The sequence below is a fragment of the Lelliottia sp. AC1 genome, assembly GCF_023278595.1.
GTDB lineage: Bacteria > Pseudomonadota > Gammaproteobacteria > Enterobacterales > Enterobacteriaceae > Enterobacter > Enterobacter nimipressuralis.
The window spans coordinates 169,934-227,604 of the sequence record NZ_CP025699.1 but is presented as its reverse complement, the minus strand read 5'-3'; the positions used below and the strand labels follow the sequence as shown (position 1 = coordinate 227,604).

The window sequence follows — 57,671 nt, the reverse complement described above, 5'->3', positions numbered from 1 at the left end:
TTTGCCTTCCGCGTCAAACGCCTGGGAAATGGCCGGCCCGCGTTTTTCGACTTCACGGTCTGGCTGGGAGGCTGCGAGATTTGCAACTTTCAGCGCCAGACGGCGTGGAGCCGCAAACCATTCGATTTTACCGTGCGCCAGGCCAGCGTTATCCAGCTCAGCCGTGACATTTGCAGCGAAGGATTCCGCCAGGCTGCGCAGGGCTTTTGGTGGCAGCTCTTCAGTGCCGATTTCCACCAGGAAAGTATTCTCAGACATGGCCGCCTCTTATTTATTTCGATTGCACATCGGGAAGCCAAGGGCTTCACGGGACGCGTAGTAAGCTTCTGCAACGGCTTTGGTCAGCGTGCGAATGCGCAAAATATAGCGCTGACGTTCAGTCACGGAGATGGCTTTACGGGCGTCGAGCAGGTTAAAGCTATGGGCGGCCTTCAGAATACGCTCGTAGGCTGGCAGCGGCAGCGGAGTTTCCAGCGCCAGCAGCTGCTGCGCTTCTTTCTCGTACTGCTCGAAGCAGGTGAACAGGAAGTCCACATCCGCGTATTCGAAGTTATAGGTGGATTGCTCCACTTCGTTCTGATGGAACACGTCGCCGTAGGTGGTTTTACCCAGCGGGCCGTCGCTCCAGACCAGGTCGTAAACGCTGTCTACGCCCTGAATGTACATGGCCAGACGTTCCAGACCGTAGGTGATCTCACCGGTGATTGGCTTACACTCAAGACCGCCAACCTGCTGGAAGTAAGTGAACTGCGTCACTTCCATGCCGTTCAGCCACACTTCCCAGCCCAGACCCCAGGCACCCAGTGTTGGGTTTTCCCAGTTATCTTCCACGAAGCGAATGTCATGAATGGTTGGATCCACGCCCAGTTCTTTCAGGGAACCGAGGTACAGCTCCTGGATATTATCCGGAGAAGGCTTAATCACCACCTGGAACTGGTAATAGTGCTGTAAGCGGTTCGGGTTTTCGCCATAGCGGCCATCGGTCGGACGACGGGATGGTTGCACATACGCGGTTGCCATAGGTTCAGGCCCCAGCGCACGCAGGCTAGTCATCGGGTGTGAAGTGCCGGCGCCAACTTCCATGTCCAAAGGTTGAACAATGGTGCAGCCCTGACGAGCCCAGTAATCCTGTAACGTCAGGATCAGGCCCTGGAAGGTCTTGGTATCAAACTTTTGCATAGTATTTCGTGCTGGATACGTGTGGTTTTAAATGGAAGGGATCAGTATACCCGCTGACTGCAAGATATACAGTACGAAACGGGTTTGTTTAGGGAAAATTGGGGAAATAAGGCGCTTAGCGCATTGAGAGATGCAAAAACTGCCCGTCTGCGTCAAAAGAGCAGACAAAGCCCTCTTTACGTGCCGTAGACCCGCGCATCTCATAGCTGCCCTGAAATTGCTCAAAGCCTGTCACATCAATTTTCTGAGTGCCGGTATTATAGCGATGGGCGGCCTGATCCTTACACAGCTGCTCCATATTTAACGAACGTTCCGGGCTGACTTTGCTTTTCTGTGCCCGCTGTACCGGAGCGTCTTCCTGTGAGCTGCACCCTGCAAGTAAAACCAGCAGAATCAGTGACGCAGCGCGCGTGATCATCATTTTTATTACCGCCCTATTTTCTGGCTGTTATTTTTAGTATTAAAACTTTATAGATTATGGCCCGGCATTCTGCGAATCTCGCGACTTTCGTTCAAGCGCGCCCAGGCAAACTCAGAATTATCCAGAGAGAGGCTAGCACACAATGACAGTCAGACCGTATTTACCACCAAAACAGAGGAACTGATGCAGTCAAAAATTAGCTGGATTGATAATTTGCGAGGGATAGCCTGTTTGATGGTCGTGATGATTCATACCACGACCTGGTACATCACCAATGCCCACAGCATCAGCCCAATGAACTGGGATATCGCCAATATCCTCAACTCGGCATCGCGCGTCAGCGTCCCGCTGTTTTTCATGATTTCCGGTTATCTGTTTTTCGGTGAGCGCAGCGCACAACCGCGCCATTTCCTGCGCATTGGCCTGTGTCTGCTGTTTTACAGCGCCGTGGCGTTGCTTTATATCAGCCTGTTTACGTCGATAAACGCCGAACTGTCGCTGAAGAATGTGCTGCAAAAACCCGTTTTCTACCATCTGTGGTTTTTCTTCGCCATCATAGTAATTTATCTGGTCTCCCCGCTGATTCAGGTCAAAAACGTCGGCGGGAAGATGTTGCTGGCGTTGATGGTGGTGATTGGCCTGCTCGCCAACCCTAATACCGTCTCGCAGAAAATAGGCGGCTTCGAATGGCTGCCGATCAATCTCTATATTAACGGCGACACGTTTTACTACGTGATTTACGGAATGCTCGGGCGGGCAATCGGTATGCTGGATACGCGCAAGCCTTGGCTGACGTGGCTTTGCGCCGCGCTGTTCATCGGGGCGGTGTTCGTGATCTCACGCGGAACCCTCTATGAGCTGCGCTGGCGCGGGAATTTTGCCGATACCTGGTATGTGTACTGCGGCCCGATGGTCTTTATCTGCGCCGTTTCGCTGCTGACGCTGGTCAAAAACACTCTAAACACGCGCCCGCTTCCGGTACTGGGGCTGATTTCACGCCACTCCCTCGGGATTTATGGCTTTCACGCACTGGTGATCCACGCCCTGCGCACGCGGGGACTTGAGCTGAAAAGCTGGCCGTTGCTGGATATCGTCTGGATTTTCACCGCGACGTTGCTCATCAGCCTACTGCTATCGATGCTACTGCAGCGCGTGGACACGCGCCGGTTTGTCAGTTGATTGCACGCTGCTTTGCCCGGTGAAACTGGCGTGGAGACGAAAACCCTGCGGCGATGGACGCCTGCTCCACGCCGCGCCCCTGCAATAGCCACTGCTGTGCAATCGCCAGCCGCAGCTGCTCCAGATAATCGCGCACGCTGATCCCCAGATGTTCCTGAAAAAGACGTGTTAAATGCCGGGGGCTGACATGCGCCAGAGCCGCAATATCGGCCAGTTGCCAGCCTTTTTGCGGTTCGGCGGTCAGCGCATCCTGCGCGCGATGGATGGCCGGGTGCAGATGATTACGATAACGCAGCCACGGCGAGAGCTGCGGATCGTCGCCCGAACGTCGGAACCACACCACCATTTCACGGGCGACGGCCAGCGCCTTTTCCGGCCCACACAGGCGGCTCATCAGGTGCAGAGTGAGATCAATCCCTGAGGTGATCCCGGCACTGGTCCAGATGTTACCGTCCTGCACAAAAATACGATTCTCTTTGATTAGCGCACCGGGGGCCGCGTCGCGAAGACGCCCGATAACATCGTGATGCGTTGTGCACTGCTTGCCGTTGAGTAAACCCGACGTCGCCGCCAGCAGTGCTCCGGAGCAAACGCACATAACGGTGATGGCCTGACGGTGAATCTCGGGCTGCAGGCGCATCAGCCAGTGCTGAACGCTCTGTGCCTGAGGCGTCGAAAACTGATGGCGCGAATCACTCACGCCCGGTAACACCAGCAAACTGCCTTCGGGCAGCGTCTCGGGAATAGGCGCAATTCCGCCCATCGTCAGGCCAATCGAGGTGGGGACCTCCGGCTGCGGGCCGATGTAGTGCAGGCGAAACGCATCGCCTGCCAGCACAAAGGTTTCTGCCGGGCCGGACATATCCAGCGCCAGCACTCCCGGCAACATCACAAACCAGACGTCGATACTCATCAGAGCGACTCCAGCGTCTCCGCCACAGTTTTAATTTCTGCAAAACGCCCGGCCAGTACCGTTTCGGTACGATGACGCAGCTCGTGGGTATCGAGCGTAATGCCCTTCCAGATCATCGGGAAGGTCAGCGTCGCTTCACTGACGAAGGTCACCGCATAGCCCAAATCCGAGGCCACTCGCGCGGTGGTTTCGCAGCACTGTTCCGTACGCAGACCACAGATGATCAGACGATTAATATGCCGTTCGCGCAACCAGTGGTCAAGGCCCGTATCGGTAAAGGCGTTATGCACATGCTTCTGGAAAACGACCGCAGGCTGATGACGTAAAAAGGACATCGGGGTGACATAACCGCTTTGCAGTGAGAACGGCCCGGTATCGTCGACATGGAAGATATCCACAACGGGGATATCGCGCGATTCACAGCCTTCAATCAGCCCCAGCATGGCCTGTTGAAATGCCTCAAAACCCTCTTCCTGCCAGTATTCACGATGATGGAACGACTGCTGAGTATCGATATTGATTAATGCGGTGCGCGACATGGTGATTCTCCTCGCCAGTGGGTATAACCCTATACTGACGAGGAGACGGCTCCACGAGAAGACCAAAAAAGGACATCCTCATGTTCCATTGGGACAACGTTGCCTTACGACATTAACGGCAAGAGCTGCTGATAGATTTTGCGGAACACTTCGCGCCGTTCGGCGTAGCGGCTATGACGCGCCGCATCCGGCTTATGTTCCTGCTCAAGCGTGAGCTGCGGAAGTAGCTGCGAAAGCGGTTGGTCCGGGTTCAGCCCAATCTGCGCCAGACGGGCTGCGCCCAGTGCAGGCCCTACGTCGCCACCGGTGCGATAATCAAGCTGCAAGCCGCTGATATCCGCCAGCATCTGCCGCCAGTAGCTGCTTCTCGCGCCTCCGCCGATGAGGGTAATGCTGGTCGGTTTAAGGCCGCAGTCGTGAACCACATCCATCCCGTCTGCCAGCGCATAGCCAACGCCCTCCAGCACCGCACGCGCCAGCTCAGCTGGGCCATGCTGATGTGTCAGACCAAAGAACACACCCTTCGCCTCTGGGTTGTTGTGCGGTGTGCGCTCACCGGAAAGATAGGGTAAAAACCACACGGCACCGGCATCCTCATTGGCCTGCTGGGCCGCCGCGATCAGCGCCGGAACGTCCTTAAGCCCCGTTAAATTTGCCGCCCAGTCAAGGCATGACGCGGCACTGAGCATCACCGACATCAGATGCCATTTCCCCGGCAACGCATGGCAGAAACTGTGTACGGCGCTTTCCGGATTGCTGCGATACCCGTCGCTGACGGCAAAATAGACGCCCGAGGTGCCTAACGACAGCATTGCCTGTCCGGCATCCACCATTCCCACGCCCACCGCCCCCACCGCATTATCGCCACCGCCCGCCACTACCGGCACGGCAGGCATATTCCAGCTTTCCGCAATCGACGGATTCAGCACGCCTGTAATTTCACTGCCTTCGAAGAGCGCAGGCATGTGATCGCGTGTCAGCTGGCAGGCATCCAGCATCGCCTCGCTCCAGTCGCGTTTGGCGACATCAAGCCACATCGTCCCCGCGGCGTCCGACATGTCGCTGGCGAAATCACCCGTCATGCGAAAACGCAGATAATCTTTTGGCAGCAAGACCTTCGCCACCTGCTTAAAAACGTCCGGCTCATGACGCTGGACCCACAGCAGCTTCGGTGCCGTAAAGCCCGGCATCATCAGGTTACCGGTGATTTGGCGAGACGTCGGCACCCGTTCCTCGAGGATGGCGCACTCTTCGGCGCAGCGGCCGTCATTCCACAAAATCGCCGGGCGCAGCACTCGGTGCGCGCTATCCAGCAGCGTGGCGCCGTGCATCTGCCCGGCAATCCCCAGCGCTTTTACCTCACGCAGACTGTGCAGTTCGCCCAGCGCTTTGATCACGCGATCCGTCGCCTGCCACCACTGTTCGGGGTCTTGTTCTGACCATAGGGGATGTGGGCGCGAAACGTGCAGCTTCTCAGTGTGTGAGGCCAGCACGTCGCCCTGCTCGTTTAACAGGATGGCTTTCACACCCGATGTGCCAAGATCAATCCCGATATACATTGCGGTGACTCCTTTAACAGAAACGCCCGGTGGCGCGAAGCGTACCGGGCCTACAATACCAATATTTTCCGTAGGCCGGGCAGGCTCAGCGCCGCCCGGCAACACTGGCTATTTATCGAACAAATAGTGATTGACCAGGTTTTCCAGCAATTCCTGGTGGCCGCTCTGATGGCTCGGCGCCAGGCTATGCTGTTCAGCGTACTTCGCGATCTCGGCAAGGGATAACTGCCCTTTCAAAATTTGCTGGCCGAGTTCACTGTTCCAGCCGGAATAGCGCTTCGCAACGCGTTTATCCAGTTCACCGTCTTCAATCATGCGGGCCGCCACTTTCAGCGCCAGCGCCATGGTGTCCATCGCGCCAATATGGCCGTAGAACAGATCGTACTTATCGGTACTCTGACGGCGTACTTTGGCGTCAAAGTTCAGGCCGCCGGTGGTAAAGCCGCCTGCTTTGATGATTTCGTACATCACCAGCGCATTCTCTTCCACGCTAATTGGGAACTGGTCGGTGTCCCAGCCGAGCTGCGGATCGCCACGGTTAGCATCGACAGAGCCAAAGATGCCCAGCGCGATAGCAGAGGCAATTTCATGATGGAACGAGTGCCCCGCCAGCGTGGCGTGGTTGGCTTCGATATTCACTTTGATCTCTTTTTCCAGACCAAATTGTTTGAGGAAGCCGTAGACCGTCGCCACGTCGTAATCGTACTGGTGCTTGGTTGGCTCCTGCGGCTTCGGCTCAATCAGCAAGGTGCCACGGAACCCGATTTTGTGTTTGTGATCGACCACCATCTGCATGAAACGGCCAATCTGCTCGCGCTCCTGACGAAGGTCAGTGTTAAGCAGGGTTTCATAGCCTTCGCGACCGCCCCACAGCACGTAGTTTTCACCGCCCAGCTGATGGGTGGCGTTCATAGCCGTCACCACCTGAGTGGCAGCCCAGCTGAACACTTCAGGATCAGGGTTAGTCGCCGCACCGGCACCATAGCGCGGGTTCGTAAAGCAGTTCGCCGTCCCCCAAAGCAGCTTGACGCCACTTTTCTGCTGTTTCTCGCCCAGATATTCCACCATCTGCGCAAAGTTGTTCAGATATTCTTTCAGCGAGGCCCCTTCAGGAGAGACGTCCACATCGTGGAAGCAGTAGTACGGGACGTTCAGCTTGTGGAAAAACTCGAATGCCACATCGGCTTTGCGCTTCGCCAGTTCCAGCGCTTCGCCAGGCTGCTGCCATGGGCGGTCAAACGAGCCGACACCAAACATATCCGCGCCATTCCAGCAGAAGGTGTGCCAGTAGCAGGCAGCGAAACGCAGGTGATCTTCCATGCGCTTACCGAGTACCAGCTCATCCGGGTTGTAATGACGAAATGCTAAAGGATTCGTGGATTTTGGGCCTTCGTAGCGAACGCGATCGAGTTGGTCGAAATAAGCTTGCATATTGAACTCCATAATCAAGAGGTGCGGCGAGTAATCGATAATGGAGTAATAGTGAATACTCATTGCAGCTTGCTCAATTACGTTATTTCACACTGCTATTGAGAGAATGCACAAACGTGCGCTGGCTCGCAAAAATAATACGCAAGCAAACGATTTTTCGGCGCTTATTCCAGAATCATGTGTAATTAATAAGTTGCGCATTTTAAAATCAGATCGCGGTCATAAATTCGCAAATAAACCAAATATCGTAATGAGAAGATAAAAATCTGTAATTGCCAGTTTGCCTTTCCCCGTTAAGAATTTGCTGCGTATCTGGCAGTGAATGATTCTTTTGTCTCAGCCTTACCACCCTACAGAAAAAGGTAAAATAATTATGACGATAAGAAACCTGTGCCTTACTCTCTGTGCTTCGCTACTGCTAACCAGCTTTGCGGGGCATGCAAAAGAAGTCAAAATCGGAATGGCCATTGACGACCTGCGCCTTGAGCGCTGGCAAAAAGACCGCGATATTTTTGTGAATAAAGCGGAATCTCTCGGTGCAAAAGTGTTTGTTCAATCTGCGAATGGCAATGAAGAAACGCAAATGTCGCAAATCGAAAATATGATTAACCGCGGCGTAGATGTGCTGGTGATAATTCCTTACAACGGCCAGGTGTTAAGTAATGTGGTAAAAGAGGCCAAACAAGAAGGAATTAAAGTCTTAGCCTATGACCGAATGATTAATAACGCTGACATTGATTTTTATATTTCCTTCGACAACGAAAAAGTCGGTGAAATTCAGGCGCAAAGTCTGGTCGACAAAGTGCCGCAGGGGAATTATTTCCTGATGGGCGGCTCCCCTGTTGATAACAACGCCAAATTATTCCGTGAAGGGCAAATGAAAGTCCTTAAGCCGTATATCGACGACGGTAAAATTAAAGTGGTGGGCGATCAATGGGCCGACGGCTGGCTGCCGGAAAATGCGCTGAAAATTATGGAAAACGCGTTAACCGCGAACAATAACAAAATTGACGCTGTGGTCGCTTCCAACGATGCCACTGCGGGCGGTGCGATTCAGGCGCTGAGTGCGCAAGGTCTGGCCGGTAAAGTCGCGATTTCCGGTCAGGATGCGGATCTCGCGGGCGTAAAACGTATTATTGCCGGCACCCAGACGATGACGGTCTACAAACCCATCACCGAACTGGCCACTACCGCTGCAGAAATCGCCGTTGAGCTGGGCAACGATCAGCAGCCTAAGGCCGATTCCAAACTGAATAACGGCCTCAAAGATGTTCCTGCCCGTCTGCTGACGCCAATCGAAGTCAACAAAGAGAACATTGATTCCACCGTCGTGAAAGACGGTTTCCACAAGAAAAGCGAACTGTAATCCCGCATCGCCCCTGCTTTGCGGGGGCATGTCGACTTGTACGATTTGACTCGGGTCATGTGGAGCAGTTATGCCGTATTTACTTGAAATGAAAAGCATTACCAAAGCCTTTGGCGCGGTGAAAGCCGTCGACAACGTGAGCCTGCGCCTGAACCCTGGCGAGATTGTCTCGCTGTGCGGTGAAAACGGATCTGGCAAATCCACGCTGATGAAAGTGCTGTGCGGCATATACCCGCACGGCAGCTATGACGGTGAAATCGTCTTTGCCGGTGAAACGCTGCAAGCCACGCACATTCGCGACACGGAGCGTAAAGGGATCGCCATCATTCACCAGGAGCTGGCGCTGGTGAAGCATCTCACGGTGCTGGAGAATATTTTCCTCGGTGCCGAGATCTCACGCTTCGGCGTGTTGGACTACGACACCATGACCCTGCGCTGTGAAAAGCTGCTGGCTCAGGTCAGCCTTCAAATTTCGCCCAATACCCGCGTCGGCGATCTGGGGTTAGGGCAGCAGCAGCTGGTCGAAATTGCCAAAGCCCTGAACAAACAGGTGCGCTTGCTGATCCTCGATGAACCTACCGCATCTCTGACTGAGCAAGAAACTGCGGTCCTGCTGGATATCATCCGCGACCTGCAGCATCACGGCATCGCCTGCATTTATATTTCTCACAAACTCAATGAAGTGAAAGCCATCTCGGACACCATCTGCGTTATCCGCGATGGACAACACATCGGCACACGAGAAGCTGCCGGGATGAGTGAAGACGACATCATTACCATGATGGTGGGCCGCGAACTCACCGCGCTCTACCCAAACGAACCGCACACCACCGGGGACGAAATATTAAGAGTCGAAAACCTGACCGCCTGGCATCCGGTTAACCGCCATATCAAACGCGTCAACAATGTCTCCTTCTCGCTGCGGCGCGGGGAGATCCTCGGCATTGCCGGGTTAGTCGGTGCAGGGCGAACCGAAGCGGTCCAGTGCCTGTTTGGCGTCTGGCCGGGCCACTGGGAAGGCAGCGTTTATCTCGACGGCCAGCTCGTACATATCAACAGCTGTCAGCAGGCCATCGCCCAGGGCATCGCGATGGTCCCGGAAGATCGTAAAAAAGACGGCATTGTGCCGGTCATGGCAGTGGGGAAAAACATCACCCTCGCGGCCCTCAACCAGTTTTCGGGTGCGCTAAGCAGCCTGGACGATGCGGCGGAACAGCAGTGCATTCTCCAGTCTTTAGCGCGCCTGAAAGTCAAAACCTCATCACCTGAGCTGGCCATTGGGCGGCTGAGCGGGGGTAACCAGCAGAAAGCGATTCTGGCGCGCTGCCTGCTTTTGAATCCACGCATCCTGATTCTGGATGAGCCGACGCGTGGAATCGACATCGGCGCAAAATATGAAATCTACAAACTCATTAACCTGCTGGTGCAACAGGGCATCGCGGTCATTGTTATCTCGTCCGAACTGCCCGAAGTGCTCGGCCTGAGCGATCGCGTTCTGGTCATGCACGAGGGCAAACTGAAAGCCAATTTGATCAACCAAAACCTGACCCAGGAACAGGTGATGGAAGCCGCCCTGAGGAGCGAACGTCATGTCGAAAAGCAACCCGTCTGATATCAAAGTCCCTTTGTCTGCACCAGGTTTGTTCTCGGGATTTAAAGCGTTGAACCTACAGGTTTTCGTCATGATCGCGGCCATTATCGCCATCATGCTGTTCTTCACCTGGATGACCGACGGTTCGTATTTAAGCGCGCGCAACATCTCCAACCTGCTGCGCCAGACGGCGATTACCGGCATTCTGGCAGTCGGAATGGTGTTCGTCATTATCTCTGCCGAAATCGATCTGTCGGTCGGTTCGATGATGGGGTTACTGGGCGGTGTCGCCGCAATCTTTGACGTCTGGCTCGGCTGGCCGCTGCCGTTGACGGTGGCCGTCACGCTGGTGCTCGGCCTGCTGCTCGGCACCTGGAATGGCTGGTGGGTGGCGTATCGTAAGGTGCCTTCATTTATCGTCACCCTGGCGGGGATGCTCGCATTTCGTGGCATCCTGATCGGCATCACCAATGGCACCACGGTTTCACCCACCAGCGCGTCGATGTCGCAAATTGGACAGAGTTATCTCTCCGATGGCGTTGGTTTTACCTTCGGCGCTATCGGCCTGATGGCATTCATCGCCTGGCAGTGGCGCGCCAGAATGCGCCGTCAGGCGCTGGGGCTCGCCTCAACACCTTCAACGTCGGTCGTTGGGAGGCAGGCGCTGACCGCCGTCATTGTGCTGGGCGCGATCTGGCTCCTGAATGATTATCGTGGCGTGCCGACACCCGTGCTGATTCTGACGCTACTGTTGCTGGCCGGTATGTTTATGGCGACTCGCACCGCTTTTGGCCGACGCATTTACGCCATCGGCGGCAATATAGAGGCCGCACGCCTTTCAGGGATCAATGTGGAGCGCACCAAACTCGCCGTGTTTGCGATTAATGGTTTGATGGTGGCCATCGCCGGGCTGATTTTAAGCTCGCGCCTCGGCGCCGGTTCTCCCTCTGCCGGTAACATTGCCGAGCTGGATGCTATCGCCGCGTGCGTCATTGGTGGAACCAGCCTCGCAGGAGGCATCGGGAGCGTTGCGGGCGCGGTGATGGGGGCATTTATTATGGCGTCGCTGGATAACGGAATGAGTATGATGGACGTTCCGACCTTCTGGCAGTATATCGTTAAAGGCGCCATTTTGTTGCTGGCGGTCTGGATGGACTCCGCGACCAAGCGACGGGCATGAGTCACTGATTTGGGAAAGATAAACCATGTTTGAGAAGCGTCACCGCATTACGTTGTTATTCAACGCCAACAAAGCCTATGACCGTCAGGTAGTTGAAGGCGTGGGTGAATATTTGCAGGCGTCGCAATCGGAGTGGGATATTTTTATTGAAGAAGATTTCCGCACCCGCATTGAAAACATCAAGGACTGGCTGGGCGATGGCGTGATCGCCGATTACGACGATCCCGTGATCGAGCAGTTGCTAACCGACGTCGACGTCCCGATTGTGGGCGTCGGCGGCTCATATCACTCGCCCGAAAAGTACCCTCCGGTCCACTACATCGCAACGGACAATCACGCGCTGGTCGAGAGCGCCTTTTTGCATTTAAAAGAAAAAGGGGTACACCGCTTCGCCTTTTACGGCCTGCCCTCCTCCAGTGGCAAAGGCTGGGCGATGGAGCGCGAATATGCGTTTTGCCAGATCGTCGCGCAGGAGAAATATCGGGGCGTGGTCTATCAGGGGCTGGAGACCGCACCAGAGAACTGGCAGCACGCGCAAAATCGACTGGCCGACTGGCTGCAAACCCTGCCGCCGCAAACGGGCATTATTGCCGTCACGGATGCCCGCGCGCGCCACGTGCTGCAGGTCTGCGATCATCTGCACATTCCGGTTCCTGAGAAACTGTGCGTCATTGGCATCGATAACGAAGAGCTGACGCGCTATCTGTCGCGCGTGGCCCTGTCGTCGGTGGCACAAGGGACGCGTCAGATGGGCTATCAGGCCGCGAAATTACTTCATCGTCTTCTGGATAACGCATCCCTGCCTCTTCAGCGCCTGCTGGTGCCGCCGGTTCGCGTAGTCGAGCGCCGCTCCACGGACTACCGCTCGTTAAACGATCCGGCGGTCATTCAGGCCATGCACTACATCCGTAACCATGCCTGTAAAGGCATCAAAGTGGATCAGGTGCTGGACGCGGTCGGTATTTCTCGCTCAAATCTGGAGAAGCGCTTTAAAGAAGAGGTCGGGGAGACGATCCACGCGGTGATTCACGCCGAAAAACTGGAGAAAGCCCGCAGCCTGCTGATTTCAACTTCGCTGTCGATCAACGAAATTTCGCAGATGTGCGGCTATCCGTCACTGCAGTATTTCTATTCGGTATTTAAGAAAGAGTACGACACCACGCCGAAAGAGTATCGGGAGCGGTATAGCGAAGTGTTGGTATAACGCTGTGGTAGCGCTGATTCAGCAAAGAAAAACGCCTTCCGATGGAAGGCGTTTTTTTGAGATGGCTTACATGTGAGCGGCAATTAAGCGCTGGTTATCCTGGTACATCGCAAACAGGTAGTTGTTGTAGCTCTGCCCCTGCGTTGAATACCCTTTCAGCTTGTGAATCATGGTACTCGCCGTCACTTCCTGGTCCGCTTTACGCAGCTGAGCGCGTGACTTACGGAACGAAGAGTAGGCCGGATGCGTGTTCAGGTTTACCACGTAGGCATTCACGGAATCTTTAACCGATTCGAACTGAGAATAGCCTTTCACTTTGCCTGGCGCGTTGTTACAGCGGCCTTTGGCGCACTTCATGCCGAAGAGATTGTTATTGTTACGCGCCAGTTTTGACGTGCCCCAACCACTCTCTGCGGCTGCCATGGTCGCGACCATGCTGCCTGGAATAATATCCACACGCTCAAGCAGTGAGTTCCACGGCACGCGGCGGGTATTACCATTCCAGCTCACCTTATAGCGCTTCGCGATGTCTTTCAGACGTGCGCGTTCGCTGGGTGACCAACGGCTTTCGTACTGTTTTGAAACCAGCCAGTTACGGTCTGCAGTAATTGCAGAATTTTGGCTTGTAATATAAGGCATTACCGTCCGGAGAAACGCTTTTTTCCTTGGTGTCCCGGAAGGGTATTTTCGCAAATCAGGAAGTGAACTGCTCTTTACACTATTGCGAGAATACTCTTGTTTACTGCTAACCTTAATCTTACTGCTACTGCTGGTCGTCTTTATGACGTGGGCTTTTTTACTCGTTGTATCCGTGTGCGTCTTCGCAAGCACCTCACCTGAAAATGTCACGGTGAGCAACATGAGTATCGTAGCCCCAAATCGTCGTATGGGAGTCGATATCATTAGGTCTCCTGGTCGGATATATGCATTCCAACACCTTATTTTTTTCACAAAATTGAGAGCGGAATCTCAAATCATATCAAAAATAGTCTTCAAGAGCATCCAAAGAAATAGTCTAATTCCGAAACTATGTCACCTGAAACTTGCTCACTTAACCATCATTTCTACAAATTTGTGTGCGATATCGCAGATAAACGCCTAATTTTGCGCGAGATCACTCACCCTTTCGACTCATCCCACCATAAAGCTCAGGGGGAGGAGTCAGCACGATAAACCTGATGGCACACTGGTTAAAATTGCCGCGACAGGAAAATGGAATGAAACGCTCCGCTTTAGCTCTTTTGCTACTGCCCGCGATAGCGAATGCAGACTGGTCATCTCCCGGCTTTTCTACCTTTAACGCCGAAGGCGCTGGGGTGTTCACAAGCCATGCAAAGCTCGCGAAGGGTACTCGTCCTCTGACCCTCAATTTTGACAATGCGTGCTGGCAGCCCACAAATCCCATTAAACTCAATGAGATGATGTCGCTTAAGCCCTGCGAGGGAACGCCACCTCAGTGGCGCCTGTTCCGCGAGGGCGATTATCAGATGCGCATTGATACGCGCTCTGGCACGCCAACGCTAATGTTGACGGTACAAAGTGCCGCAGAGAAACCCGTCGCAGAGGTCACACGCCAGTGCCCGAAATGGGACGGTAAACCGCTCACCATCGAGGTGAAAGACACTTTCCCGGAAGGCTCCGTGGTACGGGATTTCTACAGTCAGCAGACGGCCACCGTGCAGCAAGGGAAAATCACCCTGCAACCCGCCGCGAACAGCAACGGTCTGCTCCTGCTTGAACGGGCCGAAACCGATAAAGCCGCGCCATTCAGCTGGCAGAACGCCACCGTCTACTTTGTGCTGACGGACCGCTTCGTGAATGGCGATCCGTCTAATGACAACAGCTATGGCCGCCACAAAGACGGTATGCAGGAAATTGGCACCTTCCACGGCGGCGATCTTAAAGGACTCAGCAGCAAGCTCGATTATCTCCAGCAGCTTGGCGTCAACGCCCTGTGGATTAGCTCGCCGCTGGAGCAGATTCACGGCTGGGTTGGCGGCGGCACCAAAGGCGATTTCCCGCACTATGCCTATCACGGCTACTACACGCAGGACTGGACAAAACTCGACGCCAACATGGGCAGCGAAAACGATCTCCGCCACCTGGTCGACGAGGCGCACAAGCGCGGTATCCGCATTCTGTTTGACGTCGTGATGAACCACGTCGGCTACGCCACGCTTGCGGATATGCAGGAGTATCAGTTTGGCGCGTTGTACCTGCAGGGCGATGAATTGAAAAAAACGCTGGGCGAACGCTGGACCGACTGGAAACCCGCGCCCGGGCAAAGCTGGCACAGCTTTAACGACTACATCAATTTCAGCGACAAAGCCGGGTGGGAAAAGTGGTGGGGCAAACACTGGATCCGCACCGATATCGGCGATTATGACAATCCTGGCTTTGACGATCTGACCATGTCGCTGGCCTTTTTACCCGATCTCAAAACCGAATCGACCACCCCTTCCGGTTTACCGAATTTCTACCGCCACAAGCCGGACACCCATGCCGAAGCAATCGCCGGTTACACCCCGCGCAATTATCTTACCCACTGGCTCAGCCAGTGGGTGCGCGACTACGGCATTGACGGTTTCCGGGTGGATACAGCTAAACACGTTGAACTGCCCGCCTGGCAAGAGCTGAAGGATAAATCCACCCAGGCGCTGAAAGCGTGGAAGCACGCTAATCCGGACAAAAAGCTGGATGATGCCCCGTTCTGGATGACGGGTGAATCCTGGGGGCATGGCGTGATGCAAAGCGACTATTACCGCCATGGTTTCGATGCGATGATCAATTTTGACTATCAGGAGCAGGCCGCCAAAGCCGTCGATTGTCTGGCGGATATCGATGTTACCTGGCAGCAGATGGCGGAAAAGTTACAGAGCTTCAACGTCCTGAGCTATCTCTCGTCTCACGACACGCGCCTGTTCCGCGAAGGAGGCCAGCGCGCGGCAGAACTGCTGCTGCTCTCTCCGGGGTCGGTGCAGATCTATTACGGTGACGAATCAGCACGGCCATTTGGCCCAACCGGTTCCGATCCGCTGCAAGGCACACGCTCAGACATGAACTGGCAGGACGTCACCGGCAGCCAGGCTTCGGGCGTCAAACACTGGCAAATTCTCGGGCAGTTCCGGGCGCGCCATCCGGCTATTGGCGAAGGCACGCAAACCACCCTCTCCCTCGCGCAAGGCTACGGTTTTGTGCGCCAGCACCAGGACGATAAAGTGATGGTGGTCTGGGCCGGAAATCACTAACGCCTGCGGCGTCCCCTTCAAGCGGAGGGGACGTTCTTTAATCAGAATAATTCACCACACAAATACAAATCAGCAAAACAAAACAACGATCCGCCCCTCTTCCCTCGATTTGCACCCGCACGATGCTAGCGTTATGGTTACCCACTTTCATTATAAGAATGCCAGATCACCTGTTATGACGTTTTCACTTTTCGGCGATAAATTCACCCGCCATTCAGGCATTACCCGCCTGATGGAGGATCTCAACGACGGGCTGCGCACACCGGGCGCCATCATGCTCGGCGGGGGGAATCCGGCCCAAATCCCGGCCATGAACGACTACTTCCACAACCTGCTGGCGGAGATGCTACAAAACGGCAAAGCCACTGATGCGCTGTGCAATTACGATGGCCCGCAAGGCAAAACTGAGCTGCTGACGCTGCTGGCAGATATGCTGCGCGACGAACTGGGTTGGGATATCGAACCACAGAATATTGCACTGACAAACGGCAGCCAGAGCGCATTTTTCTACTTGTTTAACCTTTTTGCAGGACGTCGCGCCGATGGCAGCACCAAAAAAGTGCTGTTCCCGCTGACGCCGGAGTACATCGGCTATGCCGACTCCGGGCTGGAAGAGGATCTATTCGTCTCCGCTCGTCCTAATATTGAGCTACTGCCCGAAGGCCAGTTCAAGTATCACGTCGATTTTGAACACCTGCACATCGGCGAAGAGACGGGCATGATTTGCGTCTCACGCCCGACCAACCCGACGGGCAACGTCATCACTGACGAAGAGCTGATGAAGTTAGACGTGCTGGCCAATCAGCACGGTATTCCACTGGTGATCGATAACGCCTACGGTGTGCCGTTCCCCGGCATTATCTTTAGCGAAGCCCGTCCGCTGTGGAATCCGAACATCGTCCTGTGCATGAGCCTCTCGAAACTCGGCCTGCCGGGCAGCCGCTGCGGCATCATCATCGCCAATGAAAAAATCATCAGCGCCATCACCAATATGAACGGCATCATCAGCCTGGCGCCGGGTGGAATGGGCCCGGCCATGATGTGCGAAATGATTAAGCGCAACGATCTGCTGCGCCTGTCGAATGACGTGATAAAGCCGTTCTACTACCAGCGCGTTCAGGAAACCATCGCGACAATTCGCCGCTATTTGCCCGAAGATCGCTGCCTGATCCACAAACCGGAAGGGGCGATTTTCCTCTGGCTGTGGTTTAAGGATCTGCCGATCACCACCGAGCTGCTGTATCAGCGCCTGAAAAAGCGCGGCGTGTTGATGGTGCCGGGGGATTACTTCTTCCCGGGGCTTGATAAGCCGTGGCCGCATACGCATCAGTGTATGCGAATGAACTACGTGCCAGACCCAGAGAAAATCGAAGCCGGGGTGAAAATCCTGGCCGAAGAGATCGAACTGGCCTGGAGTGAAGGCGGCCACTAACGGCGTACCCGCAGAACAACAAAAAAAGGCCAGATTCTCCATCTGGCCTTTTTTTTAGCACTTATCCGCGCACGGTGAACCCAAGCTCTTGTGAAATCGCTTCAGCGGTTTCGCGCAGCGGTTTAAGCAGATTCTTTTCCCCCACCTGCTTCATGCGTGAGGTCGAAAGGGAAATCGAGATGGCATACGGCACCCGCCCGTGAATATCAAACACCGGGACCGCAATGCAGGATACCCCCAGTTCGTTCTCTTCTTTATCCATCGCCATGCTGCGGGAGCGGATCTCCTCCAGCTCGTCGTACATCGCACTCAGCTCGGTAATGGTATTGCGGGTCAGGGGCTGAATCTGCTCCTGATGGCTCTGCCAGTAGCTCGCCACGTAATCCTGATGGCCGAACGCCATGTAGATTTTCCCCATTGCAGAACAGTAGAGCGGCATGTGCTGGCCGATATAAGCGCGCGTGCGCAGCATCCCCGTCGTCGGTTCCAGCTTGTAGATCAGAATCGCATGGTCATCTTCCCGGCTGGAGAAGTTCACCGTTTCGCCCGTCACGATATTCAGATTTTCCAGATGGGGCGCCGCCACGTGAATGATATTGAGCGACGACAGCGCTTTTTGCCCCACGGCGATAAATTTCGTGGTCAGACGATAGCTGCCCGCCGCAGGCGCGGGGGTAACGTAGCCGCACGACTGCAAACCCTGCAGTAACCGATGCACGGTGCTTTTATTCAGGCCGGCAAGTTCAGATAAATGCGCAAGCGGACACCCGTTCGGATAGTTACTGAGAATTTCAATCAGCATCAGGCCGCGAAACAAGCTCTGGCTGCCTGCTGGCCTCTCTTTTTCTTGCGTCATCTCGCTCTCTTTCATGCTCATTACATCGTTCTCCGTTAATCGCGTCCTGATGGTAGCGCAAAGTGTGGTTCAGTTCACGATCTCAGCATTAAAAACACAATTCGTTGATTTTACTACATTTTGAAAAACATGAATGTCGTTGATCTGACAAAAATTGATCGCTATATTTGAAATCAGATTTCGCAATGTGAAATTTAGAGATAAAAAAGCACTCACACGCGCCCCTCATACGAACAGGAGAACAGGGATGAAAGTGACCTTTGACGAGTTGAAAGCAGCATTCAATCAGGTGCTGCTCAACCGTGGCGTCAAGGCAGAAACCGCCGATGCCTGCGCAGAGATGTTTGCGCGCACCACCGAATCAGGCGTCTATTCACATGGCGTTAACCGTTTTCCGCGTTTCATTCAGCAGCTGGACGCCGGGGACATCATTCCTGACGCGCAGCCGAAGCGCATCACCACGCTGGGAGCCATTGAGCAGTGGGACGCCCAGCGCGCCATCGGCAATCTGACGGCCAAAAAAATGATGGATCGCGCAACCGAGCTGGCCTCGGATCACGGAATTGGTCTGGTGGCGCTGCGCAATGCCAACCACTGGATGCGCGGCGGCAGCTACGGCTGGCAGGCCGCTGAAAAGGGCTATATCGGAATTTGCTGGACCAACTCTATCGCCGTCATGCCGCCGTGGGGCGCGAAGGAGTGTCGCATCGGCACCAACCCGCTGATCGTCGCCATTCCATCAAATCCCATCACCATGGTGGATATGTCGATGTCGATGTTCTCCTACGGCATGCTCGAAGTGAACCGTCTGGCAGGGCGCGAACTGCCGGTAGACGGCGGGTTTGACGACGAAGGTAATCTGACCAAAGAGCCGGGCGTGATCGAGAAAAACCGCCGCATTTTACCGATGGGCTACTGGAAAGGTTCCGGTCTGTCTATCGTGCTGGACATGATCGCCACCCTGCTGTCCAACGGGTCCTCCGTGGCGGAAGTGACGCAGGACAATAGCGATGAATACGGTGTGTCGCAGATCTTTATCGCCATCGAAGTGGACAAGCTGATCGACGGCAAAACCCGTGATGCCAAACTGCAGCGCATTATGGATTTCATTACCACCGCTGAACGCTCTGACGACGACGTCGCCGTGCGCCTGCCGGGGCATGAATTCACCCGTCTGCTGGAAGAGAACCGTCGCAATGGCATCACCATTGATGACAGCGTATGGGCGAAGATCCAGTCGCTGTAAGGAGTGACGTATGATATTCGGACATATTTCACAGCCCAATCCTTGCCGCCTGCCGCAGGCGATAGAACGGGCGCTCGCGTTTTTACGCACCACGGATTTCACCACGCTAGAACCCGGCGTGGTGGAGATCGACGGGCGCACTATCTTCGCGCAGGTTCTCGATCTCACCACCCGGCCGCATCACGAAAACCGCCCGGAAGTCCATCGCCGCTATCTGGATATTCAATTTCTGGCGTGGGGTGAAGAGAAAATAGGTTTTGCGATCGACACCGGTAATAACGAAATAAGCGAATCATTACTGGAACAGCGCGATATTATTTTTTATCGCCAGATGGAAAATGAATCACTGATTGAAATGATTCCGGGCAGTTACGCCATATTTTTCCCGCAGGATGTTCATCGCCCGCAATGTCATAAACACAAGGAGTCGGCCATTCGTAAAATTGTCGTCAAAGTGGCTGTCAGCGAATTAATGTAATTTTTCTGAATTAGACAGGAAAGCCAAATGACTCACACCGGTTTTATTATTGGTGCGTACCCCTGCGCACCCTCGTTTCACCAGAAAGGGGAACAGGAAGAGCGCGATTTCTGGCGTCAGTTAGCTGATACGCCCGATATTCGCGGTCTTGAACAACCGTGCCTGGACAACCTCCACCCGCTGGGGGATGAGTGGCTGTTTCGCCACACCCCAGGGGACTGGCAAATTGTGGTCACGGCGGTGATGGAAACCATGCGTCGGCGCGGCGCCAACGGCGGGTTTGGCCTGGCCTCCGCCGATGAAGATCAGCGTCGTGAAAGCGTGACATTTTATCGTCATCTGCTTGAGAAAATTGTCGCCGTTAACGCCCGCTTCCCCGGGAAAGTGATCGCCCTGGAAATGCAGGCCGCACCGCAGTCTGGCAACGCTTGCGTTGCGCAAGCCACCGAGGCGTTCTCTCGTTCGATGAAAGAGATCGCCGCCTGGGACTGGCCATGCGATCTGGTGCTGGAACACTGCGATGCCATGACAGGCCGCGCGCCACGAAAAGGGTTTCTCCCCCTTGAAAACGTTCTGGAGGTGCTGGACGACACGGATATCAGCGTCTGCATTAACTGGGCGCGCTCAGCCATCGAAGGGCGCGACACTGCACTGCCTGTCGCGCATGTTCAGGCCGCGCATAAGGCAGGAAAGCTCGGCGCACTGATGTTTTCTGGCACCACGGCGACGGGCGATTACGGCGACTGGCAGGATCTTCACGCACCATTTTCGTCGTTCTGCCCTGACAGTTTAATGACGCCTGAAAAAGTCACTGAGCTATTTACTGCGGCGAGCGCCGCAACATTGAAATTCTCCGGTATCAAATTACTGGAAATAAATGCTAATGCTGACGTCAGCCATCGCATTGCCATTTTGCGCGACGGCATTAGCGTTATGAAAAAAGCAGCACAATAAAAATAAAAACCTGTATTCCCGAGCCGATTACCTTAATGAGACATTAATTATGACTATTTCTTCTCGTGCTCTACATGCGGATATTCCGCGCCAACGCTGGTTAAGAATAATTCCCCCTATTCTTATCGCCTGTATTATCTCTTATATGGACCGTGTCAATATTGCCTTCGCCATGCCAGGCGGTATGGATGAGGAATTAGGGATCACCGCCACCATGGCGGGGCTGGCAGGCGGAATATTCTTTATCGGGTATCTGTTCCTGCAAGTTCCCGGCGGCAAAATCGCGGTGCACGGCAGCGGTAAAAAATTCATCGGCTGGTCGCTGGTGGCCTGGGCGGTGATCTCCGTGTTGACGGGCATCGTCACCAATCAGTATCAGCTGCTGGCACTGCGCTTTTTACTCGGTGTCGCCGAAGGCGGAATGCTGCCGGTGGTGCTGACCATGATCAGCAACTGGTTCCCGGACGCCGAGCGCGGTCGCGCCAACGCGATCGTGATTATGTTCGTACCCATTGCCGGGATCATTACCGCCCCGCTCTCCGGCTGGATCATTACGGCTCTCGACTGGCGCTGGCTGTTCATCATTGAAGGTCTGCTGTCCCTGGTGGTGCTGGTTCTCTGGACGCTGACCATCTATGACCGCCCGCAGGAGGCGAAGTGGATTTCCGCCGCCGAGAAAAACTATCTGGTTGAAACGCTGGCCGCCGAGCAGCGCGCTATCGCAGGCAAAGAGGTGAAAAATGCCTCGCTCGGTGCGGTGCTGTCGGACAAAACCATGTGGCAGCTGATCGCCCTTAACTTCTTCTACCAGACCGGAATTTACGGCTACACCCTCTGGTTGCCAACCATTCTGAAGGAGCTAACCCATTCGACAATGGGCCAGGTGGGAATGCTCGCGATTCTGCCGTATGTCGGCGCGATTGCCGGGATGTTCCTGTTCTCTTCCCTCTCTGACCGCACCGGCAAGCGCAAGCTGTTCGTCTCCCTGCCGCTGATCGGTTTTGCTCTGTGCATGTTCCTCTCCGTGGCGCTGAAAGAAAACATCTGGCTGGCCTACGCCGCGCTGGTGGGTTGCGGTTTCTTCCTGCAGTCGGCAGCGGGCGTCTTCTGGACCATTCCGGCACGTCTGTTCAGCGCAGAAATGGCCGGTGGTGCGCGCGGTGTGATCAACGCGCTTGGCAATCTTGGCGGCTTCTGCGGCCCTTACGCGGTAGGCGTGCTGATCACCCTTTACAGCAAAGATGCGGGAGTTTACTGCCTGGCGATCTCCCTGGCACTGGCCTCGCTGTTAGCGCTGCTGCTGCCGGCGAAATGCGATGCCGGCGCACAGCCCAATCCAACGGTGAATCCACACAAACGTGTGGCCTGAAAACGCCGGGTGGGCTGCGCTCACCCGGCAACGACAGAGAATCGCAAAGATGAGTGAAAAAGAGCCCTTCTGGCTGGGTATCGATTGTGGCGGTACTTATCTGAAAGCCGGTCTGTACAACAGCCAGGGTAAAGAACAGTGCATCGAACGGTGCGCGGTCGCCACCCTTAGCCCACGTCCGGGCTATGCGGAGCGCGATATGTCCCTGCTCTGGCAGCGCTGCCACGAAACCGTCGCCGCACTGCTCAAACGCACGGGTGTTCGTGGCGATCAAATCAAAGGCGTAGGCATCTCCGCGCAGGGTAAGGGGCTGTTTCTGCTGGATAAACAGGATCGCCCCCTGGGCAACGCCATTCTCTCCTCCGACCGGCGGGCGCTTGCGATCGTGCAACGCTGGCAGCAGGACGAGATCCCCGAAAAGCTCTACCCGCACACGCGGCAAACCCTGTGGACCGGGCACCCCGCCTCGTTGCTACGCTGGGTTAAAGAGCACGAGCCGCAGCGCTACCAGCAAATCGGCTGCGTAATGATGGCGCATGATTATCTGCGCTGGTGCCTGACGGGCAAAAAGGGCTGCGAAGAGAGCAACATTTCCGAATCCAATCTCTACAACATGAACACGGGCGCCTACGACCCGCAGCTCACCCGCTGGATTGGGATCGCTGAAATCGACGGCGCCTTGCCACCTATCGTCGGTTCAGCAGAAATTTGCGGTGAAATCACCTCTCAGGCAGCCTCCCTGACCGGTCTTGCGGCGGGTACGCCCGTCGTGGGGGGCTTGTTTGATGTGGTTTCCACCGCGATCTGCGCCGGGCTGCACGACGAGCACACGCTCAATGCGGTGATGGGCACCTGGGCCGTCACCAGCGGTATTGCGAATGGTATTCGCGATAACGAACCTTTCCCTTACGTCTATGGCCGCTACGTTCATCCGCAGCAGTACATCGTTCACGAAGCCAGCCCGACCTCCTCCGGCAATCTTGAATGGCTCACGGCACAGTGGGGCGAACTCTCTTTTGACGAGATCAACCAGGCCATCGCCAGCCTGCCGAAAGCGGCAAGCGACGTGTTTTTCCTGCCGTTTCTCTACGGCAGCAACGCCGGGCTTGAGATGACCAGCGGCTTCTACGGCATGCAGGCGATCCATACCCGCGCCCACCTGCTGCAGGCGGTGTATGAAGGGGTGGTGTTCTGTCACATGACCCACCTCAACCGCATGCTGGAGCGCTTTACCAATGTGTCTGCCCTGCGCGTCACCGGCGGCCCGACCCATTCCGATGTCTGGATGCAGATGCTGGCAGACGTCAGCGGCCTGGCGATTGAGCTGCCTCAGGTCGAGGAGACCGGCTGCTCCGGCGCGGCGCTGGCCGCCCTCGTCGGCACCGGGGTTTATCCCGACTTCTTTGCCGCGCAGCAAAATCTCAAACACGCCATCCGCGTCGTTGAGCCGGATATGCAGGCTCACGCGGCCTATCAGCACAAATATCACCGCTATCAGCAATTGATTTCAGCATTGCAGGGTTATCACGCCCGAATTAAGGAGCACGACCTATGAGCCGACCATTACTGCAGCTGGCGCTCGACCACACCAGCCTTCAGGCCGCCCAGCGCGATGTCTCGCTGCTGCACGACCATGTCGATATCGTCGAAGCGGGCACCATTTTGTGCCTGACGGAAGGCCTTTTAGCCGTTCGCGCGTTGCACCAGCAGTGCCCGGACAAAATCATCGTCGCCGACTGGAAAGTGGCTGACGCCGGTGAAACGCTGGCGCAGCAGGCCTTTGATGCGGGCGCAAACTGGATGACCATCATCTGCGCCGCACCGCTGGCAACCGTTGAAAAAGGCCACGCGGTGGCTGCCGCACGCGGGTGCGAAATCCAGATGGAGCTGTTTGGCAACTGGACGCTGGACGACGCCCGCGCGTGGCACCGCGTTGGAGTTAAACAGGCGATTTATCACCGTGGGCGCGACGCCCAGGCCAGCGGCCAGCAGTGGGGAGAAGAGGATCTCACAAGGATGAAAGCCCTGTCGGATATCGGCCTGCAGCTTTCCATCACCGGCGGCATCACCCCGGCGGATTTACCGCTGTTCCGGGAGATTAACGTCAAAGCCTTTATCGCCGGACGGGCGCTGGCAGGGGCCGCTAACCCACCACAAGTAGCACAGGCGTTCCACACACAAATCCGCGAAATCTGGGGAGAATAACCATGCGTCAGCATCCTTTAGGAATTTATGAGAAAGCGCTGTCGAAGGATCTCTCCTGGCCGGAGCGTCTGGTGTTAGCCAAAAGCTGCGGCTTTGATTTCGTCGAAATGTCGGTGGATGAAACCGACGAGCGCCTCTCACGGCTGGAGTGGAGCACCACGCAGCGCGCCTCGCTGGTCGAAGCCATGCTGGAAACCGGCGTCGCCATTCCGTCCATGTGCCTGTCGGCGCACCGCCGTTTTCCGTTTGGCAGCCGCGATGAAACCGTGCGCCAACGCGCTCGCGAGATCATGACCAAAGCGATCAAACTGGCCCGCGATCTGGGTATCCGCACCATCCAGCTGGCGGGTTACGACGTCTATTACGAAGAGCACGACGCGGGCACGCAGCAGCGTTTTGCCGAAGGGCTGGCGTGGGCGGTGGAACAAGCCGCCGCCGCGCAGGTGATGCTGGCAGTGGAGATCATGGATACCGCGTTCATGAACTCCATCAGCAAGTGGAAAAAGTGGGATGAGATGCTCGCCTCGCCGTGGTTTAGCGTCTATCCGGATGTGGGCAACCTGAGTGCCTGGGGCAACGATGTCACCGCCGAGCTGACCCTCGGCATCGACCGAATCGCCGCCATCCACCTGAAAGACACCCAGCCCGTTACCGAACAAAGCCCGGGACAGTTTCGCGATGTGCCGTTTGGCGAGGGCTGCGTCGATTTTGTCGGCGTGTTCAACACCCTGAATCAGCTCAACTATCGCGGGGCATTTTTAATCGAAATGTGGACCGAAAAAGCGAAAGAGCCGGTCCTGGAAATTATCGAAGCGCGGCGCTGGATCGAAGCCCGCATGCAGGAAGGAGGCATGACATGCTAGAGCAACTCAAAGCGGAGGTCCTGGCCGCTAACCTGGCGCTGCCCGCCCACCAGCTGGTGACATTTACCTGGGGCAACGTCAGTGCAGTCGATCGCGAAAGCGGTCTGATGGTCATCAAACCCTCTGGCGTCGAATATGACGTCATGACCGCAGACGACATGGTGGTGGTGGAGATCGCCACCGGCAAAGTGGTGGAAGGCAGCAAAAAGCCATCGTCCGACACGCCGACGCATCTGGCGCTTTATCGCCGTTACCCGGAGATTGGCGGCATCGTCCACACCCACTCGCGTCACGCGACTATCTGGTCCCAGGCCGGGCTGGATCTCCCCGCATGGGGCACCACCCATGCGGACTATTTCTATGGCGATATTCCCTGCACGCGGCTGATGACGCCCGCAGAAATTGCGGGCGAATATGAGTATCAGACCGGGGAGGTGATCATCAAAACCTTTGAAGAGCGCGATCTAAGTCCGATGCAGATCCCCGCGGTACTGGTCCACTCCCATGGTCCGTTTGCCTGGGGTAAAGATGCCGCCGATGCGGTCCATAACGCCGTGGTGCTGGAGGAGTGCGCTTATATGGGACTTTTCTCGCGCCAGCTGACGCCGCAGTTGCCGGTCATGCAACAAGAGCTGCTGGATAAACACTATCTACGCAAGCACGGGGCGAATGCCTATTACGGCCAGTGATCAGCCGGAATTAATATGCTCCTTACAATACCGCCGTTTCCAGACGGCGGGTGTTAGTCCGGTGTGTTTGCGAAAGATCTGGCGAAAATACCCGACATCATTAAAGCCGCAGCGATTGGCCACCTCCGTAAGTGAGGACGCGTCATCAAGCAGCAGTTTCTCCGCTGAGCGGACGCGCTGGCGATGGATCGCCTCGGTCAACGTTAAATGAAAGGTGCGACGAAACACGCGCCCCAGATAATCCGCATTACAGTGCAGCTCTTTTGCCAGCTGCGAGGTCGAAAGGGGCAGATGAAATTGCGTGCGGATAATTTGTTTGGCTCTCCACGCGATCGACGTGCCTGCTTCGTCCTGAATTTCCTCGTTTCCCACCGAAAACGAAATTTGCTGCAAAATCAGCAGCAGCATTAATTCCAGCGCCACGCTTCGCTGTAATTTCTCCTGCTCCGTCAGGAACTGACGGAAAAGAGACACCACATAAGAAGCCTCACGAACACGGCAATGTTGTTCGATGGCGAGCTGCGTAAAAGCGTCTGGCCTGTGCGGCTCAGCCGCAACGTCAAAATGCAGCCAGTAAAACCGCAAATCGGCCGGGAAATCTTCGGTTCCCACGTGGCGACGGTTGGGCCATAAAACCAAACTCTCACCCGCTTTTACCTCGAAAACCGTATTTTCCTCCTGAATCGTTAACGTCCCTTTTTCGACAAAGATGATTTCCCACGAGGTTAATTTACGGGCGGGATGACGCCCAACGCCCCGGGAAATAAATAACCCGCCGTTTTGAACGTGAATCGGAAGCGCTATGGATAATTCGAGCATCGGTATTCAATTTCCCGCTTTAAATCATATTAATATTCATCTTTCACGTTGATTATTAATGAATAATTGTATTTACGCCCGATCGAAATCACATTTTCATCATCAGGTCGGAATCGTCATCTTTTTATACTTTTCCCTTCCCTTGTTGGCGCTGACTTTCAGTGCAGAATGAATTGGGTACCTTGCAGAACATAATAAAATCCCCTTCACGAGGAGTTATCGAATGACTTCCACTCCGATTACGCAAACCGATGTCGTACAACAGGTCGCCGACGAGCGCCTGTCAGTGCGCGAGAAGATTGGCTACGGCCTGGGTGATGCTGGCGGGACGGTAATTACCTGCCTGATCATGAACTTCCTTACCTTTTTCTATACCGATGTCTTTGGCCTGACGCCGGCGCTGGTCGGTACGTTGTTTATTGCCCTGCGCGTATTTGATGCCGTTTCTGACCCCATCATGGGGGTGATTGCCGACCGTACCCAGAGCCGCTGGGGACGCTTTCGCCCGTGGCAGCTGTGGATCGCCTTCCCGATCGGGATTATCGGCGTCCTGACGTTCACCGTGCCGGAAGCCAGCATGGGGATGAAAATCGCATGGGCGTTCGGCACCTATCTGTTGCTTTCCGTTGGCTATACCGCCATCAACGTGCCCTACTGTGCGTTGATCAACACCATGACCACCCGCCATAGCGAGGTGATCTCCTGCCAGTCCTGGCGCTTTGTGCTGTGCGGCGTGGCAGGCTTTTTGGTCTCAGTCGGCCTGCCGTGGCTGGTCGCGGCGCTGGGCCAGGGCAACGTTGCGCAGGGCTATCAGCTGGGTGTCGGCGTGCTGTGCGCCATCGCGGTGGTGATGTTCCTGTGCTGTTTCTTCTGGGTACGCGAGCGCGTCCCGCTGGCCCTGATGGGGCGCTTTACCCTGCGCGAACATCTGGCCGGGCTGCGTAACAACGATCAACTGCTATTGATGCTGGTGATGTCTTTCCTGCTGATTAACGTCTTTAACATTCGCGGCGGCGGGTACATGTACTTCATCACCTACGTGCTGGAGGGCAGCACTGCCTATACGTCGCTGTTCTTCACCATGGTGACCTTTGCCGCCATTCTCGGCGCAGTGATCGTCAGCCCGCTCACCCGTCGTATTGATACGGTGAAACTGTACTACACCACCAACCTGGTGCTGGCCGCACTGGCATTCGCCATGTGGTTCCTGCCAACTGGCCCGGCGTATCAAACCCTGTGGCTGGCAGTGATTTTGGGCAACGGCGTGATCCTCGGCTTTACGCTGCCGTTGCACTTCTCGCTGATGGCCTTCGCCGACGACTACGGCGAATGGAAAACCGGCGTGCGTTCGTCAGGGATGAACTTCGCCTTTAACCTCTTTTTCATCAAGCTGGCGTGGGCCTCAAGTGCCGGGATCATCAGCCTGGTGTTTATCTTCGTCGCCTATCAGCCCGGTGCGGGCAACCAGACCCCGGCTTCACTTTCTGGCATCACCACCATGGAAACGTTGCTGCCCGCCCTTTTCCACCTGCTGCTGGCCGTTTCAATACGCTGGTGCAGACTCACTAATCCGATGATGTCGCGCATCTCTACCGACCTGCGCCAGCGTCACGTTCAGTCCTGAGGAGAACAACATGTCCATCATGGAACCCGACCTGCATAAGCTCAAAATTAACGATCCGTTCCTCGGCCAGTATCAACAGCTGGTAAGGGATGTGGTCATTCCCTATCAGTGGGATGCGCTGAACGACCGCATCGCCGAAGCGGAGCCGAGCCACGCCATCACCAACTTCCGGATCGCTGCCGGGCGGGAAGAAGGAGAATTTTACGGCATGGTTTTCCAGGACAGCGATGTCGCCAAATGGCTCGAAGCCGTGGCGTGGTCCCTGTGCCAGAAACCCGACCCTGAACTTGAGAAAACCGCCGACGAGGTCATTGAGCTGGTGGCCGCCGCCCAATGCGACGATGGCTATCTGAATACCTATTTCACCGTGAAAGCACCTGACGAACGCTGGACTAATCTCGCAGAGTGCCACGAACTGTACTGCGCCGGGCATATGATCGAGGCGGGCGTGGCGTACTTCCAGGGCACTGGAAAACGCGCGCTGTTAGACGTGGTCTGCAAACTGGCGGATCATATCGACCGCGTGTTTGGCCCCGGAGAAAACCAGCTGCACGGCTATCCCGGCCATCCGGAAATCGAGCTGGCGTTAATGCGCCTGTATGACGTCACCCAGGAGCCACGCTATCTGGCGCTGGTGAAATATTTCGTCGAAGAGCGCGGCGCGCAGCCGCATTTTTACGATATCGAATACGAAAAGCGCGGCAGAACATCGCACTGGCACAACTACGGCCCGGCGTGGATGGTCAAAGATAAAGCCTATAGTCAGGCGCATCAGCCTCTCGCGGAGCAGCAAACCGCCATCGGGCACGCCGTGCGTTTTGTCTATCTGATGACGGGCGTGGCGCACTTTGCGCGGCTGAGCGGTGACGAAAGCAAACGCCAGGACTGCCTGCGTCTTTGGAATAATATGGTGCAACGGCAGCTCTATATTACGGGCGGAATTGGCTCGCAGAGCAGCGGCGAGGCCTTCAGCAGCGACTACGATTTGCCCAATGATACGGTCTATGCCGAAAGTTGCGCCTCGATTGGTCTGATGATGTTTGCCCGCCGGATGCTGGAGATGGAAGCGGATAGCCAGTATGCCGACGTCATGGAGCGCGCGTTATATAACACCGTGCTGGGCGGCATGGCGCTGGACGGTAAACACTTTTTCTACGTGAACCCGCTGGAGGTCCATCCAAAAACGCTGGCTTTCAACCATATCTATGATCACGTCAAACCGATTCGTCAGCGCTGGTTTGGCTGCGCCTGCTGCCCGCCGAATATCGCCCGCGTGCTGACTTCGCTTGGGCACTACATCTATACCGCACACCCCGCGGCGCTGTTTATCAACCTCTACGTCGGCAACAGCGCGGCCATTCCGGTCGGAGACCACGAGCTGCAACTGCGTATTAGCGGCAACTATCCGTGGCAGGAGCAGGTGAAGATCGACATCACCTCGCCGGTTGCGGTTGAGCACACTCTCGCCCTGCGTCTGCCCGACTGGTGCGCCAGCCCGCAGATAGCGCTGAACGGTGAAGCAATAACAGGCGACGTGCGTCGGGGATATTGTTATCTCACCCGTCGCTGGCAGGAGGGGGATTCTGTGACCCTCACGCTGCCGATGCCGGTGCGCCGGTTATACGGCAATCCACAAGTGCGCCAGCAGGCAGGCAAAGTAGCGTTGCAGCGCGGCCCGCTGGTCTATTGTCTGGAAGAGGCGGATAACGGCGCGGGGTTACATAACCTGTCGCTGCCCGCCGACAGCACCTTCCGCGTGTTCGAAGGGAAAGGATTGTTCTCGCATAAGATGCTAATTCAGGCTGACGGCATCTCACAACGCGCCGTTGAGACCGAGCCGCAACCGCTCTGGCAATACGACCGCACGCCCACTGCGCCACACACTCAGACATTAACGTTTATTCCGTGGTTTAGCTGGGCCAACCGCGGCGAGGGCGAGATGCGGATATGGGTGGATGAGGTGTAAATCTCATCGCTCATATATTTTATATTTTGAACCCGGTTACACCGGGTTCTTTTATTTTATCTTTCTGTACAACTGTGATCGCGCCCTCGGATTCGTTTTTTTAGCCTCAACCCACCGCGTACCTTATTGAATAACACTATGTTTAATGATATCCCATAATTACACACAGCTAAAAAAAAGGATATCAAATGGATTTCACAGAAAGGCTCAATGCTTTATCAAATAAAATTAAGCAGCAAACGGGCGTTATTATTACAGAGGAAGCAACAAAAACTGCGTTTGTCATGCCCTTTATCCATAATGTTTTAGGTTACGATGTTTTCGATCCTTCAGAGGTCACTCCCGAGTTTATCTGTGATGTTGGAACAAAAAAAGGCGAAAAAATTGATTACGCCATAATGAAAAACAATGAAGTTCAGATACTTATTGAGTGCAAGAAAATTGGTGAACCGTTAAACATTAACCACGCCTCTCAACTTTTTAGATACTTCCACGTTACAAATGCACGTATCTCTATATTAACAAACGGTCAGATTTATCGGTTTTATACTGATCTCGACGCACCCAATAAAATGGACGAGAAACCATTTTTAGAAGTCGACCTTCTGGATATTGATGAAAATATTATCCCAGAACTGAATAAGCTAACCAAATCCTCTTTTGACCTCGAATCAATCATCAATGCTGCTGGCGAACTCAAATATGTTAGCCAAATTAAAAAGATACTTCACAACCAGCTAAATAACCCTGAAGATGATTTTGTGAAATTCTTCGCATCCAGGGTTTACGATGGAATACTCACACAAAAAGTCAGGGAGTCTTTCCTCAATCTTACGAAGAAGGCAGCCAGCCAATACATTAACGATCAGGTTAACGAAAGACTTAAATCTGCCATCACAGGAGTTACTTCCCCTATCCCAGGTACGCAAAATGAGCAGCAAAGTACCGAGGAAGAAGTTCAAAAGGATGACAAAGATATAGAGACAACCCTTGAAGAACTTGAGGGCTACCATATTGTGAAAGCTATCACTCGGGCGGTACTTGATGCACCACGTATTACCCAGCGGGATACAAAAAGTTACTTCGGGGTGCTGGTTGACGATAACAACAGAAAACCTTTGTGCCGTCTGCATTTCAACCGTTCTCAAAAATACATTGGTCTCTTCGACATCGAGAAAAATGAAACACGCCATCCCATTGCATCTGTTGATGACATCTATTCCTTCGCGGATATCTTAAAAGCGACAGCAAATCTCTACATATGACGATGATCATCCAGGCAGCACACGCCGTGCTGCCTCGGCAAGAAAGACGCTTCGGTTGCTGAACTTTGGATGCTCGCAAATAAACGCGTCAATTTTCACTAATAAACGGCAGGGAGCGTGATATTGATGCGCTCTGCTCTGCCATAAAATTGCTGCATATTGATCTCCACCAGCAAAAACACCCCGGTACATCCGGGAAAAAATCGTTCGCGCGGCCATCGCGGTCGGTATGAATATAAGCCGGGTAGAACATTACCCTCCTGCAAATTGACTGTTTGATATCCCTCGACTGTGACACACCCAGCCAGGCACTTGAGATCACGATAACCTATTGGCTAAGCGACTTCAGTGGAAAAAAATCAAAGCGGGAAAGGAGATCGCAAAGAGAACAGGCAAACGAGAGAGTTACAGCAGATTGTGGAGGCAGGCTCGTAATACCCGACGACGCTAAACCTGCCCGGTCTGGCTACCGCAGGCCGGGCAAGCACAGCACCACCGGGAAAGTAGGTGAAGCAGCCTCATCCTTGAGGCTACTTTTTAAACTTAGAAGCGCCAGCTCATGCCGGTCATCAGCACGAAACTGTCTTCGCGGTCGATCATTGGGCTGTTTTTAACGTCATCCGGCAACACGGTGTAAACCGCGCTGGCATTCAGGAACAGGTTATTGGTCAATTTGTATTTCGCGACTAGGCCCACGTACGGGTTCCAGCTATCGCCCGCGGTGTATTCGTTCATACCGCTGTGGCGAGACTCTTTGCCGGAAACACCGTAGTAGTAGTCGTTGAAGCTTTCGTCATAGTAAAACACACCCACGGACGGAATCAGGGTCAGACGCTCCATGCGGATCGGGTGGAAGTAGGAAATTTCACCCACCACGCCGCCACTTTCGTCCATGGCATCCGCCGCGACGCCAAACTTCAGGCTACCCCAGCGCTCGTGGCGATAGTAGGCGCCCCCCAGAAATGCAGATGCTTTGCGCTCATCGAGCTGCTTCATCGCGTGGTCGTCATTGTCATCGGGATCAAAATGCAGCGGCATCCAGGACGCCGTCAGGCTGAGTTCATTCTTACTGTCTTTCCACAACGCCCAACCGGCGGTGGTCTGGCGCACGTAGAAATTATCGCCTTCATAACTAATGAGTGGAATCGCAGTCGTATTTTCGTTATACCCTTTGTAAGGCGATTCATTGAAAACAGCGCCCGCACCCAATGAAAATTCACCCGCCATTGCTGATGAAGCGAAAAATAAGGTTGTGGTGATGAGCAAATTCTTTTTAGTAATCATTCCCTGTATCCATTAAATGCCTAACAAACGAGGCGAATAATAATGGTTACAAATTTGCCGATGCAATAAATGTGTTTATATAATATTATATATGAAATCATATAGATGAGCGTACGTGATGAATAATTTACAGATTAAGCCACGTGAATTAAAAATTATTTCCGTTATTGCCGCCACCGGCAGTATCGGAGACGCCGCCGCGTTGTTAGGCATGGCGCAGGCCAATGTCAGTAAATATCTCGCAGATTTTGAAACCCGCGTGGGTTTGAAAGTTTTTGAACGTACCACCCGTCAACTGGCGCTCACGCAGTTCGGCGAGGTGCTGCTCCCTTATATCAACGCGTCACTTGATAAAAATAATCAACTCATTAATTTTATTGCCGATTATAAACATGAAAAAAGCGGACGCGTCACGATTTACGCGCCTACAGGAATCAACACCTATCTCGCTCGCCATGTGATCCATCTTCTCGAAGAGATCGGCGATATTCGTATTTGTTTAAAAACCTATAACCCTAATCGTAATGAATTATCTGAAGGCGTCACGTTTCCTGACGACTGCGACATCTTAATTACCTATGCACAACCCAAAGATGAAAGCCTGGTGGCTTATCAGCTAACCAAATATTCCGTTACCGCCTTCGCCACGCCAGAATATATCAAAAAGCGTCCCATTAACGGACCCGATGATTTAATTAAACACTCCTGTATTTTATTAGATTCCATATTAGTGGATGATGCTAACATCTGGCGTTTTCGCGTTCATGGCAGCGACGAAGTGCGCGATTATAAAGTCACCGGTAATTATATTTGTGATAATACACAAACGGCGCTGGAGCTTGCGCGCAACCACCTTGGTATCGTGTTTGCGCCAAAAGAGAGCCTGAAAAGCGAGATCGAACAGGGCATCTTAATGCCCTGTTTTTCTCATCAGGAGGAGTGGTGGCTGGATCTGACGGCTATTTTCCGCAAGCGCGAATATCAGCCGTGGCGGGTTCAGTACATTCTGGATGGTGTGCTGAACAGTCTGCGAGAGCGAATTAAGCAGGCCGTCCCAGGGGCGACCCGCTCTGATTAATTAGAACAGTCCCAGCGGTTTGTCGGAATAACTCACCAGCAGGCATTTCGTCTGTTGATAGTGATCCAGCATCATCTTATGGGTTTCACGTCCGATGCCCGATTGTTTATATCCCCCAAATGCCGCGTGGGCCGGATAGGCGTGATAACAGTTCGTCCAGACACGCCCGGCCTGAATACCGCGTCCCATTTTGTACGCCAGATTACCGTTGCGACTCCAGACCCCGGCACCCAGCCCGTATTGCGTATCGTTGGCCAGCTCGAGCGCATCCTCCATGGTTTTAAAGGTCGTCACCGCCAGCACCGGGCCAAAAATCTCTTCCTGGAAAACGCGCATGTTGTTTTGACCAAACAGAATGGTCGGCTCCAGGTAATAGCCGTCCTTCAGATCGCCTTCCAGCACTTTGCGTCGGCCACCCGTCAGGACATCCGCGCCCTCTTTTTTGCCGATATCGATATAGTTCAGAATGGTTTCCAACTGCCCATGAGAAACCTGCGCGCCCATCTGCGTCACGCTGTCCAGTGGGTTTCCACTGCGGATGGATTCCACACGCCGAATGGCGCGTTCCATAAAGCGTTCATAAATCGATTCCTGAACCAGCGCGCGGCTCGGGCAGGTGCAGACTTCGCCCTGGTTAAAGGCAAACAGCGCAAAGCCTTCCATCGCTTTATCAAAGAAGGCGTCCTCTTCATCCATCACATCGGCGAAGAAGATGTTCGGCGATTTACCGCCCAGCTCCAGCGTCACTGGAATAATATTCTGCGTGGCGTACTGCATGATCTGCTGGCCGACTTCCGTGGAGCCGGTAAACGCCACTTTCGCGATACGTTTTGAGGTCGCCAGATATTCACCGATTTCGCCGCCCGCGCCGTTCACCACGTTTATCACCCCTGGCGGCACCAGATCGCCGATGATTTCCATCAGCAGCAAGACCGACAGCGGCGTTAAGCGCGCCGGTTTGAGCACCACGCAGTTACCCGCCGCCAGCGCGGGCGCCATTTTCCAGCTCGCCATCAGCAGCGGGAAGTTCCACGGAATGATTTGCCCGACCACGCCCAGCGGCTCCTGGAAGTGATAGGCCACGGTGTCGCTGTCCACTTCGCTGATCCCGCCCTCCTGGGCGCGAATACAGGAGGCAAAATAGCGGAAATGGTCAATTGCCAGCGGGACATCCGCGGCGGTGGTTTCGCGGATCGGTTTACCGTTATCCCAGGTTTCTGCCGCGGCCAGCAGCTCGAGGTTTTGCTCCATTCGGTCGGCGATTTTGAACAGGATCGCGGCGCGGTCCTGAACGGAGGTGTGTGCCCATTTCTCTTTCGCTTTGTGGGCCGCATCGAGCGCCAGATCGATATCTTTTTTGCCGGAACTGGCAATTTCGCACAGGGGCTGCCCGGTCACCGGGGTCAGGTTGGAGTAGTATTCGCCGTCGACCGGCGCGACCCAGCCTCCGCCAATGAAGTTGTCATACCGGGGTTTTAGCTTGAGAGGATAACCATACTCGCCAGGCTGCATACGCGTTGAGGGAGGATTGTTCGTCATGACCGTCTCCTTGCTGTTGGTGTCTAACAAGGGTAGTCACAGCTGGCGATTTTCTCGCCAGCCGCTTACAGCTTTACGACAGGTATCACGGATTATTTGCGCGGTTATTTTTCGATCTGCGGGAACAGCAGCGAATCGCGTAACAGGTGGTCATTACCCCGACGGCGCGTGAAGCCAATACGATTGAAATACTCCAGAATTTGTATCGCCAGTTTGCGGCCCACGTTCAGGCGATCGCGGAAGTCGGCAGCGCAGGTCGATCCCTTTTCCTGGTGCAGATCGCGGATCAAACTGGCAAAGGTGACGATGCGATCGTTACGGTAATAGCGATCTTTGACGATCGCGGTAATCAGCCCCTGCTGCGCGGCGTGGCGCAATACCTGACGCATCACCACTTCATCCGTCGCAGTTTCGCGGGCCAAATCGCGCACCCACCAGGGTTCATCGCCAAACAGCGGGGCGGCTTTTTGCCAGATGGCGTCCTGTTCCGGGGTAAATCCGGCTTTGTGATCCGGCAGATGCAACCAGCCGTGATGGCTGTGGATCATGCCGCTCTCGCGCATCTTTTCTATCAGCAGCAGCACCAGCGCGTCGTCTTCCATCGGCAGCGCCATACGGCGCAGGCGTTCGCGGCCTGGGCCTGGCTCGTCCTGATGCTGTTCGTGGTAGGTCGCAAGCGTAGAGAGCACCTTGCGCTGCCAGTGGGCGGCAACCGGTGCGTTAAGCAGGCTGTAACCGGCCTGAATAAAGCCCGGCTGCTGCGTGAGCTGGCGCAAACCGTCACCGCTCAGTTGACGCCCCCAGGCGAAATCGGCGAGATTCACCGCACCGCGCTCGAGATGCACCGCCAGCGCAGCCTGGTCGTCTTCTGCCTGTGCCAGCGCCACCAGCCACTGCAGATATTCAGGCTTACGTTTACCGCGACGCGGCGGATTGAGCGTCACCACGCGGGCGCCCGCCAGGGTGACACGCGCAGAGATATCGCGCAGCACCAGCCGGTCGTTATCCGCCAGCCACAAAGGGGTATCCAGCACCAGCTCAGCCAAATCGTTTTCCAGTAAAGAGACACGGCCGGTCACGTGGCTGGCGGCGTGGTGGATATGCAGCGGCTGCCACTGGGTGAGTGGCGCGTGGGTGTGCAGAGAGACAATCACCCGCGTGGAAGGCTCCGGCGGCGCGTCGGCCAGCAGCCAGTCACCGCGATTGAGCTGCTCTTTTTCCGCATCACCGGCGATATTCAGGGCGATACGCTGTCCGGCATGGGCCTGTTCCGTGGGCTGGTTCTGTGCGTGCAGCCCGCGCACGCGCATCGGTTTATTCACACCCGTCAGCCACAGGCTATCGCCCACCTTCACTTCACCGCTGAGCGCCGTCCCGGTCACCACCAGTCCGGCCCCTTTTACGGTGAACGCGCGGTCAATTGCCAGACGGAAGCTGTGATCGCTGGCTCGTTCGTGGGAGGAAAGATGCCGTAAATGGTCGCGTAATTCGTCGATTCCGCGCCCTTCTGTCGCTACTGTGACAAAAACCGGCGCATCTGCGAAACCGTACTCCAACAGAGTGGAGCGAATCTCTTCGCGCACTTCGTCAATGCGGCTCTCTTCGACGCGATCTGCTTTGGTGAGCGCCACCGTCAGCTGCGGCTGGCCCGTCAGCTGTAAAATCGCCAGATGCTCACGCGTTTGCGCCATCACGCCATCGTCGCAGGCCACCACCAGCAGAACGTGATCGATACCGCCGACCCCGGCCAGCATATTGGCGAGAAACTTTTCATGGCCTGGCACATCGATAAAGCCAAGTACCCGACCGTCTGGCAGCGGCCAGTAGGCGTAGCCAAGATCGATGGTCATGCCGCGCTTTTTCTCTTCCGGCAGACGATCGGCATTCACGCCGGTAATGGCATGTAACAGCGTCGTTTTTCCGTGGTCAACGTGACCGGCAGTGGCAATAATCATTTCAACAACATCTCCAGAAACCGTTCTTCATCTTCAAGGCAGCGCAGATCCAGCCACAGGCGACCATCGTAAATGCGCCCGATAATCGGCGTAGGCAGCGCACGCCAGTGCGCAGACAAGACGTCGAGCTGGCTTCCGCGCCCGTCGCGCGGCGTCAGTGTCAGCGCGGCGCTGGGCAGGCGGTCAACGGGCAGCGATCCGCTGCCAATCTGCGACTGGCAGGATTCCACGCGCACGTCGAAATCGGGGAAGTGTGCGGCGACTTGCGGCAGTAGCAGTTCCGCCTGAGCGCGAATCGAGGCCGCATCGCGCGACAGCAGACGCAGCGTTGGCAGACGTTCGGCCAGTTTCTCCGGATGGAGATAGAGCCGCAGCGTGGCGTCCAGCGCAGCGAGGGTCATTTTATCAGCGCGCAGGGCACGTTTCAGCGGGTGCTGCTGGAGCTTCGCAATCAGTTCACGTTTACCAACCACAATTCCGGCCTGTGGGCCACCGAGCAGTTTGTCGCCGGAGAAGCTCACCAGGCTCACGCCTGCGGCGATCATCTCCTGCGGCATCGGCTCTTTCGGCAGACCGTAGAGACTCAAATTCACCAGCGAACCGCTGCCCAGATCGGCAATGACCGGCACGTTCAGTTCGCGGCCAATCTCCGCCAGCTCCGCCTCTTCCACCGTTTTAGTAAAGCCTTCAATGTGATAGTTGCTGGTGTGGACTTTCATCAGCAGCGCGGTGTTTTCGTTAACCGCCGCGCGATAATCTTTCGCATGCGTGCGGTTGGTGGTCCCGATTTCATGCAGCTCGCAGCCCGCCTGACGCATCACGTCAGGAATGCGGAACGCGCCGCCAATCTCCACCAGCTCGCCGCGCGACACCACTACCTCTTTGCCGCTGGCGGTGGCCGCCAGCATCAGCAGAACCGCCGCCGCGTTATTGTTCACAATGCAGGCGTCTTCCGCGCCCGTTATCTGGCACAAAAGATCAGCCAGCGCGCGGTCGCGGTGTCCACGCCCGGCACCGTCCAGATCGTACTCCAGCGTCACCGGGGATCGCATCGCCTGCGTGACCGCCGTTATCGCCTCTTCCGCCTGTGGCGCGCGGCCTAAATTGGTGTGCAGCACCGTTCCCGTCAGGTTGATCACCGGGCGCAATGCGCTTTGCGTATGCGCTGTCAGCCGTTTTTCCACCTCGTTCGCCCAGTCCTCGCACCACTGCGGCAGCGTATTTTGCGTCTGAATGTGCAGGCGGGCTTCATCCTGCATCACATTCAGGAGCGCCACCATGTGGGTGTGCCCGGACCGTTCAAGAAGAGGGGTGAATCGCGGATCGCGCAGCAGGCGATCGGTCGCAGGGATCTCGCTGTAGAGGGAACGATGAGTAGTCATTAACATGCCTGGCGGTTGGAGTTCTTCCCCCCTCCCGACGGGAGAGGGAGTCAACGTGCAGAGGGATTGTACAGCGTACAGAGGTGAAGTGTTATAACCCGCGTCAAGCCTTTGGTGGTTCGGTGCGGGCAAAGCTTTCGCGGCTAAAGAGCGTTTCGGCCAGTTTGACCAGCAGCGGGCGATCCACGCACCAGCCGGGAGAAACGCGGCGGAAATTGAGATAGCCAATCGCGCAGGCGATGGCGATGGTCGCCAGATTCAGCGCGTCGGTTTTGAGTTTTCCGTCCTGAAGCAGCTGTTCGCACATATCAAGACTGCGGCTGATTTTTTCCCGCTGACGCACCAGCTCCGCTTCGGATTGCTGCGCGGCAGGTCGCGCCTGTTCACGCACCGACACCAGCGCCGCGTCCATGATGCCGTCGGCCAGCGCTTCGATCTGTTTAATCGCCAGCGCCGCTTTCGGCTCACGGGGCACCATCGCCGGGGCAATCCCGAGCAGCTCGATGTACTCGGCAATAATTGGAGAATCAAACCAGGTTTCGCCATCATCGGTTACCAGCGCCGGTACTTTCCCGAGCGGATTGTACTGTGCCACGCCGGTTTCCGCGTGATAGGGCTGTTCGTTCACAAACTCGAACGTGATGCCTTTTTCCAGCAGGAGAATCGAAATCTTACGTACGAAGGGGCTGGTGTAGCTGCCGATGAGTTTCATTGCCTGATCCTTTACGCCAACAAAAGTGTAAGTATGGATCAGGCAACAAAAAAAGCAGAACGTTAATGGTCGAGATACAGGTAATGCATCCAGCTGGTCATGCGCAGCAGCACTTTCCTCATGACGGAGACGTGCGCGAAGTGGTCGGAATAGACCGCCACCTGGGCATAAATCCCGTCTGGGAGGGCATCGACGTCCGCGCTAGGGTCCAGATCGATAGTGGCAAGCACGCCGTCTGTGCCAGGTACCACCGTCAGGGATTGCAGGGAGCCTTGCGCCTGGTAGGAACCGCCCGGTACGACCGGCAGAATGCTGCTCAGTTTGCCGTGGAATACTTGCCCCGGTAGCGCGTTAAACACCACTTCTGCGTCATCGCCCGGTTTCAGGCGCAGCAGAGAGTTCTGGCGGAACTGAGCGACAATCTGGCGTTTTTGGTCAGGAATAAAGACCATCACCGGGCGCAGTGGAAGTGCTGCGGCATAGGTGCCGGGGCGAATAAGCACCTGAGTGACATAACCATCGCTCGGCGCACGCACCACTGTTTGTTCGAGGTTGTACTTCGCCTCGGTCAGCTGTGCCCGCAGGCTGGCAATCTGCGACTGCTCGCCGTTGACCATGCTGTCTAACTGGCTTTTGATTTGTGCCTGATCGGCCACCGAGGCTTTCACCATCGCATCCTGCGCAAGATAGTTTTGCTGTGCGTTGTCGATATCGCTTTCAGAAAACGGGTTTACCTTCGCCCGGCTGCCTTTCAGATAGCGCTGGTAATCCTTATACAGGCGGTCGCGCTCTGCGGAGACGCGGGTGGTATTGGCCTGCGCTTCCGACAGCTGGCCTTTCAGCACGTCAATATTGTAGGTGGCGGTGACCAGATCAGCCTGCAGTCTGTCGACTCGGGCCTGATAGCGAACCGGATCGATTTTAAATAACACGTCGCCTTTTTTAATTAGCTGGTTATTTTTATCCGTCACTTCACTCACCACCCCGGTCACTTGCGGCGTGATCGGAATAGAAATCACCGCTTTTTGCGCCGTAAATGTATAAGGGTGGTTATAGTTCATTAATAAGATCAAACCGGCGACGATAAATACCCCACCTAATGCGGCGGTAGCGAGCGTCCACTGGTTAACCGGAATACGGAATATTTTAAAGATCGCCCAGGCAAACGCGACATAGGTCAGAATAATTAGCAGATCCATGATTAGCTCTCCGGCGTATTTTTTTCTGCGGGCGTTGGCTCCGCGGCTAGCCGGTGTTCCAGCTCGGCAACGCGTCTGGTGAGGGCATCAATATCGGGTTGCTGCGGGGGCTGCGCAATGTGATTTTGCATCCCCCATCCGCGCTCGGGCTGGTACAGCGTGGCCCAAATCCACAGGAATGGCCAGATGATATGCAGCGTAAACAGGCTGACCCAGCCCGCTGTATGGATCGCATCGGCATGGGGATGATTACGCTTTTTCGCCATCAAATAGGGGATATCATGAATCGCAATGATCCCATAAAAAATGACCAGAAAAACGAAAATCAATACGCCCAGCGCGAAATAGTTAAGGAACATATTTGCCTCACTAAAATAGCTTCAACTCTTTAAAAATATTAAATGGTAAGCAACCAAATTAATTTCTTACTGTGCAATTTCTTTGCACATATAAATTAGAGCCGTGGAGTATTATTATTAAAATATCTCCGCGCAAGTTTAATAGCGTGACAAAATATATCCTGACTAATAATCTACTTAATCTTACATTAGCAGATTAATCCTCATTACGCTTTTTCTCCATAACACTAAGGGATGAAAGCATGTTGAGGAAAATCAGTGACTGGATTAGAGCCTGGCTGAATTGACAAAACAGAAGTGGGCGGCGATCACACCTGGAGAAATCTGCCTTCAAATTTATTGTGAAGATGATCACAAACATCCAACAAACCCGCCAACACAAAATGTGATTATGATCACATAAAAGCGTCAATCCTGGCGGATTTTTCCCCTGTGTATTTTTTTTACACACCATATTTGTGACGAAGATCACTTCAATTTTAGCCCCACCCCCTACATTTACGTGATTGAGATCACAAAAAATTTCACTATCTGGACAGTTGAACGATTCAGTGCCAGATTTCACAGCATCAGAACAGGGCTCGGCTACCTCTGCCGCCGCACATTAACGATAAACCTCGGGCCGCAAGCCTAAGCGTAAACAGAAGAAGGGGTGTTTTATGTCATCCGATATCAAGATCAAAGTGCAAAGCTTTGGTCGTTTCCTGAGCAACATGGTGATGCCAAATATCGGCGCGTTTATCGCGTGGGGTATCATCACTGCGTTATTTATTCCGACAGGGTGGTTGCCGAACGAAACGCTGGCGAAACTCGTTGGCCCAATGATTACCTATCTGCTGCCACTGCTCATCGGTTATACCGGTGGTCGTCTGGTTGGCGGCGATCGCGGCGGTGTGGTCGGTGCTATCACCACCATGGGCGTTATCGTCGGTGCGGATATGCCGATGTTCCTCGGTGCGATGATTGCAGGTCCTTTAGGCGGCTGGGCAATTAAGAAATTTGACGTCTGGGTTGATGGCAAGATCAAATCCGGCTTCGAAATGCTGGTGAACAACTTCTCCGCTGGCATCATCGGTATGATCCTGGCGATTCTGGCATTCCTGGGTATCGGTCCTGCGGTTGAAGTGCTGTCGAAAGTGCTGGCTGCGGGCGTTAACTTCATGGTCGTTCACGACATGCTGCCGCTGGCCTCTATCTTTGTAGAACCAGCGAAAATCCTGTTCCTGAACAACGCGATCAACCACGGTATCTTCTCACCGCTGGGTATTCAGCAGTCCCATGAACTGGGCAAATCCATCTTCTTCCTGATTGAAGCTAACCCAGGTCCGGGTATGGGTGTTCTGCTCGCGTACATGTTCTTCGGTCGCGGCAGCGCTAAACAGTCTGCTGGCGGCGCGGCTATCATCCACTTCCTGGGCGGTATCCACGAAATTTACTTCCCATACGTGCTGATGAACCCACGTCTGATCCTGGCCGTTATCCTCGGCGGTATGACTGGCGTGTTCACTCTGAGCGTGCTGGGCGGCGGTCTGGTTTCTCCTGCATCTCCAGGTTCTATCCTGGCGGTTCTGGCGATGACGCCAAAAGGTGCCTACTTCGCTAACATCGCGGCAATCTGCGCGGCAATGGCAGTCTCCTTCGTGGTTTCCGCTATCCTGCTGAAAACCAGCAAAGTGAAAGAAGAAGACGATATCGACGCTGCGACCCGTCGTATGCAGGATATGAAAGCCGAATCTAAAGGCGCTGCAACGCCGCTGACTGCGGGCGACGTCTCTAACGATCTGAGCCACGTGCGTAAAATCATCGTAGCCTGTGATGCCGGTATGGGTTCAAGCGCAATGGGTGCTGGCGTGCTGCGTAAAAAAGTCCAGGATGCGGGCCTGACCAACATCTCCGTGACCAACAGCGCAATCAACAGCCTGCCACCAGATGTCGACCTGGTCATCACGCACCGCGATCTGACAGAACGTGCGATGCGTCAGGTTCCACAGGCACAACACATTTCACTCACGAACTTCCTCGACAGCGGCCTGTACTCTAGCCTGACCGAGCGTCTGGTGGCGGCACAGCGTCACACCGACAACGAAGTGAAAGTCCGTGATAGCCTGAAAGACAGCTTTGATCCAAACGACAGCCACCTGTTCCGTCTGGGCGCTGAAAACATCTTCCTCGGCCGCACCGCGAGCCACAAAGAAGAAGCGATCCGCTTTGCAGGTGAGCAGTTGGTGAAAGGCGGTTACGTCGAGCCAGAATATGTTGATGCGATGCTGGCGCGTGAGAAACTGACGCCAACGTATCTGGGTGAATCCATCGCGGTGCCACACGGTACGGTTGAAGCGAAAGATCGCGTTCTGAAAACCGGCGTGGTGTTCTGTCAGTACCCGGCAGGCGTGCGCTTCGGTGAAGAAGAAGACGACATCGCCCGTCTGGTGATTGGTATCGCCGCTCGCAACAACGAGCACATCCAGGTGATTACCAGCCTGACCAACGCTCTGGATGATGAATCCGTCATCGAGCGCCTGGCACAGACCACCAGCGTTGAAGAAGTGCTGGCGCTGCTGAACAAGTAACAGCGTCCTATCCCCTCTCCCTTTCGGGAGAGGGTTAGGGTGAGGGAAATGCCTCACCCCAGCCCTCTCGGGTAAAAACATTGATGAAGGTTAATACTATGAAAGCATTACATTTTGGCGCAGGTAATATCGGTCGTGGTTTTATCGGCAAACTGCTGGCAGACGCGGGCATTACGCTGACATTCGCCGATGTGAATCAAGTGGTGCTCGACGCCCTGAATGCCCGTCATAGCTACCAGGTTCACGTCGTGGGCGAAAACGAGCTGGTGGAAACCGTCTCGGGTGTGAATGCCGTCAGCAGCATTGGCGAGGACGTTATTGACCTGATCGCCAGCGTTGATCTGGTGACCACCGCCGTCGGTCCGGTTGTGCTTGAGCGTATCGCCCCTGCCGTCGCGAAAGGTCTGTCAAAACGTAAAGCCCAGGGCATCACCACGCCGCTGAATATCATCGCCTGTGAAAACATGGTGCGCGGTACCACGCAGCTGAAAGGCCACGTTCTGGCCGCCGTCGCCGACGAAGATAAAGCCTGGGTCGAAGAGCACGTTGGCTTTGTCGATTCCGCCGTGGACCGTATCGTCCCGCCGTCTGAATCCGCCACTCACGATCCGCTGGAAGTGACCGTTGAAACCTTCAGCGAGTGGATTGTTGATAAAACTCAGTTCAAAGGCCCGCTGCCGACGATCCCGGGTATGGAATTAACCGATAACCTGATGGCATTTGTCGAACGCAAACTCTTCACGCTGAACACCGGGCATGCTATAACCGCGTACCTCGGAAAATTGGCCGGTCATCAGACCATTCGTGATGCGATTCTCGATGAGAAAATCCGTGCGGTGGTAAAAGGTGCGATGGAAGAGAGCGGCGCGGTCCTGATCAAACGCTACGGTTTTGATGCCGAGAAGCATGCGGCATACATTCAGAAAATCCTCGGTCGTTTTGAAAACCCGTATCTGAAAGATGACGTTGAGCGCGTCGGCCGTCAGCCGCTGCGTAAACTGAGCGCCGGCGATCGCCTGATCAAACCGCTGCTGGGCACGCTGGAGTACGACCTGCCGCACGCCAACCTGGTAAAAGGGATTGCGGGGGCCATGCACTATCGCAGCGAGCAGGACCCACAGGCGCAGGAGCTGGCTCAATTGATCGATACCAAAGGCCCGCAGGCGGCACTTGCCGAGATTTCAGGGCTTGAGGCCAATAGTAGCGTGGTTGTGGAGGCGGTTAACGCATATAACGCAACCAAATGATTCAGGATCAGGCGCAGGTTCTCCTGCGCCCGAACGACAGATTGTCAGATATGCAGGCAATAATGGAACAAACCCAGGCCTTTGAAAACCGTGTGCTTGAGCGTCTGAATGCTGGCAAAACCGTACGAAGTTTCCTGATTGCCGCCGTCGAGTTACTCACCGAGGCGGTGAATATTCTGGTACTTCAGGTGTTCCGCAAAGACGACTACGCGGTAAAATATGCTGTAGAACCGTTACTGGACGGCGACGGACCGCTGGGCGATCTGTCGGTTCGCCTGAAGCTCATTTATGGCCTCGGCGTCCTCAGCAGGCCCGAGTATGAAGACGCGGAACTGCTGATGGCCCTGCGCGAAGAGCTAAATCACGACGGTAATGAGTACGCTTTTACCGACGATGAAATTCTCGGGCCGTTTGGCGAATTACACTGCGTCACCGCCCTGCCGCCGGCACCGCATTTTGATAACAGCGATCCTGAACTGTATGCGATGCAAAAGCTTCGTTATCAACAGGTTGTGCGTTCTACGATGGTCCTTTCCCTGACTGAGCTGATTTCACGAATCAGCTTAAAAAAAGCGTTTCAGAAGTAACCCTGCGCACATTGGTGTATCCTTCCCTTAATTCCCCCGTTTTTAGAGCTATATGTGATGAAAGAAGTCGAAAAGAACGAAATTAAACGCCTGAGCGATCGCCTGGATCTGATCCGCCACCAGCAGGCTGATATGTCGCTGGTTGAGTCCGCTGAGAAATACGCTGAGCTGGAAAAAGAGAAAGCGACGCTAGAAGCAGAAATCGATCGTCTGCGTGCCGTGAAAGGCCACAAGCTGAGCAAAGAAGCGCAGAAGCTGATGGACATGCCGCATCGCCGTGCGATCACCAAAAAAGAACAGGCCGACATGGGCAAGCTGAAAAAAAGCGTGCGCGGCCTGGTGGTTGTGCACCCGATGACCGAACTGGGCCGTGAAATGGGCCTGAAAGAGATGACCGGCTTTTCGAAGACGGCGTTCTGATTTAGCTGCCGGGTAGCGCCATGCTTACCCGGCCTGCCCCCTCCCCTTAAAATTGGCCCAACCAATCCCCTGACCAATACTTCCCTGGTTCACACTTCCATTATTTCTGCTCACAAAATCATTGCCCATCCATAACATTTGATTAACCATTTGTTGTCATTACCCCTACATCACACTATTGGCAGGACCACTTTTACACAGACTGTGACGCTGAGATGAGCGCAGACTCACCGCGAAGCGGAATGTGTGGTCCTCAGGAGACCTGCAATGAGCCTCTGGCAACAAAACTACGATCCGGCCGGTAACATCTGGCTGTCGAGCCTGATCGCATCGCTACCGATTCTGTTCTTCTTCTTCGCGCTGATTAAGCTCAAGCTGAAGGGCTATCTCGCCGCCACCTACACCGTCGCGATTGCGCTGGTGGTAGCGCTGTTCTTCTACAAAATGCCGGTCGATCACGCCCTGGCGTCGGTGGTGTATGGTTTCTTCTACGGATTGTGGCCAATCGCCTGGATCATCATCGCGGCGGTGTTTGTTTATAAAATCTCGGTGAAGACCGGGCAATTCGACATCATTCGCTCGTCGATTCTCTCCATTACCCCGGATCAGCGCCTGCAAATGCTGATTGTCGGTTTCTGCTTCGGCGCGTTCCTTGAAGGGGCGGCGGGCTTTGGTGCGCCGGTGGCGATCACCGCTGCGCTGCTGGTGGGTCTCGGCTTTAACCCGCTGTATGCTGCGGGCCTATGCCTGATCGTTAACACCGCTCCGGTAGCCTTCGGCGCGATGGGGATTCCTATTCTGGTCGCCGGGCAGGTCACCGGTTTAGACAGCTTCGAAATCGGCCAGATGGTGGGGCGTCAGCTGCCGTTCCTGACCATTATCGTGCTGTTCTGGATTATGGCGATTATGGACGGCTGGCGCGGCGTGAAAGAGACCTGGCCTGCGGTGGTGGTTGCAGGTGGTTCGTTTGCTATCGCCCAGTATCTCAGCTCGAACTTTATCGGCCCGGAACTGCCGGACATCATCTCGTCGCTGGTATCGCTGGTCTGTCTCACCCTGTTCCTGAAGCGCTGGCAGCCGGTGCGCATCTTCCGCTTTGGCGATATGGGCGCGGCGCAGGTCGATCAGACTCTGGCACGCACCCATTACACTGTCGGCCAGATTGTGCGTGCCTGGTCGCCGTTCCTGTTTCTGACCGCGACGGTCACCCTCTGGAGCGTCCCGCCGTTCAAAGCGCTGTTCGCCCCTGGCGGCGCGCTCTACGACATGGTGATTAACATCTCCGTGCCGTTCCTCGACAAAATGGTTGCCCGCATGCCGCCGGTCGTTCACGAAGCGACGCCGTATGCTGCGGTCTATAAGTTCGACTGGTTCTCTGCAACCGGCACGGCGATCCTGTTTGCGGCGATTCTTTCTGTGGTGTGGCTGCGCATGAAACCGGCGGCGGCTATTCAGACATTTGCCAGCACGTTGAAAGAGCTGGCGCTGCCCATTTACTCTATCGGTATGGTGCTGGCGTTCGCGTTTATCTCGAACTACTCCGGTTTGTCATCGACGCTGGCGTTAGCCCTGGCCCATACGGGGCACGCCTTCACCTTCTTCTCGCCGTTCCTCGGCTGGCTGGGCGTGTTCCTGACCGGTTCCGATACGTCATCCAACGCCCTCTTTGCCGCGCTTCAGGCGACCGCCGCGCAGCAGATTGGTGTTTCGGACGTGCTGCTCGTCGCAGCGAACACCACCGGCGGCGTGACCGGCAAAATGATCTCCCCGCAGTCCATCGCCATTGCCTGTGCAGCGGTGGGACTGGTGGGTAAAGAGTCGGACCTGTTCCGATTTACCGTCAAACACAGCCTGATTTTCACCTGCATGGTGGGCGTGATTACCACGCTTCAGGCCTACGTCTTAACCTGGATGATTCCATGATAGTGATGCCCAGACGCCTGTCCGACGAGATTGCCTCTCGCGTGCGGGCGCTGATTGAAGAACAACAGCTGGAAGCGGGCATGAAATTGCCCGCGGAACGCCAGCTGGCGGCGCTGCTTGGCGTGTCGCGTAATTCACTGCGCGAAGCGCTGGCGACGCTGGTCAGCGAGGGCGTGCTGCTCAGCCGTCGCGGCGGCGGGACCTTTGTCCGCTGGCAGCACGACGACTGGTCCGAGCAAAATATCGTTCAGCCTCTTAAAACGCTGATGGAGAACGATCCGGATTACAGTTTCGATATCCTCGAAGCCCGCCATGCCATTGAAGCCAGCACCGCCTGGCACGCGGCGATGCGCGCGACGGACGCCGACAAAGAGAAGCTGAAAGCCTGCTTTGAGGCGACGCAGAGCGATAACCCGGATATCGCCTCGCAGGCGGACGTACGTTTTCATCTCGCCATCGCCGAGGCCTCACACAACGTGGTGCTGCTGCAAACCATGCGCGGCTTTTTCGATCTGCTGCAATCCTCTGTTAAGCAGAGCCGCCAGCGCATGTATCTCGTCCCACCGGTCTTTGCCCAGCTCACGGAGCAGCATCAGGCCGTCCTCGACGCCATTCTGAAGGGCGACGCCGACGCCGCGCGTAAAGCGATGATGGCCCATCTCGGTTTCGTCCATACCACCATCAAACGATTCGATGAAGATCAGGCCCGACAGGCGCGCATTACCCGCCTGCCCGGCGATCATGATATTTCCAGGGAGAACAAAGCATGATTATTTCCGCAGCCAGTGACTATCGCGCAGCGGCGCAGCGCATCCTGCCACCATTCCTGTTCCACTACATCGACGGCGGGGCGTATTCCGAATACACCCTGCGCCGCAACGTGGAGGATCTGTCCGAAGTGGCGCTGCGCCAGCGTGTGCTGAAAAACATGTCCGATCTGAGTCTGGAAACGAAGCTGTTCAACGAGACGCTGTCGATGCCTGTGGCTCTGGCACCCGTTGGCCTGTGCGGGATGTACGCTCGTCGCGGTGAGGTGCAAGCGGCGGCGGCGGCTGATGCTAAAGGTATCCCGTTTACGCTCTCGACAGTCTCCGTGTGTCCGATTGAAGAGGTGGCACCGACCATTAAGCGTCCGATGTGGTTCCAGCTGTACGTCCTGCGCGACCGCGGCTTTATGCGTAACGCCCTTGAGCGTGCCAAAGCGGCAGGCTGTTCAACGCTGGTGTTTACGGTCGATATGCCGACGCCGGGCGCCCGCTATCGCGATGCCCACTCGGGTATGAGCGGCGCGAACGCGGCCATGCGTCGCTACTGGCAGGCGGTCACCCATCCGCAGTGGGCGTGGGATGTGGGCGTCAACGGTCGGCCACACGATCTGGGGAATATTTCGGCGTACCTCGGTAAACCGACCGGGCTGGAGGATTATATCGGCTGGCTGGCGAATAACTTTGATCCGTCGATCTCGTGGAAAGATCTGGAATGGATCCGCGAGTTCTGGGACGGCCCGATGGTCATCAAAGGCATTCTCGACCCGGAAGATGCACGCGATGCGGTGCGTTTTGGCGCAGATGGTATTGTGGTGTCGAACCACGGCGGTCGTCAGCTTGACGGCGTGCTCTCCTCCGCGCGCGCACTGCCGGCCATCGCCGACGCGGTGAAAGGCGATATTGCGATTCTGGCCGACAGCGGCATCCGCAACGGGCTGGACGTGGTGCGCATGATTGCCCTCGGCGCTGACAGCGTGCTGCTGGGCCGGGCATATCTGTATGCGCTGGCGACGCATGGCCAGGCTGGCGTGGCTAATCTGCTGAACCTTATCGAAAAAGAGATGAAAGTGGCGATGACGCTGACCGGGGCTAAAACCATCGGTGAGATCAGCAAGGATTCGCTGGTGCAGGAGCTGAGTAAATTACCGGCGGCTCTGGCACCATTGGCGCGAGGGGACGCGGCGTAGGGAAAGTGGTATCCTGCCCCCGCATTTTAAGGGGGCAGCATGCTTAACATCGTTTTATTCGAACCAGAAATTCCACCGAATACCGGGAATATCATCCGCCTGTGCGCCAACACCGGTTTTCGTTTGCATATTATCGAGCCAATGGGTTTTGCGTGGGATGACAAACGCCTGCGCCGTGCCGGGCTGGATTATCACGAATTTACCGCCGTGGTCCGCCATCACGATTACGCCGCGTTTGTGGAAGCCGAAAAGCCGCAACGTATGTTTGCCCTGACGACGAAAGGCACGCCTGCACACAGTGCGGTGAGCTATCAGGAAGGCGATTATCTGATGTTTGGTCCGGAGACGCGCGGGCTGCCTGCCACTATCCTTGACGCCCTGCCTGCTGAGCAAAAAATCCGTATTCCGATGATGCCGGACAGCCGGAGCATGAACCTGTCGAACGCGGTGTCGGTGGTGGTGTACGAAGCCTGGCGCCAGCTGGGGTATGCTGGCGCGGTATTACGAAGCTGATGTTGTCGGGTAGCGGTTCGCTTACCCGCGCGAAGTTTTAAATCCCGTCGCCATACTCAAAGGTATGGTGGATACCGTTGAAGTGCTGATCCATATCCATCGCGGGTTTATCGCTCTCTGGCTTGCCAACGATACGCGCTGGCACGCCAGCGGCGGTGGTATGCGGTGGAACAGGTTGCAGCACCACGGAACCGGCGCCGATTTTCGCGCCGCGCCCCACTTCGATATTGCCGAGAATTTTCGCGCCCGCGCCAATCATCACACCTTCACGGATCTTCGGATGGCGATCGCCGCTGGTTTTACCGGTACCCCCGAGGGTGACGGACTGCAGAATCGACACGTCATCTTCGATCACCGCCGTCTCCCCGACGACAATTCCCGTGGCGTGGTCGAGCATGATCCCGCGACCAATTTTCGCCGCCGGGTGGATATCGACCTGGAAAGTGACGGAAACCTGGTTCTGCAAGAAGATCGCCAGCGCGCGGCGGCCCTCATTCCACAGCCAGTGGCCGATACGGTAGGCCTGCAAGGCGTGGAAGCCTTTCAGGTACAGCAGCGGCGTTGAATATTTATCGACGGCCGGGTCACGCGTGCGCACGGCCTGAATATCACAGGCGGCGGAGGCGATCATTTCAGGGTCAGCGGCATACGCTTCTTCCACCACTTCGCGAATAGCGATCGCGGGCATAATGGAGGACGCCAGTTTATTGGCGAGCATATAGCTCAGGGCGCTGCCGAGGTTTTCATGCTTGAGTAGCGTCGCGTGGTAGAAACTGGCCAGCATTGGCTCGCAGTCGGCCAAAGCCCGGGCTTCGGCTTTAATATTGTTCCAGACGATATCCAGTTCTTCACACGGCATTGCATACTCCAGGCGGTATCATAATGACCGGCCAGTTCTGCGCCAGCCGGGTCATTCAGGTGACTAAGGTTCCCTGCGATTAACTACTACTGCGCTCGTCCTTGCGTGAGCGACCTAACAGCGTTAATGCTGCCTCGCGCGCATTTTTTCCGCAATACAATACCTGATAAATTTCCTCGGTTATTGGCATTTCGACACCAAAACGGTGCGCCAATTCCCGAACTTCTTTGGTATTGCGATAGCCTTCAACCACCTGACCAATCTTCTCCTGCGCGCCGATCACGTCCATGCCCTGTCCAAGCATCATGCCGAAACGGCGGTTGCGAGACTGGTTATCGGTGCAAGTCAGCACCAGATCGCCTAAACCGGCCATCCCCATAAAGGTGGCAGGATCGGCGCCCAGCGCGGTCCCGAGACGAGACATTTCAGTCAGCCCACGGGTGATCAGCGCTGTACGCGCGTTGGCGCCAAAGCCGATACCGTCGGACATCCCGGCACCAATCGCGATGACGTTTTTCACCGCGCCGCCCAGCTGAACACCGATAAAATCGGGATTGCTGTAGACGCGGAAGCTCTTACCGCAATGCAGCAAATGCTGGAGATCGTCGGAGAAGGTCTGATCGGTCGATGCCAGAGAGATGGCCGTTGGCAGGCCTGCGGCCAGCTCTTTGGCAAACGTCGGCCCGGAGATCACGGCGAGCGGAATGTCATCACCCAGAATTTCGCGGGCGACATCCTGCAAGAGACGTCCGGTTTCCGCTTCCAGCCCTTTCGTCGCCCACACAATGCGCGCATCCGGGCGCATCAGCGCCTTGATCTGGTGCAGCACCTGGCCAAAGACATGGCTCGGCACAACCACGAGAATATTGCGGCTGGCGGCAAGCGCGGTGGCAAGATCGCTTTCGAGATGCAGCGAATCAGGGAAAGGCACGTCAGGAAGAAACGCCACGTTGCAGCGGTCGTGTTGCAACGTCGCGATATGTTTGGGATCGTGGCCCCAGAGAACCACTTCGTGACCATTTCTTGCCAGAGTGATGGCAAGAGCGGTGCCGTAAGAGCCGGCACCGATCACAGTCATTGACGCATTAACTGTACTCATCAGGCATCCTGATGTTGGTCAGTACCTTCGCCAGCTTGCTGCTGCAGATAGTTCATGAACAGCGCATCAAAGTTTACTGGCGCAAGGTTCAGTTGCGGGAATGTACCGCGGGATACCAGGCTGGTGATGCATTCGCGAGCATACGGGAACAGGATGTTCGGGCAGTATGCACCCAGGCAATGCGCCAGCTGATTACCTTCGATACCGCCAACGGAGAAGATACCGCCCTGCTGTACTTCGCACAGGAATGCAGTTTCTTCGCCCAGCGCAGCGGTAACGGTCACGCGCAGCACAACTTCATACACGTCTTCTGCCAGTTGGGTAGAAGCAGTATCAAGATCAAGTTTAACCTCTGGCTGCCAATCTTTCTGGAAAACGTGTGGCGCATTTGGAGCTTCGAAAGAGACATCTTTGGTGTAGATGCGCTGGATCTGGAAACTCATTTCGTTGTTGTTTTGTTCTGACATGGAAATACCCTTTTTAATTGTCCTAAAACGCTATCACAGCAGGGGATCGAGCCCGCCGCGTGCATTCAGCGCATACAAGTCATCACAGCCGCCAATGTGCTGCGCATCAATAAAAATCTGCGGAACCGTCGTGCGGCCACTACGTTTGATCATCTCTTCACGTTTTGCCGCATCGCCATCAATGGGCAGTTCCTGGAAAGTTACCCCTTTGCTGTTTAGCAGCGCTTTTGCACGATGGCAAAACGGGCAGGTCGCTTTGGTGTAGATTTCAATATTGGCCATCACGTCGTTCCTCTTATTTACCGCGAACTAAAGGCAGATTCTCACCGCTCCAACCAGAGACGCCGTCTTTCAGTACGAAGACTTTATCGAAGCCAGCTTTGGTGAGTGCGCTCGCTGGGTCCTGAGCCTGCATGCCGGTACCGTCAACAACGATAATCGGTTTGTCTTTATGCTTTTCCAGCTCGCCAAGATTGTTGGCTTTGATTTCTGTTGGCAGCAGGTTAATAGATCCTGCAATGTGCCCTTTACGGAAATCATCACGCTGGCGCAGATCCACAACGACCGCGTCTTCTTTGTTGATGAGGCGCGTTGCTTCGCCACGGGTAATAACCTTAACTTTAGACGTAAGGCCTTTAAACGTGGTGAACAGCACAGCGGCCAGTAAACCAATCCACGCGATACTGAGTACTGGGTGGCGGCTAACAAATTGCATAATTTCTTGCATGGGGGGTAACAACTCCCGACGTAGTGATTAAAAAAACCAGGACAGGAGTATACCTGTGCGTTGTGGCAAATACAGCCAGCGAGAATAAGCTAATCCATTTTCTGCGGCATGCCACGAAAAAAAAGCGTCAAAATGAGCATACCCGCCGCCTGTCCCCTCCCTTTCTTTGATCTTCTGCGGCTATTTTATCGATTCAGCTGTAGTAAAATTACGCAAATTTTTTGTCTCTTGAGCATGAGGTTGTCGCAATGTCGGTTTCTAAAAAACCTATGGTACTGGTGATTCTGGATGGTTATGGCTATCGTGAGGACAGCCAGGATAACGCCATTTTCAACGCTAAAACCCCGGTCATGGATGCGCTGTGGGCAAAACGTCCGCATACCCTGATTGACGCTTCTGGCCTGGAAGTTGGCCTGCCAGACCGTCAGATGGGCAACTCCGAAGTGGGACACGTCAACCTGGGCGCCGGTCGTATCGTCTATCAGGACCTGACTCGCCTGGACGTTGAAATTAAAGAACGTACTTTCTTCACCAACCCGGTGTTGACCACCGCCGTTGATAAAGCGGTCAACGCGGGCAAAGCCGTCCACATCATGGGCCTGCTCTCTGCCGGTGGTGTTCACAGCCACGAAGATCACATCCTGGCGATGGTTGAGATGGCTGCCGAACGCGGCGCAGAAAAAATCTATCTGCACGCTTTCCTCGACGGCCGCGACACCCCACCGCGCAGCGCGAAATCCTCCCTGCAAACCTTTGAAGAGAAATTTGCTGAACTGGGCAAAGGCCGCGTGGCGTCTATCATTGGCCGCTACTTCGCAATGGACCGCGACAACCGCTGGGACCGCGTTGAGAAAGCCTACGACCTGATGACCCAGGCAGCAGGCGAATTCCAGTTTGATACCGCTGTTGCCGGTCTGGAAGCCGCTTACGCGCGCGATGAAAACGACGAATTCGTGAAAGCGACCGTGATCCGTGCTGAAGGCCAGGACGATGCCGCAATGGAAGACGGCGATGCGCTGATCTTCATGAACTTCCGCGCTGACCGTGCGCGCGAAATCACCCGCGCTTTCGTGAACGCGGATTTCGACGGTTTTGCCCGTAAAAAAGTCGTGAACCTCGACTTCATCATGCTGACCGAATACGCCGCAGACATCAAAGTCCCTTGCGCGTATCCACCAGCATCGCTGGCAAACACCTTCGGCGAGTGGATGGCGAAGAACGACAAAACGCAGCTGCGTATTTCTGAAACAGAAAAATATGCGCACGTGACCTTCTTCTTCAACGGCGGTGTTGAAGAGCCGTTCAAAGGCGAAGACCGCATTCTGATCAACTCTCCGAAAGTGGCGACCTACGATCTGCAGCCAGAAATGAGCTCTGCTGAACTGACCGAGAAACTGGTTGCGGCAATCAAAAGCGGTAAATACGACACCATCATCTGTAACTACCCGAACGGCGATATGGTCGGGCATACGGGCGTGATGGAAGCCGCGGTGAAAGCGGTTGAAGCGCTGGACCACTGCGTTGACGAAGTGACCCAAGCGGTCGAATCCGTCGGTGGCCAACTGCTGATTACAGCTGACCACGGTAACGCAGAACAGATGCGCGATCCGTCTACCGGACAGGCGCACACAGCACACACCAACCTGCCTGTTCCGCTGATTTATGTGGGTGAGAAATCTCTGAAAGCAGTGGAAGGCGGCAAGCTTTCTGACATCGCGCCAACCATGTTGACGCTGATGGGTATGGAAATCCCGCAAGAGATGACTGGCAAGCCGCTGTTCATCGTGGAATAATCCCTCCCCATGAGGGGAAAGGCGATTTTTTCAATCACATGGGTCGTGAAGCCGTTACGGTTATCAGTCAGGCCTCTGCTTTACGCCAGCGCACTCAGCGCTGGCGTATTGCTGTGCGCCGCATCCGCCCACGCTGACGATCGCGATCAGCTCAAATCTATTCAGGCCGATATCGCCGCCAAAGAGCGCGCGGTACGCCAGCAGCAACAGCAACGCGCCTCACTGCTTGCACAGTTAAAGCAGCAGGAGGAAGCGATCTCCGCCGCCGCGCGCAAACTGCGCGAAACGCAGAACACCCTTTCCGTGCTGAACAAGCAAATCGATGAGATGAATGCGTCGATTGCCAAACTGGAACTCCAGCGAGCCACTCAGGAACGTAACCTTGCAGCACAGCTCGACGCTGCGTTTCGTCAGGGCGAGCACACCGGCATTCAGCTGATTCTCAGCGGGGAAGAGAGCCAGCGCGGGCAGCGCCTGCAGGCCTATTTCGGCTATCTGAACCAGGCACGCCAGGAGACCATCGCGCAGTTGAAACAGACGCGCGAAGAGGTCACCTCGCAGAAAGCCGAGCTGGAAGAGAAGCAAAGTCAGCAGCAGACCCTGCTTTATGATCAGCAGGCGCAGCAGGCGAAGCTGGAGCAGGCGCGGAACGAACGTAAGAAAACCCTCTCCGGGCTTGAATCTTCCATTCAGGAAGGCCAGGCGCAGCTGGGTGAAATGCGCGCCAACGAATCAAAACTGCGCAACAGTATTGCTCGCGCAGAAGCCGCCGCCCGGGCACGCGCCGAGAAAGAGGCCCGCGAAGCGCAAGCCGTAAAAGACCGTCAACAGGAAGCCTCCCGCAAAGGCTCGACCTACAAGCCAACGGAAAGCGAGCGCTCGCTTATCTCACGTACCGGCGGATTAGGCGCCCCACGCGGACAAGCCTACTGGCCCGTGCGCGGCTCTATTTTGCATCGCTATGGCGAACAGCTGCAGGGTGAGCTACGTTGGAAGGGTATCGTGATTGGCGCGTCGGAAGGCAGTGAAGTCAAAGCGATCGCCGATGGCCGCGTGATCCTCGCCGACTGGCTGCAAGGCTACGGCCTGGTGGTGGTGGTTGAGCACGGGAAAGGCGACATGAGTCTTTACGGCTACAACCAAAGCGCGCTGGTCAGCGTCGGCACTCAGGTCCGTGCAGGACAACCCATCGCCCTTGTGGGCAGCAGTGGCGGTCAGGGCCGCCCGTCACTCTATTTCGAAATTCGTCGCCAGGGTCAGGCGGTCAATCCACAGCCGTGGTTGGGAAGATAAGTTTTGCTTCAATTTCGTCGTCTTGTTCTCTCCGTCGTCAGTGCACTGGCGCTGGCTTCACCGGTTTACGCAGGCAAATTAGCCATCGTCATTGATGACTTTGGCTATCGTCCGCACAACGAGAATCAGGTGCTGGCGATGCCGTCGGCCATCTCCGTCGCCGTTTTACCCAATGCACCGCACGCGCGTGAAATGGCGACCAAAGCCCACAACAGCGGGCATGAAGTGCTTATCCACCTGCCGATGGCGCCGCTGAGCAAACAACCGCTGGAAAAAGACACCCTGCGTCCGGAGATGAGCAGCGACGAGATCGAGCGCATCATTCGCGACGCCTACGGCAAAGTGCCGTTTGCAGTCGGGCTGAATAACCACATGGGCAGCGCCATGACCTCGAGCCTGTTCGGGATGCAGAAAGTGATGCAGGCGCTAGAGCGCTACAACCTCTATTTTCTCGACAGTATGACCATCGGCAATAGCCAGTCTATGCGCGCCGCGCAGGGCACGGGCGTGAAAGTGATTAAGCGCAAAGTGTTCCTTGATGACACCCAGAACGAAGCCGATATTCGCTTCCAGTTTAATCGCGCCGTCCAGTTGGCTCGCCGCACGGGCTCCGCAATCGCCATTGGCCACCCGCATCCGTCAACGGTGCGCGTCTTGCAGCAAATGCTGCCGACGCTGCCATCAGACATCACGCTGGTCCGCCCAAGCAGCCTGCTGAACGAACCGCAAGTGGATACGTCACGGCCAAACACTTCCACGCCAGGCAGCAAACCACGCACGGAGCCTAAAAATCCATTCCGTGGCGTACAGATTTGCAAACCGAAACAGCCGCCTGAGCCGGTCTATGCGACCCGATTCTTCACAGTGATTGGTGAGAGCGTCAGCCAAAGCTCGCTGGTGACTTACTTCCAGCACCAGTGGCAGGGCTGGGGTAAGAAAGCGTAATTATTCCGTGAGATGAGAGTCCGCCGGCTTTTTCGCCACGGACTCTTTTTGATCCTGGTGCTGATACCAGGCTTTGAAATATTTCAGGAAGCTGTACGAACTGGCATACAACCCCGTCACGATCCCCACTTTTCCTTGCCGCCATGCGCCGCTCAGCAGATACCATTTAAAGAACGCGCCGATACCGCTG

General features: G+C 55.3%; 53 protein-coding genes and 1 pseudogene (2 of these 54 running past the window's edge). 30 read left to right on the top strand and 24 right to left on the bottom strand.

The genetic code is table 11. The features are described 5' to 3' along the window. The 3 genes from glyS to C0560_RS01075 form a co-directional block, all read right to left on the bottom strand. Nucleotides 1-258 carry the start of a glycine--tRNA ligase subunit beta gene (gene glyS / locus C0560_RS01085; protein ID WP_181827143.1) on the bottom strand. It extends 1,812 nt beyond the left edge of the window, so 258 of the gene's 2,070 nt are visible here — the first part of the coding sequence; it begins with the start codon at nt 256-258; the stop codon falls past the left edge of the window. Between the two features lie 9 nt (nt 259-267). Further along, nucleotides 268-1,179, bottom strand: a complete 912-nt coding sequence (gene glyQ / locus C0560_RS01080; RefSeq protein WP_011915428.1) for a glycine--tRNA ligase subunit alpha — start codon at nt 1,177-1,179, stop codon at nt 268-270. 115 nt (nt 1,180-1,294) lie between these two features. Further along, nucleotides 1,295-1,600, bottom strand: coding sequence for a YsaB family lipoprotein (locus C0560_RS01075; protein ID WP_100778137.1), 306 nt, complete (start codon nt 1,598-1,600; stop codon nt 1,295-1,297). 183 nt (nt 1,601-1,783) lie between these two features. On the opposite strand from C0560_RS01075, the gene C0560_RS01070 reads away from it, so the two are divergent. Next, nucleotides 1,784-2,779 carry an acyltransferase gene (locus tag C0560_RS01070; RefSeq protein ID WP_181827142.1) on the top strand — a complete coding sequence of 332 codons (996 nt, stop codon included), beginning with the start codon at nt 1,784-1,786 and terminating at the stop codon, nt 2,777-2,779. On the opposite strand, the gene C0560_RS01065 is transcribed toward C0560_RS01070, so the two are convergent. The 4 genes from C0560_RS01065 to xylA all read right to left on the bottom strand — a co-directional run bounded on the left by C0560_RS01065 (nt 2,772) and on the right by xylA (nt 7,221). After that, entirely contained in the window at nt 2,772-3,692 is a 921-nt protein-coding gene (locus C0560_RS01065) for a GlxA family transcriptional regulator (RefSeq protein ID WP_248859452.1), read from the bottom strand. The two genes, C0560_RS01070 and C0560_RS01065, sit on opposite strands and share 8 nt — an antisense overlap. Then, complete coding sequence (locus C0560_RS01060; RefSeq protein WP_248859451.1) at nt 3,692-4,231, bottom strand: cysteine hydrolase family protein; 540 nt, start codon at nt 4,229-4,231, stop codon at nt 3,692-3,694. Before C0560_RS01060 ends, C0560_RS01065 begins: the two co-directional genes overlap by 1 nt. Before the next feature lie 104 nt (nt 4,232-4,335). Beyond that, nucleotides 4,336-5,790 (bottom strand): xylulokinase, encoded by a 1,455-nt coding sequence (gene xylB / locus C0560_RS01055; RefSeq protein ID WP_248859450.1) that lies wholly within the window; start codon nt 5,788-5,790, stop codon nt 4,336-4,338. A gap of 108 nt (nt 5,791-5,898) precedes the next feature. Continuing rightward, complete coding sequence (gene xylA, locus C0560_RS01050; RefSeq protein ID WP_102105140.1) at nt 5,899-7,221, bottom strand: xylose isomerase; 1,323 nt, start codon at nt 7,219-7,221, stop codon at nt 5,899-5,901. A gap of 373 nt (nt 7,222-7,594) precedes the next feature. Here xylA and xylF point away from each other — a divergent pair, with 373 nt between their 5' ends. The 4 genes from xylF (at nt 7,595) to xylR (ending at nt 12,562) form a co-directional block, all read left to right on the top strand. Continuing rightward, nucleotides 7,595-8,587 carry a D-xylose ABC transporter substrate-binding protein gene (gene xylF, locus C0560_RS01045; RefSeq protein WP_100778142.1) on the top strand — a complete coding sequence of 331 codons (993 nt, stop codon included), beginning with the start codon at nt 7,595-7,597 and terminating at the stop codon, nt 8,585-8,587. Nucleotides 8,588-8,657: 70 nt separating this feature from the next. Further along, nucleotides 8,658-10,199 (top strand): xylose ABC transporter ATP-binding protein, encoded by a 1,542-nt coding sequence (locus C0560_RS01040; protein WP_181827137.1) that lies wholly within the window; start codon nt 8,658-8,660, stop codon nt 10,197-10,199. Further along, nucleotides 10,177-11,358: a xylose ABC transporter permease XylH gene (gene xylH, locus C0560_RS01035; protein ID WP_248859449.1), complete on the top strand. Its 1,182-nt coding sequence runs from the start codon at nt 10,177-10,179 to the stop codon at nt 11,356-11,358. The genes C0560_RS01040 and xylH overlap by 23 nt, the downstream gene beginning before the upstream one ends. Before the next feature lie 25 nt (nt 11,359-11,383). Beyond that, entirely contained in the window at nt 11,384-12,562 is a 1,179-nt protein-coding gene (gene xylR, locus C0560_RS01030) for a D-xylose utilization transcriptional activator XylR (RefSeq protein ID WP_123429676.1), read from the top strand. A 66-nt stretch (nt 12,563-12,628) separates the two neighbouring features. Here the strand turns inward: xylR and C0560_RS01025 are convergent, their stop codons facing one another. After that, nucleotides 12,629-13,465, bottom strand: a complete 837-nt coding sequence (locus C0560_RS01025; RefSeq protein ID WP_102105031.1) for a protein bax — start codon at nt 13,463-13,465, stop codon at nt 12,629-12,631. Nucleotides 13,466-13,779: 314 nt separating this feature from the next. Here C0560_RS01025 and C0560_RS01020 point away from each other — a divergent pair, with 314 nt between their 5' ends. Then, complete coding sequence (locus C0560_RS01020; protein WP_248859448.1) at nt 13,780-15,810, top strand: alpha-amylase; 2,031 nt, start codon at nt 13,780-13,782, stop codon at nt 15,808-15,810. 175 nt (nt 15,811-15,985) lie between these two features. Further along, a complete protein-coding gene (gene avtA, locus C0560_RS01015; protein WP_100778148.1) occupies nt 15,986-17,242 on the top strand; it encodes a valine--pyruvate transaminase in 1,257 nt (418 codons plus the stop codon). A 61-nt stretch (nt 17,243-17,303) separates the two neighbouring features. Here the strand turns inward: avtA and yiaJ are convergent, their stop codons facing one another. Then, entirely contained in the window at nt 17,304-18,119 is an 816-nt protein-coding gene (gene yiaJ / locus C0560_RS01010) for an IclR family transcriptional regulator YiaJ (protein WP_100778149.1), read from the bottom strand. A 226-nt stretch (nt 18,120-18,345) separates the two neighbouring features. Between yiaJ and yiaK the strand changes: the two genes are divergently transcribed. From yiaK to araD, 8 genes are read left to right on the top strand one after another with little or no spacing between them, the layout of a single operon-like run. Beyond that, the gene (gene yiaK, locus C0560_RS01005) at nt 18,346-19,344 is read left to right on the top strand and encodes a 3-dehydro-L-gulonate 2-dehydrogenase (RefSeq protein WP_248859447.1); all 999 of its coding nucleotides are present in this window, start codon (nt 18,346-18,348) and stop codon (nt 19,342-19,344) included. A 10-nt stretch (nt 19,345-19,354) separates the two neighbouring features. After that, the gene (locus C0560_RS01000; RefSeq protein ID WP_181827134.1) at nt 19,355-19,822 is read left to right on the top strand and encodes a YhcH/YjgK/YiaL family protein; all 468 of its coding nucleotides are present in this window, start codon (nt 19,355-19,357) and stop codon (nt 19,820-19,822) included. A 27-nt stretch (nt 19,823-19,849) separates the two neighbouring features. Continuing rightward, nucleotides 19,850-20,776, top strand: a complete 927-nt coding sequence (locus tag C0560_RS00995; protein WP_248859446.1) for a DUF4862 family protein — start codon at nt 19,850-19,852, stop codon at nt 20,774-20,776. 49 nt (nt 20,777-20,825) lie between these two features. Next, nucleotides 20,826-22,145, top strand: a complete 1,320-nt coding sequence (locus C0560_RS00990) for an MFS transporter (protein WP_100778153.1) — start codon at nt 20,826-20,828, stop codon at nt 22,143-22,145. Between the two features lie 49 nt (nt 22,146-22,194). Beyond that, on the top strand, nt 22,195-23,700 hold the full coding sequence (locus tag C0560_RS00985) for an FGGY-family carbohydrate kinase (protein ID WP_248859445.1): 1,506 nt from the start codon (nt 22,195-22,197) through the stop codon (nt 23,698-23,700). Continuing rightward, on the top strand, nt 23,697-24,350 hold the full coding sequence (ulaD, locus tag C0560_RS00980) for a 3-keto-L-gulonate-6-phosphate decarboxylase UlaD (protein ID WP_248859443.1): 654 nt from the start codon (nt 23,697-23,699) through the stop codon (nt 24,348-24,350). The genes C0560_RS00985 and ulaD overlap by 4 nt, the downstream gene beginning before the upstream one ends. 2 nt (nt 24,351-24,352) lie before the next feature. Continuing rightward, nucleotides 24,353-25,213 carry an L-ribulose-5-phosphate 3-epimerase gene (locus C0560_RS00975; protein ID WP_100778156.1) on the top strand — a complete coding sequence of 287 codons (861 nt, stop codon included), beginning with the start codon at nt 24,353-24,355 and terminating at the stop codon, nt 25,211-25,213. Further along, entirely contained in the window at nt 25,207-25,902 is a 696-nt protein-coding gene (gene araD, locus C0560_RS00970) for an L-ribulose-5-phosphate 4-epimerase (protein WP_100778157.1), read from the top strand. The genes C0560_RS00975 and araD overlap by 7 nt, the downstream gene beginning before the upstream one ends. Here araD and C0560_RS00965 read toward each other — a convergent pair whose 3' ends face one another. Next, a complete protein-coding gene (locus tag C0560_RS00965) occupies nt 25,903-26,721 on the bottom strand; it encodes an AraC family transcriptional regulator (RefSeq protein WP_181827128.1) in 819 nt (272 codons plus the stop codon). It abuts the gene before it with no gap. Between the two features lie 223 nt (nt 26,722-26,944). Here C0560_RS00965 and C0560_RS00960 point away from each other — a divergent pair, with 223 nt between their 5' ends. From C0560_RS00960 to C0560_RS00950, 3 genes are all read left to right on the top strand, one after another. After that, nucleotides 26,945-28,345: an MFS transporter gene (locus tag C0560_RS00960; RefSeq protein WP_248859441.1), complete on the top strand. Its 1,401-nt coding sequence runs from the start codon at nt 26,945-26,947 to the stop codon at nt 28,343-28,345. Nucleotides 28,346-28,355: 10 nt separating this feature from the next. Further along, entirely contained in the window at nt 28,356-30,311 is a 1,956-nt protein-coding gene (locus tag C0560_RS00955) for a glycoside hydrolase family 127 protein (RefSeq protein ID WP_248859439.1), read from the top strand. Between the two features lie 188 nt (nt 30,312-30,499). Next, entirely contained in the window at nt 30,500-31,576 is a 1,077-nt protein-coding gene (locus C0560_RS00950) for a type I restriction endonuclease (RefSeq protein WP_123429687.1), read from the top strand. A gap of 6 nt (nt 31,577-31,582) precedes the next feature. Here the strand turns inward: C0560_RS00950 and C0560_RS00945 are convergent. Together C0560_RS00945 and C0560_RS00940 are read right to left on the bottom strand one after the other, a co-directional pair. Beyond that, a pseudogene (locus C0560_RS00945) lies at nt 31,583-31,829 on the bottom strand (type II toxin-antitoxin system HicB family antitoxin). A gap of 290 nt (nt 31,830-32,119) precedes the next feature. Next, a complete protein-coding gene (locus C0560_RS00940) occupies nt 32,120-32,860 on the bottom strand; it encodes a MipA/OmpV family protein (RefSeq protein ID WP_102105042.1) in 741 nt (246 codons plus the stop codon). 118 nt (nt 32,861-32,978) lie between these two features. Here C0560_RS00940 and C0560_RS00935 point away from each other — a divergent pair, with 118 nt between their 5' ends. Further along, nucleotides 32,979-33,938, top strand: coding sequence for a LysR family transcriptional regulator (locus C0560_RS00935; RefSeq protein ID WP_100778162.1), 960 nt, complete (start codon nt 32,979-32,981; stop codon nt 33,936-33,938). On the opposite strand, the gene aldB is transcribed toward C0560_RS00935, so the two are convergent. From aldB to C0560_RS00905, 6 genes are all read right to left on the bottom strand, one after another. Further along, nucleotides 33,939-35,477 (bottom strand): aldehyde dehydrogenase AldB, encoded by a 1,539-nt coding sequence (gene aldB / locus C0560_RS00930; protein ID WP_102105043.1) that lies wholly within the window; start codon nt 35,475-35,477, stop codon nt 33,939-33,941. It abuts the gene before it with no gap. Nucleotides 35,478-35,581: 104 nt separating this feature from the next. Further along, a complete protein-coding gene (gene selB, locus C0560_RS00925) occupies nt 35,582-37,432 on the bottom strand; it encodes a selenocysteine-specific translation elongation factor (RefSeq protein ID WP_248859437.1) in 1,851 nt (616 codons plus the stop codon). Next, the gene (gene selA / locus C0560_RS00920) at nt 37,429-38,814 is read right to left on the bottom strand and encodes an L-seryl-tRNA(Sec) selenium transferase (protein WP_248859435.1); all 1,386 of its coding nucleotides are present in this window, start codon (nt 38,812-38,814) and stop codon (nt 37,429-37,431) included. Before selA ends, selB begins: the two co-directional genes overlap by 4 nt. A gap of 103 nt (nt 38,815-38,917) precedes the next feature. Continuing rightward, complete coding sequence (locus tag C0560_RS00915) at nt 38,918-39,526, bottom strand: glutathione S-transferase (protein ID WP_102105046.1); 609 nt, start codon at nt 39,524-39,526, stop codon at nt 38,918-38,920. A gap of 62 nt (nt 39,527-39,588) precedes the next feature. Continuing rightward, nucleotides 39,589-40,725, bottom strand: coding sequence for an HlyD family secretion protein (locus tag C0560_RS00910; RefSeq protein ID WP_100778167.1), 1,137 nt, complete (start codon nt 40,723-40,725; stop codon nt 39,589-39,591). 2 nt (nt 40,726-40,727) lie between these two features. Continuing rightward, entirely contained in the window at nt 40,728-41,084 is a 357-nt protein-coding gene (locus tag C0560_RS00905) for a DUF3302 domain-containing protein (protein WP_231275292.1), read from the bottom strand. Nucleotides 41,085-41,743: 659 nt separating this feature from the next. Here C0560_RS00905 and C0560_RS00900 point away from each other — a divergent pair. From C0560_RS00900 to trmL, 8 genes are all read left to right on the top strand, one after another. After that, nucleotides 41,744-43,654: a PTS mannitol transporter subunit IICBA gene (locus C0560_RS00900; RefSeq protein WP_102105050.1), complete on the top strand. Its 1,911-nt coding sequence runs from the start codon at nt 41,744-41,746 to the stop codon at nt 43,652-43,654. An 83-nt stretch (nt 43,655-43,737) separates the two neighbouring features. Beyond that, nucleotides 43,738-44,901 (top strand): mannitol-1-phosphate 5-dehydrogenase, encoded by a 1,164-nt coding sequence (mtlD, locus tag C0560_RS00895; protein ID WP_248859433.1) that lies wholly within the window; start codon nt 43,738-43,740, stop codon nt 44,899-44,901. After that, nucleotides 44,898-45,488: a mannitol operon repressor MtlR gene (gene mtlR, locus C0560_RS00890; protein ID WP_102105052.1), complete on the top strand. Its 591-nt coding sequence runs from the start codon at nt 44,898-44,900 to the stop codon at nt 45,486-45,488. The genes mtlD and mtlR overlap by 4 nt, the downstream gene beginning before the upstream one ends. A gap of 57 nt (nt 45,489-45,545) precedes the next feature. Next, nucleotides 45,546-45,908, top strand: coding sequence for a YibL family ribosome-associated protein (locus C0560_RS00885; RefSeq protein ID WP_100778172.1), 363 nt, complete (start codon nt 45,546-45,548; stop codon nt 45,906-45,908). 267 nt (nt 45,909-46,175) lie between these two features. Next, entirely contained in the window at nt 46,176-47,831 is a 1,656-nt protein-coding gene (lldP, locus tag C0560_RS00880; RefSeq protein ID WP_123429691.1) for an L-lactate permease, read from the top strand. After that, nucleotides 47,828-48,601, top strand: a complete 774-nt coding sequence (gene lldR / locus C0560_RS00875; RefSeq protein WP_100778174.1) for a transcriptional regulator LldR — start codon at nt 47,828-47,830, stop codon at nt 48,599-48,601. The genes lldP and lldR overlap by 4 nt, the downstream gene beginning before the upstream one ends. Next, complete coding sequence (gene lldD / locus C0560_RS00870; RefSeq protein ID WP_100778175.1) at nt 48,598-49,785, top strand: FMN-dependent L-lactate dehydrogenase LldD; 1,188 nt, start codon at nt 48,598-48,600, stop codon at nt 49,783-49,785. The genes lldR and lldD overlap by 4 nt, the downstream gene beginning before the upstream one ends. Nucleotides 49,786-49,824: 39 nt before the next feature. Continuing rightward, complete coding sequence (trmL, locus tag C0560_RS00865) at nt 49,825-50,298, top strand: tRNA (uridine(34)/cytosine(34)/5-carboxymethylaminomethyluridine(34)-2'-O)-methyltransferase TrmL (RefSeq protein ID WP_100778176.1); 474 nt, start codon at nt 49,825-49,827, stop codon at nt 50,296-50,298. Between the two features lie 37 nt (nt 50,299-50,335). Here the strand turns inward: trmL and cysE are convergent, their stop codons facing one another. The 5 genes from cysE to C0560_RS00840 all read right to left on the bottom strand — a co-directional run bounded on the left by cysE (nt 50,336) and on the right by C0560_RS00840 (nt 53,450). After that, nucleotides 50,336-51,157, bottom strand: coding sequence for a serine O-acetyltransferase (gene cysE, locus C0560_RS00860; RefSeq protein ID WP_059180464.1), 822 nt, complete (start codon nt 51,155-51,157; stop codon nt 50,336-50,338). 79 nt (nt 51,158-51,236) lie between these two features. Further along, nucleotides 51,237-52,256 (bottom strand): NAD(P)H-dependent glycerol-3-phosphate dehydrogenase, encoded by a 1,020-nt coding sequence (gpsA, locus tag C0560_RS00855; protein WP_107702519.1) that lies wholly within the window; start codon nt 52,254-52,256, stop codon nt 51,237-51,239. Continuing rightward, nucleotides 52,256-52,723 carry a protein-export chaperone SecB gene (gene secB / locus C0560_RS00850; protein ID WP_100778178.1) on the bottom strand — a complete coding sequence of 156 codons (468 nt, stop codon included), beginning with the start codon at nt 52,721-52,723 and terminating at the stop codon, nt 52,256-52,258. Before secB ends, gpsA begins: the two co-directional genes overlap by 1 nt. A 33-nt stretch (nt 52,724-52,756) precedes the next feature. Continuing rightward, the gene (grxC, locus tag C0560_RS00845) at nt 52,757-53,005 is read right to left on the bottom strand and encodes a glutaredoxin 3 (RefSeq protein ID WP_248859431.1); all 249 of its coding nucleotides are present in this window, start codon (nt 53,003-53,005) and stop codon (nt 52,757-52,759) included. Nucleotides 53,006-53,018: 13 nt separating this feature from the next. Continuing rightward, the gene (locus C0560_RS00840) at nt 53,019-53,450 is read right to left on the bottom strand and encodes a rhodanese-like domain-containing protein (RefSeq protein WP_095280187.1); all 432 of its coding nucleotides are present in this window, start codon (nt 53,448-53,450) and stop codon (nt 53,019-53,021) included. A gap of 248 nt (nt 53,451-53,698) precedes the next feature. Between C0560_RS00840 and gpmM the strand changes: the two genes are divergently transcribed. Genes gpmM through C0560_RS00825 form a run of 3 tightly spaced genes read left to right on the top strand, consistent with a single transcriptional unit; the run spans nt 53,699 to nt 57,481 of the window. Further along, nucleotides 53,699-55,243, top strand: coding sequence for a 2,3-bisphosphoglycerate-independent phosphoglycerate mutase (gene gpmM, locus C0560_RS00835; protein ID WP_123429693.1), 1,545 nt, complete (start codon nt 53,699-53,701; stop codon nt 55,241-55,243). Nucleotides 55,244-55,276: 33 nt separating this feature from the next. Next, nucleotides 55,277-56,536 carry a murein hydrolase activator EnvC gene (gene envC / locus C0560_RS00830; RefSeq protein WP_231275396.1) on the top strand — a complete coding sequence of 420 codons (1,260 nt, stop codon included), beginning with the start codon at nt 55,277-55,279 and terminating at the stop codon, nt 56,534-56,536. Nucleotides 56,537-56,539: 3 nt separating this feature from the next. After that, the gene (locus C0560_RS00825) at nt 56,540-57,481 is read left to right on the top strand and encodes a divergent polysaccharide deacetylase family protein (protein ID WP_248859430.1); all 942 of its coding nucleotides are present in this window, start codon (nt 56,540-56,542) and stop codon (nt 57,479-57,481) included. Here the strand turns inward: C0560_RS00825 and C0560_RS00820 are convergent, their stop codons facing one another. Beyond that, nucleotides 57,482-57,671, bottom strand: the end of a protein-coding gene (locus C0560_RS00820; protein ID WP_248859428.1) for a glycosyltransferase family 2 protein. 611 nt of this gene lie beyond the right edge of the window; only the last 190 of its 801 coding nucleotides appear in the window; the start codon falls outside the window, past its right edge; the stop codon is at nt 57,482-57,484.

Bases quoted from the DNA above. Each gene is read 5' to 3' on its own strand.
- C0560_RS01065 (WP_248859452.1), bottom strand. From the start codon at position 3,692: ATGAGTATCGACGTCTGGTTTGTGATGTTGCCGGGAGTGCTGGCGCTG.
- C0560_RS00910 (WP_100778167.1), bottom strand. From the start codon at position 40,725: ATGGATCTGCTAATTATTCTGACCTATGTCGCGTTTGCCTGGGCGATC.
- C0560_RS01040 (WP_181827137.1), top strand. From the start codon at position 8,658: ATGCCGTATTTACTTGAAATGAAAAGCATTACCAAAGCCTTTGGCGCG.
- yiaK (WP_248859447.1), top strand. From the start codon at position 18,346: ATGAAAGTGACCTTTGACGAGTTGAAAGCAGCATTCAATCAGGTGCTG.
- lldP (WP_123429691.1), top strand. From the start codon at position 46,176: ATGAGCCTCTGGCAACAAAACTACGATCCGGCCGGTAACATCTGGCTG.
- C0560_RS00840 (WP_095280187.1), bottom strand. From the start codon at position 53,450: ATGCAAGAAATTATGCAATTTGTTAGCCGCCACCCAGTACTCAGTATC.
- C0560_RS00955 (WP_248859439.1), top strand. From the start codon at position 28,356: ATGTCCATCATGGAACCCGACCTGCATAAGCTCAAAATTAACGATCCG.
- C0560_RS01060 (WP_248859451.1), bottom strand. From the start codon at position 4,231: ATGTCGCGCACCGCATTAATCAATATCGATACTCAGCAGTCGTTCCAT.
- C0560_RS01000 (WP_181827134.1), top strand. From the start codon at position 19,355: ATGATATTCGGACATATTTCACAGCCCAATCCTTGCCGCCTGCCGCAG.
- gpsA (WP_107702519.1), bottom strand. From the start codon at position 52,256: ATGAGTACAGTTAATGCGTCAATGACTGTGATCGGTGCCGGCTCTTAC.
- avtA (WP_100778148.1), top strand. From the start codon at position 15,986: ATGACGTTTTCACTTTTCGGCGATAAATTCACCCGCCATTCAGGCATT.
- C0560_RS00900 (WP_102105050.1), top strand. From the start codon at position 41,744: ATGTCATCCGATATCAAGATCAAAGTGCAAAGCTTTGGTCGTTTCCTG.
- araD (WP_100778157.1), top strand. From the start codon at position 25,207: ATGCTAGAGCAACTCAAAGCGGAGGTCCTGGCCGCTAACCTGGCGCTG.
- xylF (WP_100778142.1), top strand. From the start codon at position 7,595: ATGACGATAAGAAACCTGTGCCTTACTCTCTGTGCTTCGCTACTGCTA.
- C0560_RS00995 (WP_248859446.1), top strand. From the start codon at position 19,850: ATGACTCACACCGGTTTTATTATTGGTGCGTACCCCTGCGCACCCTCG.
- aldB (WP_102105043.1), bottom strand. From the start codon at position 35,477: ATGACGAACAATCCTCCCTCAACGCGTATGCAGCCTGGCGAGTATGGT.
- lldR (WP_100778174.1), top strand. From the start codon at position 47,828: ATGATAGTGATGCCCAGACGCCTGTCCGACGAGATTGCCTCTCGCGTG.
- glyQ (WP_011915428.1), bottom strand. From the start codon at position 1,179: ATGCAAAAGTTTGATACCAAGACCTTCCAGGGCCTGATCCTGACGTTA.
- C0560_RS00950 (WP_123429687.1), top strand. From the start codon at position 30,500: ATGGATTTCACAGAAAGGCTCAATGCTTTATCAAATAAAATTAAGCAG.
- ulaD (WP_248859443.1), top strand. From the start codon at position 23,697: ATGAGCCGACCATTACTGCAGCTGGCGCTCGACCACACCAGCCTTCAG.
- C0560_RS00905 (WP_231275292.1), bottom strand. From the start codon at position 41,084: ATGTTCCTTAACTATTTCGCGCTGGGCGTATTGATTTTCGTTTTTCTG.
- mtlR (WP_102105052.1), top strand. From the start codon at position 44,898: ATGATTCAGGATCAGGCGCAGGTTCTCCTGCGCCCGAACGACAGATTG.
- C0560_RS00975 (WP_100778156.1), top strand. From the start codon at position 24,353: ATGCGTCAGCATCCTTTAGGAATTTATGAGAAAGCGCTGTCGAAGGAT.
- xylH (WP_248859449.1), top strand. From the start codon at position 10,177: ATGTCGAAAAGCAACCCGTCTGATATCAAAGTCCCTTTGTCTGCACCA.
- C0560_RS00965 (WP_181827128.1), bottom strand. From the start codon at position 26,721: ATGCTCGAATTATCCATAGCGCTTCCGATTCACGTTCAAAACGGCGGG.
- C0560_RS00885 (WP_100778172.1), top strand. From the start codon at position 45,546: ATGAAAGAAGTCGAAAAGAACGAAATTAAACGCCTGAGCGATCGCCTG.
- C0560_RS01020 (WP_248859448.1), top strand. From the start codon at position 13,780: ATGAAACGCTCCGCTTTAGCTCTTTTGCTACTGCCCGCGATAGCGAAT.
- grxC (WP_248859431.1), bottom strand. From the start codon at position 53,005: ATGGCCAATATTGAAATCTACACCAAAGCGACCTGCCCGTTTTGCCAT.
- C0560_RS00990 (WP_100778153.1), top strand. From the start codon at position 20,826: ATGACTATTTCTTCTCGTGCTCTACATGCGGATATTCCGCGCCAACGC.
- C0560_RS00915 (WP_102105046.1), bottom strand. From the start codon at position 39,526: ATGAAACTCATCGGCAGCTACACCAGCCCCTTCGTACGTAAGATTTCG.
- C0560_RS00960 (WP_248859441.1), top strand. From the start codon at position 26,945: ATGACTTCCACTCCGATTACGCAAACCGATGTCGTACAACAGGTCGCC.
- C0560_RS01025 (WP_102105031.1), bottom strand. From the start codon at position 13,465: ATGATATCGACTCCCATACGACGATTTGGGGCTACGATACTCATGTTG.
- C0560_RS00935 (WP_100778162.1), top strand. From the start codon at position 32,979: ATGAATAATTTACAGATTAAGCCACGTGAATTAAAAATTATTTCCGTT.
- xylA (WP_102105140.1), bottom strand. From the start codon at position 7,221: ATGCAAGCTTATTTCGACCAACTCGATCGCGTTCGCTACGAAGGCCCA.
- lldD (WP_100778175.1), top strand. From the start codon at position 48,598: ATGATTATTTCCGCAGCCAGTGACTATCGCGCAGCGGCGCAGCGCATC.
- gpmM (WP_123429693.1), top strand. From the start codon at position 53,699: ATGTCGGTTTCTAAAAAACCTATGGTACTGGTGATTCTGGATGGTTAT.
- C0560_RS01070 (WP_181827142.1), top strand. From the start codon at position 1,784: ATGCAGTCAAAAATTAGCTGGATTGATAATTTGCGAGGGATAGCCTGT.
- secB (WP_100778178.1), bottom strand. From the start codon at position 52,723: ATGTCAGAACAAAACAACAACGAAATGAGTTTCCAGATCCAGCGCATC.
- yiaJ (WP_100778149.1), bottom strand. From the start codon at position 18,119: ATGAGCATGAAAGAGAGCGAGATGACGCAAGAAAAAGAGAGGCCAGCA.
- C0560_RS00985 (WP_248859445.1), top strand. From the start codon at position 22,195: ATGAGTGAAAAAGAGCCCTTCTGGCTGGGTATCGATTGTGGCGGTACT.
- xylB (WP_248859450.1), bottom strand. From the start codon at position 5,790: ATGTATATCGGGATTGATCTTGGCACATCGGGTGTGAAAGCCATCCTG.
- cysE (WP_059180464.1), bottom strand. From the start codon at position 51,157: ATGCCGTGTGAAGAACTGGATATCGTCTGGAACAATATTAAAGCCGAA.
- xylR (WP_123429676.1), top strand. From the start codon at position 11,384: ATGTTTGAGAAGCGTCACCGCATTACGTTGTTATTCAACGCCAACAAA.
- selB (WP_248859437.1), bottom strand. From the start codon at position 37,432: ATGATTATTGCCACTGCCGGTCACGTTGACCACGGAAAAACGACGCTG.
- selA (WP_248859435.1), bottom strand. From the start codon at position 38,814: ATGACTACTCATCGTTCCCTCTACAGCGAGATCCCTGCGACCGATCGC.
- trmL (WP_100778176.1), top strand. From the start codon at position 49,825: ATGCTTAACATCGTTTTATTCGAACCAGAAATTCCACCGAATACCGGG.
- mtlD (WP_248859433.1), top strand. From the start codon at position 43,738: ATGAAGGTTAATACTATGAAAGCATTACATTTTGGCGCAGGTAATATC.
- C0560_RS00940 (WP_102105042.1), bottom strand. From the start codon at position 32,860: ATGATTACTAAAAAGAATTTGCTCATCACCACAACCTTATTTTTCGCT.
- C0560_RS01075 (WP_100778137.1), bottom strand. From the start codon at position 1,600: ATGATGATCACGCGCGCTGCGTCACTGATTCTGCTGGTTTTACTTGCA.